We start from the raw sequence: 57,671 nt of genomic DNA on the forward strand, positions 1-57,671 counted from the left end.
CCTTCTTTTGTGGGGGAGTGCTGGGCGGTGAGACCCGCGGTACCCCCGGTTGTTTGGCCGCTGGCCCCGGTACGGGCCGCGGGCCCCCCCCCCCCCCCCACGCACAAAAACCCCCCCCCCGCCCCTCGGGTGTTCCCCGCTTCCCCCTCTCCGCCGCACCGCCTAGGCCGGCGGGCAGCTCCGAAACAGCCCCCGGCCGCAGGCCGAATCGGCGACCCGAAACCTCCGCCCCCTGCACCGCACGAGCTGGGCAGGCCGGAGGCACCAGGCGAAGCCCAGGCCGGAAGGCCGACCCCACGCCGGAGGCAGGCCCTCGGCCGGAAGGCCAACCCCACGCCGGAGGCAAGCACCCGGCCGGAGGCCAGCCCCGCTGGGGAGGCGGACCCCGGTCGGAGGGCGGTTAGCGGAGGAGGCCGGCGGTCATGCCCTCCGTTTCCGGGGGGATGGCCATCAGGCCGAGCTCGGCGGGAGTGGCCAGGTGGGGGTGGGTGGGGAGGACGCGGACGGTGTAGCCGAAGGGGCCGGTGCGGTCGAGGGTGAGAGGCCCTTCGTAGTGGTAGCGCCCCGCGCTGTCGGTGCGGGAGGTGGGCTTGAGCGAGGCGACGGTGGGATCGGCGAGCCGGTCGGCCGCGTCGACCCGGCCGGACAGGAGCTGGACGTCGACGTCCGTCGGGTCCAGCTCGCCGAGGGCGACCTCCACCCGGAGGGTGAGCGTGGAGCCCAGCTCCGGTGTGCCGCCGACCGAGCCGGTCTCCACGTGCTGGACCGAGACCCGCGGCCACTGCTGCCGTACCCGCCGCTTCCAGGCGGCCAGCGCCCCGGCCTCCTCCCCGTGTACGGCGCGGTGCGAACGGGCGGCGGGCGCGTACAGCGTGCGGACGTAGTCCTGGACCATCCGGCCGGCCACCACCTTCGGGCCGAGGGTGGTGAGGGTGTGCCGGACCATCTCGATCCAGCGGCCGGGCAGGCCCTGCGCGCCCTGGTCGTAGAAGCGCGGCGCGACCTGCTTCTCCAGCAGGTCGTAGAGCGCGGCGGCCTCCAGCTCGTCGCGGCGGTCCTCGTCGACGACGCCGTCGGCGGTGGGGATCGCCCAGCCGTTGTCGCCGTCGAACCACTCGTCCCACCAGCCGTCGAGCACCGACAGGTTGAGGCAGCCGTTGAGCGCGGCCTTCATCCCCGAGGTGCCGCAGGCCTCCAGCGGGCGCAGCGGATTGTTGAGCCAGACGTCGCAGCCGGGGTAGAGCAGCCGCGCCATCCGCATGTCGTAGTCCGGCAGGAAGACGATGCGGTGCCTGACCCGGGGGTCGTCGGTGAACCTGACCAGCTCCTGGACCAGCCGCTTGCCGCTGTCGTCGGCCGGGTGCGCCTTGCCCGCGACCACGATCTGGATCGGCCGCTCGGCGTGCAGCAGCAGGTCCATCAGCCGGTCCTGGTCGCGCAGCATGAGGGTGAGCCGCTTGTACGACGGGACCCGGCGCGCGAAGCCGATGGTGAGCACGTCGGGGTCGAGGACGCTGTCGGTCCAGCCCAGTTCTGCCTCTCCCGCGCCGCGCTGCCGCCAGGACTCGCGGACCCGGCGCCGTACGTCCTCCACGAGCTGTTCGCGCAGTTCACGGCGGAGTTCCCAGACGGCGGCGTCGGGGATGTCGGCGATGGCCTCCCAGCGGTCGGCGCCGCCGACCATCAGGGCGTCCTCGGCGCGCTGGGTGCCGATCTGCCGGGCGCCGAGCCGGAACACCTCGGGGGCGACCCAGGTGGGCGCGTGCACGCCGTTGGTGATGGACGTGATCGGCACGTCCTCCGGGTCGAAGCCCGGCCAGAGCCCGGCGAACATCTCGCGGCTGACGGAGCCGTGCAGGGTGGAGACGCCGTTGGCGCGCTGGGCCAGCCGCAGACCCATCACCGCCATGTTGAACAGGTTAGGGTCGCCCCCGGGGTAGGTCTCCATGCCCAGTTCGAGGACGCGGCCTATGTCGACGCCGGGCAGCTCGCCGCCGTCGCCGAGGTGGCGGCCGACCAGTTCGCGGTCGAAGCGGTCGATGCCCGCGGGGACGGGGGTGTGCGTGGTGAACACCGTCCCGGCCCGTACGGCCTCCAGCGCCGCGTCGAAGTCGAGCCCTTCGAGGGCCAGTTCACGGATGCGCTCCAGGCCGAGGAAACCGGCGTGGCCCTCGTTGGTGTGGAACACCTCGGGTTCGGCGTGGCCGGTGATCCGGCAGTAGGCGCGGACGGCGCGGACGCCGCCGATGCCCAGCAGCATCTCCTGGAGCAGCCGGTGCTCGCTGCCGCCGCCGTAGAGCCGGTCGGTGACGTCGCGCTCGGCGGGTTCGTTGGCCTCGACGTCGGAGTCGAGGAGCAGCAGCGGGACGCGTCCGACCTGGGCCTTCCAGATCTGGGCGCGCAGCGATCGGCCGCCGGGCAGGACGAGGGAGACCTCGGCGGGGGCGCCGTTCGTCTCGCGGAGCAGGGTGACGGGCAGTTCGTTGGGGTCGAGGACGGGGTACTGCTCCTGCTGCCAGCCCTCGCGGGAGAGGGTCTGGCGGAAGTAGCCGTGCCGGTAGAGCAGGCCGACGCCGATGATCGGGGCGCCGAGGTCGCTCGCGGCCTTCAGGTGGTCGCCGGCGAGGATGCCGAGGCCGCCGGAATACTGCGGCAGCGCGGCGGTGATGCCGAATTCGGGTGAGAAGTAGGCGATGGCTGCGGGCAGGTCGCTCTGTTCCTGATACCAGCGGGGGTTGCTGGTGTAGTCGGCCAGTTCCTCCGCCGCGGCGGCCAGGCGGCGCAGAAAGCGCCGGTCCCCGGCGAGCGCGGCGAGCCGCTCCTTGGACACGGCGCCGAGCAGCCGCACGGGGTCGCCTTGGGCGGCCCGCCAGCCCACGGGGTCGACGCTCTGGAACAGCTCCCGGGTCTCCGGGTGCCATGACCAGCGTAGGTTCTGGGCCAGCTCCCCGAGCGGGCGCAGAGGTTCCGGCAGGACGGTGCGCACGGTGAATCGACGGATTGCCTTCACGTATTCGACCGTAGACCCGATGGCGGGGGGCCTGCGGCCAGTGTCCACGATCCGGTGGTTCAAACGCGCGAACGGCGGCTCACGGAAGCGACCGGTCGCAGTGCGGATCACGCCGGTGGGCGGGGCAGGTCGTACGGGCCCGGCCGGGGGTCACCGGCCCGGCGCGTGACCGCCGTCGCCCTGTGGGTTCCGGGTGACGTGAGGGTACGGCCGTACGCGGGCGTGTCGGGTGCTTCGCGTACGGTGGGGGCGTGCGCGGGGGCGCTCTCGGGGGCGCGTGTCAGGCGCGCCCGTGGTCGGCCCCACAATGGCGTCAGGGGCAGGTCGGGGGTGGCGGATTGAGCATTCGTGACGCGCTCCCGAAACGCTTCGGTGAGGTGCTTTCGTCTCGCGGAGCGTGGGCAGGCTCCGATTGCGGGGCTTCGCGCGGAGCACGAGACTGCACCACACAGCGTCACAACGCACCGTCAGGTCCCACGGCACCACACGTACGGCACCACAGTCATGGCAGCAATCGTCCCGGATCGTCACCTATCACCTCCACACGAGTGAACGCGGACTGGAGCGGCCATGCAGGCAAGCCCGCACTGCCCGGAACAGCTAAAAAGAGCGGGGGCCCGCGAGGGAGCGGCCCGTCGCGACGCTGCTCGCCGCCGCCGTGGGCCGCTGTCCGGCGCCCCCCATCTCCGCCGTCCCATCCACAGCGCTGTCAGGTGAGGCAATGATCGGTCGTATTCCCGTCGTCGATGTCCGTCCGTTGGTGGACTGTGGCCGCCGCCCGGCGAAGGCGGTGGCAGGAGAGACCTTCGAGGTGACCGCCACCGTGTTCCGGGAGGGGCACGACGCGGTGGCCGCGAACGTGGTGCTGCGGGACCCGACCGGCAGGTCGGGGCCGTGGACGCCGATGCGCGAGCTGGAGCCCGGCACGGACCGGTGGGGCGCGCGCGTCACCCCGACGGCCGAGGGGCGCTGGACGTACTGCGTGGAGGCCTGGTCCGACCCGGTGGCGACCTGGCGGCACGCGGCGGGCATCAAGATCCCCGCCGGGATCGACACCGAACTGGTGCTGGCCGAGGGCGCGCTGCTGCACGAGCGGGCGGCGGCGGGGGTGCCCAAGAGCGACGGCAGGGCGGGCGTGCTGGCCGCGGTGGACGCGTTGCGGGACGCCTCGCGCACCCCCGCCGCCCGGCACGCGGCGGCGCTGGCGGACGACGTGGTCGGCGCACTCGACCGGTATCCGCTGCGCGAGCTGGTCAGCGCCTCCCGGCCGCTGCCGCTGCACGTGGAGCGGGAGCGGGCGCTGTACGGGTCCTGGTACGAGCTGTTCCCCCGCTCGGAGGGGGCGGTGCTCGAAGAGGGCGCCCCGCCGCGCTCGGGCACCTTCCGTACCGCGGCCGAGCGGCTGCCCGCGGTGGCCGCGATGGGTTTCGACGTGGTCTATCTGCCGCCCATTCACCCGATCGGCACAGCTTTCCGCAAGGGCCCGAACAACAGCCTGACGCCCGGCCCCGACGACGTCGGCTCGCCGTGGGCGATCGGCTCCCCCGAGGGCGGGCACGACGCCGTCCACCCGGACCTGGGCACCCTGGCGGACTTCGACCACTTCGTGGAGCGGGCCCGCGAGCTGCGGATGGAGGTGGCGCTGGACTTCGCGCTCCAGTGCTCGCCCGACCACCCGTGGGTGGCCAAGCACCCGGAGTGGTTCGCGCACCGCGCGGACGGCACGATCGCGTACGCGGAGAATCCGCCGAAGAAGTACCAGGACATCTACCCGATCGCCTTCGACGAGGACTTCGCGGGCATCGTCAGGGAGACCCTGCGGGTGCTGCGGCACTGGATGGCGCACGGGGTGCGGATCTTCCGGGTGGACAATCCGCACACCAAGCCGGTGGTGTTCTGGGAGAAGGTCATCGCGGACATCAACCGCACCGACCCGGACGTGATCTTCCTGGCGGAGGCGTTCACCCGTCCCGCGATGATGGCCACCCTCGGCCAGATCGGTTTCCAGCAGTCGTACACGTACTTCACCTGGCGTAACGACAAGAGCGAACTGACCGACTACATGCGGGAGTTGAGCGGGGAGGCGGCAGCGTGGATGCGGCCCAACTTCTTCGTGAACACCCCCGACATCCTGCACGCCTTCCTCCAGCACGGCGGCCGTCCGGCCTTCGAGGCGCGGGCGGTGCTCGCCGCGACGCTCTCGCCCACCTGGGGCGTCTACGCGGGCTTCGAACTGTGTGAGGGCACCCCTGCCAAGCCCGGCAGTGAGGAGTACCTGCACTCGGAGAAGTACGAACTCCGGCCGCGGGACTGGGCGGCGGCCGAGGCCGAGGGCCGCTCGCTCGCCCCGCTGATCACCACGCTCAACCGGCTGCGCCGCCGTCACCCGGCGCTCCAGCAGCTACGGGACATCACATTTCACCCAGTGGACAACAGCGCGGTACTGGCCTACTCCAAGCGCCGCGACGACGATGTCGTACTGGTGGTCGTCAACCTGGACCCGTTCCACACCCAGGAGGCCACCGTCTCGTTGAACATGCCGGCACTCGGGCTCTCCTGGCACGAGTCATACCCGGTGCGCGACGAGCTCACCGGGGACACCTACCACTGGGGCAGAGACAACTATGTGCGCCTTGAGCCGGGCCGCGCGCCCGCGCATGTCCTGTCGCTGCGACCGTCTCCTTCGATCGGAGGGTCACTCAGTTGATCGTCAACGAACCCGTCCCTGACACCTTCGAGGACACACCGGCCAAGGACCGTGATCCCGACTGGTTCAAACGGGCGGTGTTCTACGAAGTCCTCGTCCGGTCCTTCCAGGACAGCAACGGAGACGGCGTAGGCGACCTGAAAGGCATCACCGCCAAGCTGGACTATCTCCAGTGGCTCGGCGTGGACTGCCTCTGGTTGCCGCCGTTCTTCGCGTCACCGCTGCGGGACGGCGGATACGACGTGGCCGACTACACGGCCGTGCTGCCGGAATTCGGCGACCTGGCGGACTTCGTGGAATTCGTGGACGCCGCGCACCAGCGCGGCATGCGCGTGATCATCGACTTCGTCATGAACCACACGAGCGACCAGCACGAGTGGTTCCAGCAGTCTCGCAGCGACCCGGAGGGACCGTACGGGGACTTCTACACCTGGGCGGACGACGACAAGCAGTACGACGGCGCCCGCATCATCTTCGTCGACACCGAGACCTCGAACTGGACGTTCGACCCGGTGCGCAAGCAGTACTACTGGCACCGGTTCTTCTCCCACCAGCCGGATCTCAACTACGAGAACCCGCGGGTGCAGGAGGAGATCCTGGCCGCGCTGCGCTTCTGGCTCGACCTCGGGATCGACGGTTTCCGGCTGGACGCGGTGCCCTATCTCTTCCAGGAGGAGGGCACCAACTGCGAGAACCTGCCGCGTACCCACCAGTTCCTGAAGAAGGTGCGCTCCGAGATCGACGCGCACTACCCCGACACCGTGCTGCTGGCCGAGGCCAATCAGTGGCCCGAGGACGTCGTCGACTACTTCGGCGACTTCCGCAAGGGCGGCGACGAATGCCATATGGCGTTCCACTTCCCCGTCATGCCGCGCATCTTCATGGCGGTCAGGCGGGAATCGCGCTACCCGGTGTCGGAAATCCTGGCGAAGACTCCCGCCATCCCGGCGAGTTGCCAGTGGGGCATCTTCCTGCGGAACCACGACGAGCTGACCCTCGAAATGGTGACCGACGAGGAACGCGACTACATGTACGCGGAGTACGCCAAGGACCCGCGGATGCGCGCCAACATCGGCATCCGCAGGCGGCTGGCACCGCTGCTGGACAACGACCGCAACCAGATCGAGCTGTTCACCGCGCTGCTGCTCTCCCTGCCGGGATCCCCGATCCTGTACTACGGCGACGAGATCGGCATGGGCGACAACATCTGGCTCGGTGACCGGGACGCGGTCCGTACGCCGATGCAGTGGACCCCCGACCGCAACGCGGGCTTCTCGTCCAGCGACCCCGGACGGCTCTACCTGCCCACGATCATGGACCCGGTCTACGGGTACCAGGTCACCAATGTCGAGGCGCAGATGAGCTCACCCAGCTCGCTGCTGCACTGGACGCGGCGGATGATCGAGATCCGCAAGCAGAACCGTGCCTTCGGGCTCGGTTCCTACACCGAGCTGCCGTCGAGCAACCCGGCCGTGCTGGCGTTCCTGCGCGAGTCCGGCGACGACCTCGTGCTGTGCGTGAACAACTTCTCGCGGTTCGCCCAGCCCACCGAGCTGGATCTGCGGAGCTTCGCCGGGCGGCACCCGGTGGAGCTGATCGGCGGGGTGCGCTTCCCCGCGATCGGTCAACTGCCGTACCTGCTCACCCTCGCGGGCCACGGCTTCTACTGGTTCCGGCTCCGCCGCGAGCAGGTGTGACGGCGGGGGGCCGGAGCGACCGGCCCCCCGCAGCCGACGCGGGTGGCACACCGCCCCCGCGGCCGGCCCCCGCTCCGAGTAGCGGGCATCCCGGACCCCTGGCAGTATCCGGAGTACCCCAGCAGCACCCGCGGGGCGCATTCCGTCGTACGTCGGCTCGCTGACACATGATCGTCACGCGGGCGGGCCGTACGGCGGTTTCCTGTCACCCGCCCGGGGCAGGCTCCCCGTGTCGCCGGACAGCCCGAACCCGTCATCCGGGAGGCTGGCGCCCCCGCCGCGCGTCGAAGCGGCCGGGTGCGCGACTCCCCGGGGAAAGGACGTCATGTCGGACCGCTCCTGGACCCGTGCTCCTTCCGTACCCACCTCACCATCCGGATCCACCTCACCGTCCGTATCGAATTCACCATCGAGTTCACCATCCGTGTCGGGGTCACGCCCCGTGACGGACGCGCGCTCGGCCGCGGCTTCCTCATCCGCCCCGGCCGCCGCCTCGGCCGCGGCCTCGGCCGCCGCTTCGCCGACCGGCCCGGACGTGCCGTCCGCGAGCGGTGTGCCGCCCGTCGCCGGGCGGCCGCTGGCGCCCGGCCTGCTGCGGTCGCTCGAACCGCTGCTGCGCTCCTGGCTGCCCAAACAGCGCTGGTTCGCCGGCAAGGGCCTGCCCATCGGCGGCTTCCGGCTGGCCGCGGCCACCGAGCTGATGCCTCCCGGCGGCCGGCTCGGCCCGCTGGGGCTGCTGCACGTCCTGGTGGACGTCGAGCAGCCCGGCCGCCCCGCCGACTGCTACCAACTGCTGCTCGGCGCGCACCCGCTGCTGCCGTCGGCGCTGGTACGGGCCGCGCTCGGCCCGGCCGTCGGCGGCCCGTACGACGGCCTGACGCTCTACGACGCGCCGCACGACCCCCGGCTGGCCGCGCTGCTGCTCGAACGGCTCCGCGCGCCCGGCACCACCGGGCGGCTGCGATTCAGCGTCGAGCCGCAGGAGGAGTTCCCGCCGGGGCTGACCCCGCGCGTCTCCACCGCCGAGCAGTCCAACACCTCGGTCGTGTACGGGGACGCCTACATCCTCAAGCTGTTCCGCCGCGTCTCCCCCGGCACCAACCCGGACCTGGAGCTGTCGCTCGCGCTGGCCCACAAGGGCTCGCGGCGGGTCGCGGAGCCGGTCGCCTGGTTCGAGGCGCTGCCGCCGGAGGGCGTCATGGGCCCGCAGGGCGCGGCGGCGGGCACGACGGAGCCGACCACGCTCGGTGTGCTCCAGCGCTTCCTGCCCGGCTCGTCCGACGGCTGGGCCCTGGCCCTGGCCTCGGTCGCCGAGGACGGCGACTTCACCGGCGAGGCGGCGGCGCTCGGCCGCGCCACGGCCGAGGTGCACGGCGCTCTGGCCGACGCGCTGCCGGTCCGTACCCTGGACGGCCCAGCGCTGGAACGTATCGCCTCGGCGATGACCCGGCGGCTGGACGAGACCGCGAAGGAGGTCCCGGCCGTACGGCCGCACGTCGCGGCGCTGCGCTCGGCCTTCGACGACCTCGCGCGGCTCGGCGCGGCCCCCGGCAACGCGGTGACCGCCCAGCGGATCCACGGCGACCTGCACCTGGGGCAGGCGCTGCGCGGTCCGGACGGCGAGTGGGTGCTGATCGACTTCGAGGGCGAGCCTGCCCGGCCGCTGGCCGAACGGCGCCGGGCGGCGCCGCCGGTCCAGGACGTGGCGGGCATGCTGCGGTCCTTCGACTACGCCGCCCACCACAGCGGCAACGGTCCCTGGGCCGCCCGCCACCGGGACGCCTTCTGCGCCGGGTACGCCGCCGTGTCCGGGGTGGACCCGCGCGAACAGCCCGTGCTGATACGGGCCTTCGAGACCGACAAGGCGGTCTACGAGGCCCGGTACGAGGCGCGGCACCGCCCCGCCTGGCTCCCCATCCCGCTCTCCGCCCTGGCCCGCCTGGCCGCCGCCCCTTCTGACGCCGCCCCTTCTGAGGAGTCCAGCCCGTGACACGCCCCGACGACCGTTTCCTCCCCGAGGCCCAGGCGCGCGGCTACGACCGCGGCACCCCCCACCCGGCCGCCTCCGGCACGGCTCCGGGACCGGCCCCGCTCGCGGATACGACCCCGCCTGCCCCCTCGTCTGACGCCCCGGCGGTACCGGCCGCCCCGGTGCCGGGCGCGGGTCCTGTGGCCCCGGCGGTCACGGTGCCCGGCGCGGGCCCGGCCGCGACCGGCCGGCTCGCCGAGAGCGCCCCTCAGGGGCGCGGGGCCGAGTCCGACGTGCGGCTGCCGCCGCGTGAGCGCGAGCAGCCCACCACCGGCGGGAGGTCCGGGGCCGACCCCGAGCCCTCCTCCGGGCCGGAACCCGGAAGCCTGGTCGGCGACGACCGCCGGCGGCTGCTGGACGGCGCGCATCACGACCCGCACGGAGTGCTGGGGGCGCACCCGGTGGACGGCGGCGTCCGGATCAGGGCGCTGCGGCCGTTCGCACGGGCGGTGGCGGCCGTCGTGGACGGCGAGCGGTTCGACCTCACCGACGAGGCCGACGGCCTCTTCTCCGCGGTGCTGCCCCGCACCGACGTGCCGGAGTACCGGCTGGCCGTCACGTACGACGACGGCGAGCACATCGTGGAGGACCCGTACCGCTTCCTGCCGTCCCTCGGGGAGCTGGACCTGCATCTGATCGGGGAGGGGCGGCACGAGGAGCTGTGGAAGGCGCTGGGCTCCCGGCCGATGACGCACGGCGGCGTGACCGGTACGCGCTTCGCGGTGTGGGCGCCGAACGCGCGCGGGGTGCGCGTGGCCGGGGAGTTCAACTACTGGGACGGCACCGGCTTCCCGATGCGCTCGCTGGGCGCGACCGGGGTGTGGGAGCTGTTCGTGCCGGGCGTCGGCAGCGGGACGGCGTACAAGTACGAGATCACCCGGCCCGACGGCTCGCGCGGGATGAAGGCCGACCCGATGGCGCGGGCCACCGAGGTGCCGCCCGCGACCGCGTCGGTCGTCACGGAGTCGGCGTACGAGTGGGCCGACCAGGAGTGGATGGCCCGCAGGGGCGAACTCCCGGTGCACCGGGCGCCGTTCTCGGTCTACGAACTGCACCTGGCCTCGTGGCGGCCGGGGCTGACCTACCGTGAGCTGGCCGAGCAGTTGCCCGCGTACGTGAAGGAACTCGGCTTCACGCACGTGGAGTTGATGCCGGTCGCCGAGCACCCCTTCGGCGGTTCCTGGGGCTACCAGGTGACGTCGTACTACGCGCCGACCTCGCGGCTCGGCTCGCCCGACGACTTCCGGTACCTGGTGGACGCCCTGCACGCGGCCGGGATCGGCGTGATCATGGACTGGGTGCCCGCGCACTTCCCCAAGGACGACTGGGCGCTGGCCCGGTTCGACGGCGCGCCGCTGTACGAGCCCGCCGACCCGCGCCGGGCGGAACACCCGGACTGGGGCACCCTGGAGTTCGACTTCGGCCGTACCGAGGTGCGCAACTTCCTGGTGGCGAACGCCGTGTACTGGTGCGAGGAGTTCCACATCGACGGGCTGCGGGTGGACGCGGTGGCCTCGATGCTCTACCTCGACTACTCCCGCGAGGGCGGCGACTGGCTGCCCAACGCGTACGGCGGCCGGGAGAATCTGGACGCGGTGGCGTTCCTCCAGGAGATGAACGCGACCGTCTACCGGCGCTGTCCCGGCACCGTCACCATCGCCGAGGAGTCGACGGCCTGGGACGGGGTCACCCGGCCCACCCACCTGGTCGGCCCGGCCGGCTTCGGCGGCCTCGGCTTCGGCCTGAAGTGGAACATGGGCTGGATGCACGACTCGCTGGACTACGTCTCGCACGAGCCGGTGCACCGCAAGTACCACCACAACGAGATGACGTTCTCCATGGTGTACGCGTACTCGGAGAACTACGTGCTGCCCATCTCGCACGACGAAGTGGTGCACGGCAAGGGCTCGTTGGTGGCGAAGATGCCCGGCGACTGGTGGCAGCAGCGGGCCACCGTACGGGCGTACCTGGGCTTCATGTGGGCCCACCCCGGCAAGCAACTGCTCTTCATGGGGCAGGAGTTCGCGCAGGGCGCCGAGTGGTCGCACGAGAACGGCCCCGACTGGTGGCTGCTGGACGAGAGTTACCCGGCCGCGGCCGACCACAAGGGCGTACGCGACCTGGTCCGCGACCTGAACGCGGCGTACACGGCCGCGCCCGCGCTGTGGCAGCTCGACACCGACCCCAGCGGTTTCACCTGGATCGACGGCGGCGCGGTGGAGGACAACACCTTCTCCTTCCTCCGCTACGACGAGGCGGGTGACCCGCTGCTGTGCGTCAGCAACTTCTCCCCCGTCGTCCGCGAGAACTACCGCCTCGGCTCCCCCGACGTCGTCTGGAAGCAGGTGCTGAACACCGACGAGGCCCGTTACGGCGGCAGCGGCGTCGTGGTCGCCGAGCCCGTCAAGAGCGAGCCGACGCCCTGGAACGGCCAGCCCCACAGCATCTCGCTGACCCTTCCCCCGCTGGCGACCCTCTGGCTGCGCCCGGCGTAGCCACCGCATGACGAACACGGCCCCCGCGGGCCGGGCGACGGCCCGGCCCGCGGGGGCCGTTTGCACCCCATCAGCAGGACAGGAAAGTTTCCTAACCAAAACCCTTGTTGCGGACACGCCAGCGCTACTACCGTTCCGGCAACGCCTTTCCGGGCCCTTCCGGAAGCTCGACTCCCCGCTCAGGCAAGGAGTGTCCCCCCATGTCGTCCTCCGCAACCCCCCGCCTCCGCAGGACCGCCCTCGCCGCCGCCACCGGGCTGACCGCCGCCCTCGCGCTCGGCCTCGGCACGGCGGCCGGTTCCGCCCACGCGGCGGCGACCGCGCTGCCCAGCGGCATCTCGGCGCCCTATCTCTACCTGGGCTGGGGCAACCCGCCCTCGGCCACGTCGGTGATGTCGGCGACCGGCATCAAGCAGTTCACGATGGCCTTCATGCTCTCCGACGGCGGCTGCAACCCGAAGTGGGACGGCAGCCGCGCGCTGACCGGCGGCACCGACCAGTCCACGATCAACGCGATCAGGAACGCGGGCGGTGACGTCACCGTCTCCTTCGGCGGCTACAGCGGCAACAAGCTGGGCCAGAAGTGCACATCGGCGTCCGCGCTCGCCGGGGCGTACCAGAAGGTGATCGACGCCTACTCGCTGAAGTCGATCGACATCGACATCGAGGCGGGCGAGTTCAGCAACGCGACCGTGCGGCAGCGGGTGGTCGACGCGCTCAAGACGGTCCGCGCGAACAACAGCGCCCTGAAGATCTACGTCACCTTCGGCACCACGCCGACCGGGCCCGACTCCGCGGGCAAGGACCTGATCAAGAAGGGCGCCGCCGCCGGGCTGAACATCGACGCCTGGGCCGTCATGCCCTTCGACTACGACCAGGGCGGCACCACCGACATGCTGGCCACCACCAAGTCGGCGGTGGACGGCCTGAAGAACGCCGTCGCCAGCGCGTACGGGCTGTCCTCCGACGCCGCCTACCGCAAGGTCGGCCTGTCCTCGATGAACGGCAAGACCGACAGCGCGGGCGAGACCGTCTCGCTCGCGGACTTCAAGTCGATCGTGTCCTACGCGACCGGCCACCACTTGGCCCGCGTCAGCTTCTGGGCCCTCAACCGGGACCGCAAGTGCGGCTCCGGCGAGTCCGCGGGCGACTCGTGCAGCGGCATCACGCAGAACACGTACGACTTCACCAAGGCCCTGGCCGCGTACACCGGCTGAGGCCGCGTCAGACGGCCTCAGCCGGCCTCGGGCGAGGGCAGCGGAGGAAGGGGCGGGTCAGAAGACCGACTCCGCCTCTTCCATTCGCTCCTCGGGGACGGTCTTGAGCTGGGTGACGGCGTCGGCCAGCGGGACCAGGCCGATCGTCGTGCCCTGGAGCGAGGTCATGTGACCGAAGGCCCCCTTGTGGGCGGCCTCCACCGCGTGCCAGCCGAAGCGGTTGGCCAGCACCCGGTCGTACGCGGTCGGTACGCCGCCGCGCTGGACGTGGCCGAGGATGACCGGGCGGGCCTCCTTGCCCAGCCGCTCCTCCAGCTCCATGGCCAGCGTGGCGCCGATGCCCGCGAAGCGCTCGTGCCCGTACTTGTCGATCTCGCCGACGCCGTAGTCCATGCTGCCCTTGGCCGGGTGGGCGCCCTCGGCGACGCAGATGACGGCGAATTTCTTGCCGCGCGCGAAGCGTTCCTCGACCATCGCCACCAACTGGGACGGCTCGAAGGGGCGTTCGGGGATGCAGATGCCGTGCGCGCCGCCCGCCATGCCCGCCTCCAGGGCGATCCACCCGGCGTGCCGGCCCATCACCTCGACCACCATCACGCGCTGGTGGGACTCCGCGGTGGTCTTCAGCCGGTCTATGGCCTCGGTGGCGACGGTCACGGCGGTGTCGAAGCCGAAGGTGCGGTCGGTGCCGTTGATGTCGTTGTCGATGGTCTTGGGCACGCCCACGACCGGCATCCCGGCGTCGGAGAGCATCCGGGCGGCGGTCAGCGTGCCCTCGCCGCCGATCGGGATCAGCACGTCGATGCCGTACTCGGCGCACATCTCGTCCGCGTTGTCCGCCGCCTCGCGCAGCCGGGCGCGCTCCAGCCGGGCCGAGCCGAGGATGGTGCCGCCGCGGGCGAGGATGCCGCTCACCGAGTTGAGGTCGAGCGGCCGGAAGCGGCCCTCCAGCAGGCCGACGAAGCCGTCCTCGAAGCCGATGACCTCGTCGTCGTACCCGGTCAGCGCGCGGTGCACGACCGACCGGATGACGGCGTTGAGGCCGGGGCAGTCGCCGCCGGCGGTGAGGACTCCGATACGCATGGGCCTGTCTCTCCAGACGGTCGTCGGCTGCTGCTGTGGCGCGTGCTGTCACGCGCTGTCGGTATCCAGTGGATCACAGCGCCTGGTCACCCCGGAGCGGGGCTCCAGGTCACGGGGACTTCGGGACCAGCGTGCACTCGGTGATCCGGCCCGCCACATAGTCGTCCACATTGCGGACGGTGGCGGCGACGATCTCGTCGATCGCGTCCACCGTGAAGTACGCCTGGTGCGAGGTGATCAGCACATGCGTGAAGGTCAGCAGCCGGGCCAGGGTGTCGTCCGTCATCACCTCCAGCGACTTGTCGTAGAAGAAGACCCCGGCCTCCTCCTCGTACACGTCGAGCCCGACGCCGCCGAGCCTGCCCTCACGCAGCGTCTCGACCAGCGCGGCGGAGTCGATCAGGCCGCCGCGGCTGGAGTTGATCAGGATCGCGTCGTCCTTCATCAGCGCCAGCCGCCGCTCGCCGACCAGGTGGTGGGTGGAGGGCATCAGCGGCACATGGAGGCTGATCAGGTCCGACTCCCGGAAGAGCCGGTCCAGTTCGACGTACTCCATCCCCAGTTCGGTGCAGGCGGGGTTGACCGCGATGTCCCAGCCGAGAATCCGCATGCCGTAGCCGCGGGCGATGGCGGTGAAGGCGGTGCCGATCTTGCCGGTGCCGACCACGCCGACCGTACGGCCGTGGAAGTCCCGGCCGAGCAGGCCGTCGAGCCGGAAGTCGAAGTCGCGCGTGCGGCTCGCGGCCCGGACGATCCGCCGGTTCAGCGCCGAGGCCAGCGTCCAGGCGAACTCCGCCACCGAATACGGGGAGTAGCGGGCCACGCGCGCCACCGTCATCCCCAGCCGCTCCGCGTGGTCCAGGTCGATGTTGTTGTAGCCCGTCGAGCGCTGCGCGATCAGCTTCGTGCCGCCGCGCACCAGGGCTTCGAGCACCGGCGCGTCCAGCACCGCGTTCACACTCGTCGACACGGCCTCGTACCCCGCCGCCAGCGGCAAGGTGTCCTTGGTGAGGAACGTCTCAAGACACCGCACCTGATGGCGCGCCCCGAAGGCCGCCTCCAGCAGAGGGCGCTCGTCGCGCTGCACCCCAGTCGCCAACACGTCCACAGGACCGGCCCTCCTTACGTGAGTCCTTCCTCACTCTACGTGCGCGCCGCGCGCCCCGCGCCACGCCTCGCGGAGGCGGGCCGGTGCCCCTGGGCGGCAGGCGGTACCCGGGAGCGTTAGCGTCAGGGGTGCGTACGGCCGTACGCGAAGGGTTCAGGGCAGAACGGACGGATCAAGCGTGACGCGCAGCGTCTACCTCACGGGGATCGGCCGCGGCGACGGCCGCCAGGTGATCGAGCTGGGGGTGATGGAGCTGCTGACCCGCCAGGTCGACCGGGTCGGCGTCTACCGCCCGCTGGTCCACGACACCCCCGACCGTATTTTCGAGCTGCTGCGCAGCCGCTACCGGCTGACCCAGGACGCGGCGAGCGTCTTCGGCATGGGGTACGAGGAGGCGGCGGCGCTCCAGGCCGAGCAGGGCCAGGAGGCGCTGACCGCCCGGTTGGTGGACGGCTACCTGAGGGTGGCGGCGGAGTACGAGACGGTGCTGATCCTCGGGTCCGACTTCGCGGGCACCAACCTCCCGGCGGAGCTGGGCGTCAACGCGCGGCTGGCGAACGAGTGCGGCGCGTCGGTGCTCGCGGTGATCGGCGGTCTGGAGCAGTCGGCGGAGTCGGTGGTCGCCGAGGTGCGCAACGCGTACCACGCGTACACGAATCTGGGCTGCGACGTGATCGCGATGATCGCGAACCGGGTGGCCCCGGCGGAGGTCGCGGAGGCGGCGGAGCGGCTGGGCCGGGTCCCGGACGTGCCGGTGTACGTGCTGCCGGACGAGCCCGCGCTGTCGGCGCCGACGGTGGCGCAGATCGCGGAGACGCTGGGCGCGCGGGTGCTGCTGGGCGACGACGCGGGGATGTCCAGGGACGCGCTGGACTTCGTGTTCGGCGGCGCGATGCTGCCGACGTTCCTGCCCGCGCTGACCCCCGGCTGTGTGGTGGTGACGCCCGGCGACCGGGCGGATCTGGTGATCGGGGCGCTGGCGGCGCACTCGGCGGGGTCGCCGCCGATCGCGGGGGTGCTGCTGACGCTGGACGAGAAGCCGCCGCCGCACATCCTGGCGCTGGCGAACCGGCTGGCGCCCGGCACCCCGGTGCTGTCGGTGGCGACCGGCTCCTTCCCGACGGCGGCCGGGCTGTTCGCGCTGGACGGCAAGCTGGGCGCGGGCACACCGCGCAAGGCGGAGACGGCGCTGGGCGTGTTCGAGACGCATGTGGACACCGCGGAGCTGACCGAGCGGCTGTCGGTCGCCAGGTCGGCGCGGGTGACGCCGATGATGTTCGAGCACGCGCTGATCGAGCGGGCGCGGTCGGCGCGCAAGCGGATCGTGCTGCCCGAGGGCGGCGAGGAACGAATCCTGCGGGCCACCGAGGTGCTGCTGCGCCGCGGGGTGTGCGACCTGATCCTGCTCGGCGAGGAGGACACGCTGCGCAAGAAGGCGGCCGACCTCGGGATCTCCCTCGACCAGCCGGGCGTGAGCGTCGTCGACCCGCAGACCTCACCGCTGCGGGACCGGTTCGCCGCGCTGTACGCGCAGCTGCGCGCGCACAAGGGCGTCAGCTACGAGCTGGCGTACGACGTGGTCGCGGACGTGTCGTACTTCGGCACCCTGATGGTCCAGGAGGGCCTGGCCGACGGCATGGTGTCGGGCGCGGTGCACTCCACGGCGGCGACGATCCGCCCGGCCTTCGAGATCATCAAGACCCGCCCCGACGCGGCGATCGTCTCCTCGGTGTTCTTCATGTGCCTGGCGGACAAGGTGCTGGTGTACGGCGACTGCGCCGTCAATCCGGACCCGGACGCCGAGCAGTTGGCGGACATCGCCATCCAGGCGGCGGGCACCGCGGCCCGCTTCGACGTACAGCCGCGGATCGCGATGCTGTCGTACTCGACCGGCACCTCGGGCTCGGGCGCGGACGTCGACAAGGTGCGGGCGGCCACCGAGCTGGTCCGCGAGCGGCGGCCCGACCTGCTGGTGGAGGGGCCGATCCAGTACGACGCGGCGGTGGCGCCCTCGGTGGCGGCCACCAAGATGCCGGGGTCCGCGGTGGCCGGGCAGGCGACCGTGCTGATCTTCCCCGACCTGAACACCGGCAACAACACGTACAAGGCGGTGCAGCGCTCGGCGGGCGCGGTCGCCGTCGGACCGGTGCTCCAGGGTCTGCGCAAGCCGGTCAACGACCTGTCGCGCGGCGCGCTGGTGCAGGACATCGTCACGACGGTCGCGATCACCGCGATCCAGGCCCAGGGAGAGAACCCGTGAGCGCGACCCGTGTACTGGTCATCAACTCCGGCTCCTCGTCGGTGAAGTACCAACTGCTGGACATGGCCGACCACGCGCGTCTGGCGACCGGTCTGGTGGAGCGGATCGGCGAGGGCGGCGGTGCGCCCGACCACGCGGCGGCGCTGCACACCGTGGCGGAGCAGCTCGACGAGCAGGGCCTCGGCCTGGACTCGCCGGAGCTGGCGGCGATCGGCCACCGGGTGGTGCACGGCGGTACGCGTTTCACCGAGCCGACGCTGATCACCGACGAGGTGGTGGCCGCGATCGAGGAGCTGGTGCCGTTGGCACCTCTGCACAATCCGGCCAACATCACCGGTATCAAGGTGACGCGTGAGCTGCGGCCCGATCTGCCGCAGGTCGCGGTCTTCGACACCGCCTTCCACTCAACGATCCCGGAGGCCGCGGCGCGGTACGCGATCGACGCGGCGACCGCCGACCGGTACGGCATCCGCCGCTACGGTTTCCACGGCACCTCGCACGCCTTCGTCTCGCGGGCGACGGCGGAGCTGCTCGGCAGGGAGCCGGCCGACGTCAACGTGATCGTGCTGCACCTGGGCAACGGCGCGTCGGCCTCCGCGGTGCGCGGCGGGGTGTGCGTGGACACCTCGATGGGCCTGACGCCCCTTGAGGGGCTGGTCATGGGCACCCGCTCCGGCGACCTCGACCCGGCGGTGGTGTTCCACCTGGAGCGGGTGGCCGGCATGGGCACCGACGAGATCGACACGCTGCTGAACAAGCGCAGCGGTCTGCTGGGCCTGTGCGGTGACAACGACATGCGGGAGATCGGCCGCCGGATGGCCGAGGGCGACCGGGCGGCGCAGCTCGCCTTCGACGTCTACGCGCACCGGATCCGCCGTTACGTGGGGGCCTTCAGCGCGGTGCTGGGCCGGGTGGACGCGATCGCCTTCACGGCGGGCGTCGGCGAGAATTCGGCCGCAGTTCGCGAAGCGGCTTTGTTGGGTCTCGACAATCTAGGTGTCACTATGGACCCTGTACGCAACGCGCTTCGCGGCACTGCGGCCCGGCTGGTCTCGGCGGCGGCGTCGCGGGTGGCCGTCGCGGTGGTGCCCACTGACGAAGAGCTGGAGATCGCCCGCGATACTTACGTACTGGCGACCGAATAAGCATGGCTGACCGTCCCGCAGCCACGACCGCCCCTGGAATATTCCGGAGCGGAACAAACCGATAGGATAGCGCCCATGCGCCGAGCCAAGATCGTCTGTACCCTGGGTCCCGCCGTCGACTCCTACGACCAGCTCAAGTCGTTGGTCGAGGCGGGCATGAATGTGGCCCGTTTCAATTTCAGTCACGGCAGCCACGCCGAGCACGAGGAGCGCTACCAGCGCGTCCGTAAGATCGCCGCCGAGACCGGCCGGGCGATCGGAGTCCTCGCCGACCTCCAGGGTCCCAAGATCCGCCTCGCCAAATTCGCCGACGGACCGGTCGAGTTGATCGCGGGCGACGAGTTCACCATCACCGTCGAGGACGTCGCGGGCGACAAGTCCATCTGCGGTACCACGTACAAGGGTCTGCCGGGCGATGTCTCCAAGGGCGACCCGATCCTGATCAACGACGGCAACGTGGCGCTGCGCGTCATCGAGGTCGAGGGCCCGCGGGTCCGCACGCTGGTGGTCGAGGGCGGCGTGATCTCCGACCACAAGGGCATCAACCTGCCGGGCGCCGCGGTGAACGTGCCGGCGCTGTCCGAGAAGGACATCGACGACCTGCGGTTCGCGCTCCGGATGGGCGTCGACATGGTCGCGCTGTCCTTCGTGCGCGACGCCAAGGACGTCCGTGACGTGCACCGCGTCATGGACGAGGAGGGGCGCCGCGTCCCGGTCATCGCCAAGGTGGAGAAGCCGCAGGCGGTCGAGAACATGGAGAGCGTCGTCGCGGCGTTCGACGCGGTGATGGTGGCGCGCGGCGACCTCGCCGTGGAGTACCCGCTGGAGCAGGTGCCGGTCGTGCAGAAGCGGCTGGTCGAGATGTGCCGGCGCAACGCCAAGCCGGTGATCGTGGCGACCCAGATGATGGAGTCGATGATCACCAACTCGCGGCCCACGCGCGCCGAGGCGTCCGACGTGGCCAACGCGATCCTGGACGGCGCGGACGCGGTCATGCTGTCCGCCGAGTCGTCGGTCGGCAAGTATCCGATCGAGACCGTCAAGACGATGTCGCGGATCGTCGTGGCCGCCGAGGAGGAGCTGCTGTGCCGCGGGCTCCAGCCGCTGGCCCCCGGCAAGAAGCCCCGCACCCAGGGCGGCGCCGTGGCCCGCGCCGCCGCCGAGCTGGGCGACTTCCTGGACGCCAAGTCCCTGGTCGCCTTCACCAAGTCCGGTGACACCGCCCGCCGCCTGGCCCGCTACCGCGTGCCGGAGCCGGTCCTGGCCTTCACCACCGACCCCGCCACCCGCAACCAGCTCGCGCTGACCTGGGGTGTGGAGTCCTTCGTGGTCGAGCACGTCGACAACACCGACGCCATGGTCGAGCTCGTCGACCGCGAGATGCTCAAGCTCTCCGAGTACGCCAAGGGCGACACCGTCATCATCACCGCCGGCTCCCCTCCGGGCGTCCCCGGCACCACCAACCTCGTCCGCGTCCACCACCTCGGCGACTGACCGCCCCCTCCCCCGTAGAAACCAGAGACCAGCGACCAGCAACCGCCCGCGGCCCGCGCCCCTTCCGAAAGGGGTGCGGGCCGCGCGGCGTTGGGGGCTCGGCTAGCCGGGGGTGCCGTAGATGTGCATGCCGGGGACGTGGAGGGTGCCGCCGAACTGGGCCGCCTGGATGACGGTGGCGTTGGTGAAGAACAGTTCGGGGAGGGTCAGCGGCGGGGGCGCCTTCGGGGTGAAGGTGATGGGGATCAGCCCGAGGAGATTGCCGCTGAGGGACTCGGTGTAGAGCGTCACCGTGCCGTTGGTGAACTTCGAGGTGGAGCCCTTGGCCGCCTCGACGTTCGTCTTCGTGCCCTTGGGGCCGTCGACTATCTGGTGCAGATTGTCGATGTCGATGCCGGAGACGGTGAACTTCAGGACGTCCTTCACCGTGCCGTTGTGCGTCTTGACCTTGACTATGCCGTGGTACGACAGGCCGTGCAGGGTCAGCTTCGTGGTCTTCAGGACCCACGGGGTGTCCGGCAGCAGGGGTATGCCCTGCTCGACATCGGCGTCGGCGAGCGCCTTCGCGTCGTACACCGGGCACGGGTAGGACTGCGGGTCGTCGGTGCCGCCCGCGCTCGGGGTGGCACTGGGCGACGCCTTGTCCTTGGCGTCCTTGGCCGCGTCCTTGGCGTCCTTGGCGTCCTTCACCGTCTTGTCGAGACCGCCGACGGCGGTGTCCACGGTGTCCTTGACGGTCTTGCCGGCCGTGCCCACCGGGTCGTCGCCCTTGGCGGGCGCGCTCGCCGACGGCGACGTGCTCGGCTCGGGCTTCGCCGTCGTCGGCGCCGGGTCCGGCTGCGGGGCCTGGGTGGTGGGCGTCGCGGTCGGGGTCTTGCCGCCGCCGAGCAGCCCGCTCACCAGGTCGCCCAGGCCCAGCGGGTCCCACGGGTTGACCGACTTGGTCGGGCTCGGGGTCGCGCTCGGCGTGCCGGTCGCCCGGGACGTGTTCTCGGTCTTGCTGTCGGCGCCGCTGTCGGACGACGGGGCCTTCGCCGAGTCGGTCGGCGCGGGCGCCTCCGGGCTCGTGGAAGGACTCGGACTGCTCGACGGGCTCGGGCCGGTCGTCGGCTTCGACGTCTCCTGCCCGCCCGGCTTGTCCGTGGCCTTGCCGTCCGCCGCGCTCTTGGAGGCCGAAGGGCTCGGGGTGTCTGACTGAGTCACGCAGGGGCCGGGCTTGTACGGGTTCTTGGGCATCTCGTCGGCCTGCGCGAGATGCGGCGTGAAGCCCATGCCCATCAGTACGGCCGTGGGCATCGCGGCCAGGGCGACCGCCTTCCCGGCGGGCACGTGCAGCTTGGTCAGCAGGGACTTGCGGGGAGCCGCGTGCCGCGGTCCCGAGGTGGCCCGGTTACGGGACCCGTCGCTCTCGGCCTGCTGAGCGTCGTCACCCAGCACGGTGCCTCCCGTTCTCCTCGGTGTTCTCTTCGTCGGGCCGCGCTCCGGCGTGGACCGGCTCGGGCTGTCCGTACGCCTCAGCGGGCTCGTGGGGCCCCTGGGACTGCGCGGGCAGGGTGGGCGGAGCGTTCTCGTCGCCGCCGCCCTCAGGGGCGCCGTCGGGCAGCTCCGCCTTCTCGCCCGGCTCGTCGGTCGCCGGGACACCCGGCGCCCAGGAGACGGCGAGCGCGCCGCCGAGCAGCGCGGGCAGGAAGCCGACGAGGAAGCCGCCGAAGTTGGAGACCACCAGCGACACCAGGGCGAGCAGGATCGACGCGACACCGGCGAAGATGCGTACCGCGCTCTGGAACCACATGGTGAGGCCGAGCACGAACAGCAGGACACCGATGATCAGCGAGCCGGAGCCCGCGGTCGTCGCCATCCGGACGGTCAGTTGGCCGAGCGTGAGGTTCGCGTACGGGAAGTAGGCGATCGGCACTCCGGCGAGGAGGGTCAGCAGACCCGCCCAGAACGGGCGCCCCCAACGCCAGTGGCGGAACGACAGCCGCCAATAACGGATCCGGGCACTCAGTCCTGTTGACTCGGCGCTCATAGGAAACAGCTCCCTGGGACTGGCTTTGCTGAGAGATCGATCGGTGGCGCCGGGTGAGCCGCGTCCCGCGCGGCTCACCCGGACCACTCAGGCGGTGCTTAGTAGCACTCCACCCCGGCGCCGGAGCCCTTCTTGACGCCGAGGCTGAGGCCCGCGAGCTTGAAGGTGCCCGCGCTGGTGGCCCAGGCGGTCTGGTGCACGCCGTCGAGGATGGCCCGGTCGGCCTCCTGGGCGAACGACCCTGGGTCCGTCGCGTCCTTGTCCTTGATGCCAGGACCCTTGTGACTGTCACCGGCCGCGACACCGATGTTGATGTTCCGGAACTCCGCATCGGCGTCGAGCTGGTCGAGGTCGATGTAGAGGTTGTGTGCCACAACCGGCTTCTTCGGGTCCTTGCCGGCGGTCAACTTCAGGGTCACGTCACCGATCGGCGTCGGGACGACCACGGACTGGCACAGGCCGTTGATGGTGGCGTCGGTGAACGCCGAGACCGCGACCGGAATGTACTTGCCACCGTGCTGAACGTCGAGCGCGCCGTACTGCTCGAAGCCGGTGCCGTCCAGGTGATCCGCCGTTACCTTGAACTGCTGACCTGACACGCTGAACGACGCGGCGAGCGCGCCCTGAGCGATGGCTATACCCACCGCGGCCGTAGCCGCGACACTCGGCACCATGACGACGGCGAACCGCCGCCATCTGGTACCGCCACGAACGAGCGACTCCATTTTTCCTCCTTCTCGGACGTACATCTCCGGCCGGGATGTTCGGGTCCTGGCCTGGGATGGGAGAAGTGCTACGTCCTCGGGAAGGAGAGCGCCGGTGATCGGCGGACCGTCCCTCCCCACGAAGAAGCAAGGAGTACGGACGGCGGTGTCCGAATCTTCGGCGATCACCCCCGAGCGACAACCACTGGCCACGCTCTCGCGCAACCTGCTGGACAGGCTCCGCCGGTAGGCGAAGACCCCCCTGTCCCGGAGCGGCGGCATGAGCCGTACGCACCCACTCGGCGGGGACCCGCGGACCGTGGCGCCGACTGGCGGCCGGGCTGTGGCAACGGACCGAGCTTGGCCGATCGTGGTCCATTCGGGCGCGCCGCACAAGGGGCTCATTACTAGCGAGTAACGGATGGGTGTCGCGGCCGTGCGCCCCGGACGGGGCGATTTCACGCAGAGTAAGGAAGACCGGGGCATGTAAATCTGGCATAAAGAACATCAGCGGTCGAAACGGAGCTGATTTCTTACCGGAGGTAACGGCGACCGCTCATTGTCACGGTTTGATAAAGTGCGGTCGCCGTATCGCTAAATCTCTGAGTAAAACCGGGGCGGGCACTCGGGGAACCGGCGGTAACTGACCGCAGGGTCAGCTCGGCGGAGCGTCCCGTTCAGCCGCCCGGCCGCCTCAGAAGAGGACTCTGATCAGCGCCGTACGCGCGGCGACCACCCGGGGGTCGTCGGGGCCGATGACCTCGAACAGCTCCAGCAGCCGTACGCGGACCGCGTCGCGGTCGTCGCCCGCGGTGCGGCGCACGGTGTCCACCAGACGCGAGAAGGCGTCCTCCACATGACCGCCCACCAGATCGAGGTCGGCGGCGGCGAGCTGCGCGGTGACGTCGGAGGGTGACGCGGCGGCGGCCTCGCGGACCGCCTGCTGGTCGGCGCCCTGTACGCGGTCGAGCAGCTCGGCCTGGGCCAGGCCCAGCTTGGCCTCGGCGTTGCCCGGCTCGTCGGAGAGCACATTGCGGTACGCCTGGATGGCGCCGCCCAGGTCACCGGCGTCCAGCGCGTCGTGCGCGGCGGACAGCGCCAGCTCCTGCGGGGTGGCCGGGCGCGGGGGCGCCTCGGCGGCCGGGGCCGCGCCCTGGGCGGCGGCGTCCGTGTCGACCTCGGGGCCGACGATGCCGAAGCGCTGCTCGGCGACGGCGATCAACTGGTCGAGCACTTCGGTGATCTGGTCCTCGGGCGCGCTGCCCTGGAAGAGCGGCATGGCCTGCCCGGCCAGCACCGCGAAGACCGCGGGCACTCCCTGGACACCGAACTGCTGGAAGAGCATCTGGTTGGCGTAGACCTCGGCGGTGGCGAGGACGAAGCGCCCGCGGTACTCGGCGGTGAGCCGTTCCAGTACCGCGTTGAGCTGCTTGCTCGCGTCGGCCTGGTCGGCCCAGAAGCTGATGACGACCGGGACTTCGGCGGAGCGCTGGAGGACGTCGCTCTCGAAGGTCTCCTCGGTCACCTCGATGACGAGCGGCGAAGCGGTGTGGGCGTCGGCGTTCGCGGGGTCCTGCCGCTGCGCCCTGGCCTGCTCGGCCTTCACCTTGGCCTCACCGGCCGCCTTCACCGCGGCGAGGTCGACCACGCCGCTCATGGACATGTTCCGTGGCTGCATGAGGTCAATCCTCCCCCCTACCGGAGCCGATCGTGCACAGACCCCGGATAGACCCCGGATCTGGTGGTGCTGAGCGGTGCTGTCGGTACGGATCCCCATCCGCACCCGTGGTTGTCGCACGTTTCGCTACGGGTCGTAGCGTAACTGCCCTGAGCTGCCCGGCGGAAGCCGCCCGATGTGATACCGGTCACTCGTCACGTAACCTACCGGCCGGTATGGTCCGCCTTATGGAGCCGCTCGTGGAGCCCCCCGCCCCTCACAGACGCACCGGCCGCCCGCGGAGTGCCGAGGCGGACCGCGCGATCCTCGGCGCCACCCGCGAGGCGCTGGTCGAACTGGGCTGGGGAAAGCTGACGCTGAGCGACGTGGCGGCCCGCGCGGGCGTCGCCAAGACCACCCTCTACCGGCGCTGGAACGGCAAGAACGAGCTGGTCGTCGACGCCATCGCCGCCCTGTTCGAGGAGCAGCTCGACCTCCCGGACCTCGGCAGCCTGCACGCCGACATCCGCGGCGTGGTCCTGCGCTTCGCCGAACTCCTCAACCGGCCCGCCATCAGAACGGGCCTGATGGCCGTCGTCGCCGAGGCCACCCACGACGACGCCCTGCGGCTGCGCATCCGCGAGGCGATCGTCGACCGCCAGAAGCACCTCGTCCTCCTCGGCCGCCACCGCGCCCAGCAGCGCGGCGAACTCCCCCCGGACCCCCCCGCTCCGTGCGACCCCGCCCTCGCCGGCCGCGACGCCGACCTCATCTTCGACGTCATCGCCGGCACCGTCGTCCACCGCGTGATGGTCAGCGCCGGCCCGGTCGACCCCGACTGGGCCGACCGCCTCGCCCTCCTCCTGACCACCGGCCTCACCGGCGTCAGGAGCTAGGGGCCGGAGCCAGGGGGCCGGAGGCGGCCGGCCCCGGCGTCAGGGGGTCGCGTTCACAGCGCCGCACTCCGGGGTCTCCACGCCTGCCACGAAGTGGTCGAACTCCCCGGCGCGGACGCCCTTGACGAAGGCCTCCCATTTGGCGGGGGTGGTGACGGCCACGATCTCCGGCTGCTCGGTTTCGCGGATGTGAATCATCCCGTCGTCGCCGACGGTCGCTTCAAGGGCCACGAACGTCCTTTCGCTGGAGGGCCGGTGGATTGCGCACGAGATGTCGAGGCTACCCAGCGAACAGCGAACGGAACGGGCCGTGACGACGACGGACTACACGGCGCGCCGGACGGACGACAGGCCACGGCCCGACCGGCGGCGTACCACCGCGGGTCAGAAGCGGGCGGGCTCGGTGTAGGTGCCCCATTCGGCGCGCAGGGCGTCGCAGATCTCGCCGAGGGTGGCCTCGGCGCGGACGGCGTCGAGCATGGGCGGGATCATGTTGGAGCCGTCGCGGGCGGCGGTGAGCATGGCGTCCAGGGCGGTGCGGACGGCGGCGTCGTCGCGGGCGGTGCGGCGGGAGGCGAGGTCGCGGACCTGGTCGCGCTCGACCTCGTGGCTGACCCGCAGGATCTCCAGGTCGCCGGTGACGGAGCCGTGGTGCACGTTGACGCCGACGACGCGCTTGTCGCCCTTTTCGAGGGAGCGCTGGTACTGGAAGGCGGACTCGGCGATCTCGCCGGTGAAGTAGCCGTCCTCGATGCCGCGCAGGATGCCGGAGGTCATCGGCCCGATCGGGTGCTCGCCGCTCGGCACGGCCTTGGCGCCCAGCGCCCTGATCCGGTCGAAGATCTTCTCCGCGTCGGCCTCGATGCGGTCGGTCAGCGCCTCGACGTACCAGGAACCGCCCAGCGGGTCCGCGACGTTGGCGACGCCGGTCTCCTCCATCAGCACCTGCTGCGTGCGCAGCGCGATCTCGGCGGCCTGCTCGCTGGGCAGCGCCAGCGTCTCGTCGAGGGCGTTGGTGTGCAGCGAGTTGGTGCCGCCGAGCACGGCGGACAGCGCCTCGACGGCGGTACGTACGACGTTGTTGTACGGCTGCTGCGCGGTCAGCGACACCCCGGCGGTCTGGGTGTGGAAGCGCAGCCACTGCGCCTTGTCGCTGGTGGCGCCGTACTCGTCGCGCATCCAGCGGGCCCAGATGCGGCGCGCGGCGCGGAATTTGGCGATCTCCTCGAAGAAGTCGAGGTGCGCGTCGAAGAAGAAGGACAGGCCGGGCGCGAAGGTGTTGACGTCCAGGCCGCGCGACAGGCCGAGTTCCACGTAGCCGAAGCCGTCGGCCAGGGTGTACGCCAGTTCCTGCGCGGCCGTCGCCCCGGCCTCGCGGATGTGGTAGCCGGAGACGGACAGCGGCTTGTACGCGGGGATGGAGGCGGCGCAGTGCTCCATCAGGTCGCCGATCAGCCGCAGGTGCGGGGCGGGCTCGAAGAGCCACTCCTTCTGGGCGATGTACTCCTTGAAGATGTCCGTCTGGAGCGTGCCGTTGAGCACGGCCGGGTCGATGCCCTGCCGCTCGGCGGCGACCAGGTACATGCAGAAGACCGGGACGGCGGGTCCGGAGATGGTCATCGAGGTGGTGACGTCGCCGAGCGGGATGTCGTCGAACAGGACCTCCATGTCGGCGGCCGTGTCGATGGCGACACCGCAGTGGCCGACCTCGCCGAGCGAGCGGGGGTCGTCGGAGTCGCGGCCCATCAGGGTCGGCATGTCGAAGGCGACGGAGAGGCCGCCGCCGCCCGCGGCCAGGATCATCTTGTAGCGCTCGTTGGTCTGCCGCGCGTTGCCGAATCCGGCGAACTGCCGGATCGTCCACGTACGCCCCCGGTAGCCGGTCGGGTGCAGTCCGCGTGTGAACGGGTACTCGCCCGGCCAGCCGATCCGCTCGAACCCGGGGACGTCCGCACCCGCCGGCGGGCCGTACACCGGCTCCACGGGGTCGCCCGAGAGCGTGCTGAAGTCGGCCTCCCGCTTACGGGCTGAGTCGTACCGTGCCTGCCAGCGCTGGCGGCCTGTCTCGATGCCTTGGGAGTCCATACCCTTGAATTTACTAGGACGTCCTAGTAAATGTCGATGGGAACACGGCTCACCCTTGGGGTGAGCCGGGTCTCAGAGGGCCGGGGCCCAGGCATGACGGCCTTGACGGGCTCGGGCTTGACGCGCTCGGGCTTGACCGGCTCAGGCTTGACGGGCGCGGGCTTGACGCGCCCAGGCGGTCGACGGGCTCAGGCGTCGACAGGCTCAGGCGTTGACGGGCTCGGGCTTCTCCGGCTGGATCACCTTCGGCGCCAGCTCACGCGTCACACGGCGCTCCACGAAGAACGCGGCGGTCGGGACGGTGCCCGCCAGCAGCACCCAGGCCATCCGGCCGATGGGCCACTTCGCCTTGTTGCACAGGTCGAAGGCCATAACGAGGTAAACGACATAGAGCCAGCCGTGGGCGAAGCCCACCGCGCTGGTGAAGGTGCCCGCGCCATTGATGTCGAACACGTACTTGGCGATCACGCCCAGGGTGAGCGCGATCAGCAGCACGCCTGTCACGTAGGCCATCACGCGGTAGCGGGTCAGCACGCTGGATTTCATGGCATCGAGCCTAGCCGCCCCGAAATGCCGGGCTCATCCGGGTCGGGGGACGACGGGACGCGCGGAGCCGACCGCAGGTCAGGACTCCTCGAAGTCGCCCGCCGCTATCCGCAGGGGGCGCAGGAGCGCGAAGATCTCGCCGCACTCCTCCGCGTCGTAGGCGCTGAGGCCGAAGTCCATGGCGACCAGGTCGCGGGTGGCGGACTCGACGATCTCGCGGCCCTTGTCGGTGATCGAGGCGAGGGTGCCGCGGCCGTCGTTGGGGTTGGGGCGCTTGGCGACGAGACCGGCGGAGACCAGCCGGTCCACGGTGTTGGTGACGGACGTCGGGTGCACCATCAGCCGCTCGCCGATCTTGGACATCGGCAGCTCGCCCGCCTTGGAGAAGGTGAGCAGCACCAGCGCCTCGTACCGCGCGAAGGTCAGCCCGTACGGCCTGACCACCGCGTCGACCTGGCCGAGCAGGATCTGCTGGGCGCGCATGATCGAGGTGATGGCACCCATCGAGGGGACCCCGCCCCAGTGCCGGGTCCACAGCTCGTCGGCGCGGGCGATCGGATCGAAGGGCAGGCTCAGCGGCTTTGACACGGCGAAGAGCCTACCCGTCGGTCACATAGTGGGCACAAGTGTCTCGTCAGGCGAGCGCGCTGAGCCGGCGCCACGCGTCCTTGCCGAGGTTCCACTCACCGAAGCCGTTGCCCTTGTCGACGGTGGCGCGCGTGGAGCCCGAGGTGATCACCAGGTCGCCGCGGACCGCCCGGTCGAAGAACCACTTGGCGTCCGCGGTGTGCATGCCGATGCACCCGTGGCTGCCGTTCTGCACGCCCATCATCGCGTCGTTCCAGGGCGCCGCGTGGGTGTACGTGCCGGAGGTGGTGATGTGGACCGCGTACTTCACGTCCTTGTCGTAGAAGTCCGCCGAGTCCTCGGAGGTGGCGATGCCGACCGACGAGGACGTCATCCGCACGGTGGACTGCTTGCTGATCACCACCATCTGCCCGTTCCAGGTGGGGAAGGCGGGCTTGCCGCCGGAGATCTTGAAGTTCTTGACGGTCTTGCCGTTCTCGGTGACCCGCATGGTGTGCGCCTTGAGGTCGACGTACGAGATCCGGGCGGTGCCGATGGTGAACGTGTCGTGGATGTCGCGGCGCAGATAGCGCCCGCCCCCGGTGTCGATGCCGCTGAGCTTGGCGGTCAGCGTGACCTTGGTGTTCGGCGTCCAGTACGCGTCCGGCCGCCAGTCCACCCGCTGGATGCCGGTCAGCGGGTCGGTGATCCAGCCCCAACTGCCCTGGACGGCAGGGCTGGTGGTGACGGTCAGCGCCTTCTCGACCGCCGCCCTGGCCGCCTTGTCGGTGACCGGCTTGTCGAAGGCGAGGGAGACGGGCAGACCGACGCCGACGACCGCGTTGTTCAGCGGGGTCGGGGTGACGCCGTTGACCTTGGCCGCCGTCAGGGTGCGGAAGGCGCTGGTGGCACGGGTCTGCTTGCCCGCGCTGTCGGCCGCGGTGACCTGGACGGTGTAGGCGGTGCCGGGGGTCATCGTGCGGTCGGAGGTCCAGGTGTGCTTGGCGGCGTCCAGGGCGCCGGTCACCTCGATCGGCGTCACGCCGTCCTTGGACGTGCCCTCGGGGGTCACGGTGACCGTGCCGAGGGTGCCGCCGTCGACGGTGACCTTGACCGGCGCGGCCGGGTCGACGTCCGCGGTGTCCTTGGCCGGTGTGACGGTGATCCGCGCGGCGGAGTCGGCGGACGCGGACCGGCCCGCGCCCTTGCCGTCGGACGAGCCGCCCGCCTTGTCGCCGTCGTGGCCGCCGCACGCGGTGACGCCCATCGCCACGGCCAGCAGGAGGGCGGGCACGGCGAGCGCCCGCGGTCGGGGGTTGCGTATGCGAGTGCGGTACACGGCAGTCGGTTCCTTGTCAGAGGTGGTCGGGGCGAACGGTGGTCGGGGCGAAGAGTGTTCGGATCGGCGGTGATCGGGGCGGCGGTGTTCGGCTCGGCGGCGGGCAGGTCGGCGGCGGATGAGGTCAGGACAGAACGCGGCGGCTCAGCACGACTTCCCGTCGCCGACGAAGCCGCGCGACATCGTGGACCCGCCGCCGACCCCGCTGCCGACCCCGCCGCTGGTGCCGTCGATGGAGACGTCCGGCGGCGACATGGAAGCGCTCGGTCGCGCGCCGGCCTCCGTCAGCCGGTTCAGCGACGCCGCGATGCAGGCGATCGGCTGCGGGTGCTTGTTGGCATAGTCGCTCCCGGAGCCCAGCGGGTTCCCCAGCCCGCGGATCAGCAGCACGGCGAGGTAGGCGCCCTGCCGGTTCATCAGGATCTGCACCCCGGTGCCCGTTCTGCTGCTGCCCTGGTAGGTGACCGGACTGTCGGCAGCCTCACCGGTCGTGCCGAGGTCGGTGGTCAGCTCGACACCGCACGTGTCCTTCACCGCCTCGCCGAACCGTTCCGTCCGGTAGCGGGCGGCCTCGGCGTCGGTGAACGCGTAGAGCAGGTACTCCGCCTCCTCCCCCGCCGACGCGCCGTACAGCCGCACCGCGCCGGCCCGTACGTCTCCGGCGGGAGACGGCACCGGGCAGGCCCCCATGAGCTTGAGCGCGGTACCCGGGGCGAGGGTCTTCCAGGGGGCCACCGGGAAGAACGGCAGGGCGCCGGGCGGCAGCAGCTCGTCGGTGAGGCGATGGGCCAGGGCGGCCGGGTCGGGCGGCTCCGGCGGGGGCGTGGTGGACGCGACGGTGCCCGGCAGCGCGCCGGTGCCGCGCGGGCCGTCGGAGCCGGGCAGCAACTGCCAGGTGCCGACGGCGACCGCGAGGGCCGCGACCAGCGACACGGCCCCGGTCCTGCGGCGGGCGCGCCGCCGTTCGCCGAGCCTGCGGGCGGCCGGGGCCCCGGCGAGTACGACCAACGGCTCGGTGTCGCGGGCGAGTCCGCGCAGCCGCTCGTCCAGCGGATCGGCGGAGTCCGGGCCGATGTCGGTGTCCGAGCCGATGTCGGAGTGCGAGCCGATGTCGGTGTCCATGTCGGCGGCGGGGGCGTCGGCGGCGGTGCCGAGGGGGTCGGGACCGGCCGGGCGGCCGAACGGGTCAGCCATGGAGGGGCACCTCCTCGGTGCGGTGGCGCGCCGCACGTGCGTGGCGTGCGTCGTCGGCTGTGGCGGTAGCGGTAGCGGTGGCGGCGTCCCGACCGGCGGGGTCGTGAGCGCCGCGACGGGCGGTGTCGTGGGCGGCGGACGCGTACGCGGCGGGTTCGGGCTCCGCGTCGTCCGCCGGGTCGTCCTTGAGCAGGGCCCCCAGTGCTCTCCTCCCCCGGCTCAGCCGGGTCCGTACGGCGGCGCTGGACACGCCGGTCTGCCGGGCGATCTCCTCCACCGGCAGGTCGAGGAGGTGGTGCATGACCACGGCGGTGCGCTGGTCGTCGCCGAGCGCGCGCAGGGCGTCGATCAGCGCGACCCGGTCGGGTGCGAGCGCCGGGGCGTCGGGCGGCGGCCCGTGCCGGAAGTGCGCGCGCACCCGGTTGCGGGCCTTGCGCCAGGTGCTCACCGCCAGACGTACGGCGACGGTACGCACCCAGGGCGCGGGGTCGCCCTCCGCGGTGAGCTTCGGCCAGCGCTGCCATGCCCTGGCGTACGCCTCCTGCACGGCGTCCTCCGCCTCACCCAGGTCCCCGGTGATCGTGTAGACGACGGCCACCATGCGCTTCGCCGTGGCGGCGTAGAACTGGTCGAAGTCCGCCGCCGGTTCTGGCTGTGCGGTCATGTGGTTCTTCCCTCCCTCAGAACTACACGCGCGGCGGCGGCCTTATGTGACAGGCGGACGGGAGTTTTTTTCCGTGGGCCCCGCGCCGCGCCTCTTGGCAGGCCCTCCCGTGAGCCGCGACACCGGTCCGAGGTCGAGCCCGAGCGGCCGGGCCAGCACCAGCGCGGGCAGGCACAGGGCGGCGGCGCCCAGCAGCAGGCCCGTGAGGTCGCCTGCCGGGCCGCCGCCGAGCCGGGCGGTGACGGCGTGGGCGGTGAGCAGCGCCAGGGCCGCGCCCGGCAGGAAGGCCGCGGTGAGCCGTACGTGGTGGCCCAGGACGCGGGGCCGCCAGCCCAGGCGGCGGCGCAGCAGCGCGGCGGTGGCCAGCAGGCCGACCGTACAGGCGAGCGCGTATCCGGCGGCCATGCCGGTGACCGCCCAGCGGGCCGGGAGCAGCGCGTAACAGGCAGCGGCGCTCGCGGCGTTGACGGCGGCGATGAGGACGTTGAGGAAGAAGGGCGTACGGGTGTCGCCGAGCGCGTAGTAGCCGCGCGCGAGCAGGTACTGGCCCGCGAAGGCGGGCAGGCCGACGGCGAAGGCGACCAGCATCCAGGCGATGGCGCGGGCGTCCGCCTCGCTGGTGGCGCCGTGCTGGAAGACGACGCCGGTGATCTGCGGGGCGAGCGTGAGGAAGGCGAAGACGGCGGGGACGACGGCGGTGCCGGAGACGGTGAGGCCGCGCGTGAGGTCGGCGCCGATCGCCGCGTGGTCGCCGTCGGCCGCGGCCCGGCTCATGCGCGGCAGCAGCGCGGTGGCCAGCGACACGGTGACGATGCCCTGCGGGACGACCCACAGGCTGTACGCGTTGCTGTAGGCCGCGTAGCCGACGCCGGTGGAGTGGCCCGAGGCCAGCGCGCGCAGTCCGGCGGAGGTGGACAGCCGGGTCACCACCCAGTACGCGCCCTGGTTGACCAGGACCAGCAGCAGCGTCCACACGGCGGCCCGCATCGGCTGGGTCAGTCCGGCGCCGCGCCAGTCGAACCGCGGGTGCCAGCGGAAGCCGGTGGCGCGCAGCGACGGCAGCAGCGCGAGGGCCTGCACCGCGATACCCGCGGTGCTGCCGAGGCCGAGCAGCAGCGCGTCCCGGTGTCCGATGCCCCCGCTCGCGACCGCGAGGTACAGGCCGAAGACGGCGATCACGACGAGGTTGTTGAGCACCGGGGTCCACATCATGGCGCCGAACCGGTCGCGGGCGCCGAGGACCTGGCCGAGGAGCGTGAACAGGCCGTAGAAGAGGATCTGCGGCAGGCAGTAGCGGGCCAGCGACACGGTCAGGTCGCGCTGGCCGCCGCTGAAGCCGGGCGCGTACGCGCTGACCAGCCAGGGCGCGGCGAGCACCGCGAGGGCGGTGACGGCGAGCAGCGCGACCGCGCACAGGGTGAGCAGCCGGTCGGTGTACGCCTGGCCGCCGTCGGCGTGCTCGCGGGCGGCGCGGACGAGTTCGGGGACGAAGACGGACTGGAGGGCGCCGCCGATCATCAGCGCGTAGATGATGTTGGGCACGGTGTTGGCGACCCCGAAGGCGTCTCCGGCCGCCGCCGTGCCGAGCGCGGCGGTGATCGTCGCCAGCCGCAGGAAGCCGGTGGCGCGGGACACCAGCGACCCGGCCATCATCAGACCGCCGCTGCGCCGCAGGGAGTTGGTGTCGCGGGCGTGTGCCCGCCGCCCCTTGCGGTGCGTGGAGCCGTCCACTGCTGAAGTCACCCGTCGGTCCCCTGTTCACGCTGGTCGTCCTGTGCCCGGTACCGGCTGGTCGCGCGGGTCCCCGTCCCCTGGGCAGACGCGCAGTCTGCCCCGGCGGTCACGGCTGACGGAAGTCGCGGGGCGGTACGGCGGGTGTCGGAAAAGTCTCTGTCACCTGACGGCCGCGCCGGGCGTGTCCTTCGTGAGCGGGCCGCCCCGGCCCGCCCCGCAGCGCGGAGGACGACGCCTTGACGATGACCACTCACCAGCGTTCCGGCTCCGGCTCCGGCTCCGACCGCGCCGCGGGCGACAAAGGCACCGGCACCGGTGCTCTGCGGCTGCTGCCGATGCCCGCCTCCGCGCACGCCGACTTCGTCCGCCGCCCCGGCCCGTACACCGCGAGCTTCCTCCAGACGCCCGCCTGGGCGCGGGTGAAGTCCGGCTGGCAGGCGGAGAGCTTGGCCTGGCTGGACGAGCACGACCGGCCGGTCGGCTCCGCGCTGGTCCTGTACCGCCAACTGCCGGGCGTACGGCGGTCGTTCGCGTACCTCCCGGAGGGCCCCGCGGTGGACTGGGCCGATCCGCGCCTGGACCGCTGGCTCGACCCGCTGCTGGAACACCTGCGCGGTACGGGGGCGTTCGCGGTACGGATGGGGCCGCCGCTGGCGTACCGGCGGTGGACGGCGCGGACGTTGAAGGACGCGTCGGGCCCCGGGCGCCGGGTCGGTGACGTGCTGCCCGACCTGGTCGAGCCGTTGGGCGCGGCGGTCTCCGACCGGCTGCGCGAGGGCGGTTGGCGGCGCTGCGGCGAGGACGGGCAGGGTGGGGACGCGCAGCCGCGGCTGGTGTTCGAGATACCGCTGGCCGGGCGCGGTCTGGACGACCTGTGGACCGGCCTCAACCAGGAGTGGCGGCGCAACGTGAAGAAGGCCGCCAAGTGCGGTGTGCGCACGGGTGTCGAGGGCCCGGAGGCGCTGCCGGCCTTCCACGAGCTGCTGCGGGTCACCGAGGCCCGCGACGGCTTCGACCTCGGCCGGTCGCTGGACTACTACCGGCGGCAGTACGAGGCGCTCAACGCCGAGGAGCCGGGCCGCATGCGGCTGTACACCGCGCGGCACGAGGGCGAACTCCTCGCCGCGCACACGCTGTTGACCGCGCCGGACGGCGGCCGGGTCTGGTACCAGACGGGTGCCTCGGCCGACCACCGCCGCGAGGTGCGGCCGAGCAACGCGCTCCAGTGGCGGATGCTGTGCGACGCGCAGGCGATGGGCGCGGCGGTCTACGACATGCGCGGGGTGCCCGACGGCCTCGACCCTGCGGCGCGCGCCTACGGGCTGCTGCGCTGGAAGTTGGGCACCGGCGGGGAGGCGGTGGAGACGGTGGGCGAGTGGGAGCTGCCGCTCCAGGGCGCGGTCAACAGGACGCTGCACCGGGCGATGCACGCGTATCTGACCCGGCGCTGAACGCCCCGGGGCCACGGGCTGACAAATTCACGGGCTCACGGGCCCACGGGCTCACGGGCTCAACGCGTAGCCCCGAAAGGGCCGTTGCCGCTCAGGCGGGGCTGGCCGCGGCGCCCATCGGCTGCGTACGGCGTACCGACCGCAGCACGGGCACGACGCTGAGCGTGCCGAGTATCCCCGCGCCCGCGATCACCGCGTAGGGCGGCACCCACTCCGCGACGGCGCCGCCGACCGTCATGCCGACGCCCTGGAGCGTCATGATCCCGGCGCCGAGCAGCGACATGGCCCGGCCGCGCATGTCCTCGGGCACGTCGTGCACGAACCACTTGTCGATGCCGAGCGCGTACGCGGTGGTGACCCCGGTGATCAGCAGCAGCACGATCGCCAGCGGCAGCGAGGGGTGCACGAGGAAGCAGACGAAGGGCAGCATCGAGACGGCGGCGAGCGGGATGGCGATCCGTTCGCGGGCGGACGGGGTGAGCAGCGTGCCCGCCAGCACCTCGCCGACGACGGTGCCCGCGGGCATCGCGGCGAGCAGGATGCCGAAGCCCGCGGAGCCCGCGCCCGCCGCGTCCGCGTAGGGCGCGGCGACGCCCTCGGCGACGACGCAGAACATCGGCGGCACCCACCACATGAGCATCAGCGAGCGGATTCGCGCGTTGCGGAACAGCCGCCCCGCGGAGCCGATCGAGTCGCGCATCATGGCGCCGGTCCCGGTGACCCGGGCGGGCCGGTCGCGGGTGCCGAAGCGCAGCAGCAGCGCGGAGCTGAGGAAGGTGCCGATCGTCACCAGCAGCGCGGCGCGCGGCGACAGCCACACCAGGACGAGACCGCCGATTCCGTAGCCGATGATCTGCGAGCTCTGGCCGACGATCCGCACCAGGGAGCGGCCGAGCACGAAGACGTCGCCGTGGAGGATGTCGGCCAGGCTGGCGGCCCTCGTGCCGGTGAACAGCGGCGTGATCATCGAGACGGACACGCGTAGCACGAAGAGAAGGGCGAGCGGCGTGGCCGGCACGGCCATCACCGCGACGAAGGCCGCGCAGAGCAGATCGCAGGCCACCAGGACGCGGCGGGTGGGGTACCGGTCGGAGATTCCGGACAGCAGGATGCCGCTGAGCGCGTAGGGCAGGAAACCGAGCGCGAAGATCAGCGCGGTGAGGACGGCGGAGCCGGTCTGCCGGAAGACGAGGACGGCCAGCGAGACCTCGGCGAAGACGCTGCCGAGGACGGACAGGACATGCGCGGCGAAGATCGGGCGGAATTCCCTGACCGCGAAAACGGCACCGTAGCCGGTGGGAGTGCTGTCGCCGGTGGCGGTCGCGCCGCTGGTAGGAGGCGTGCCGTCGCCCTTCCCGTGGGTGGTGGGAGCGGGCTGCGAACCGGTCGGCGATGGGGTGCGTCCACCTGGTGGGGGGTGCTCGCTGTCCGTTGTCATGACATCACCCTGGTGGCATGAGCACTGCATATCGTAGTGTTTCGGACTGAGCCGAATCTTGGGGGTCGTGATGTCGTTTCGTATGCGATTTGCGGCTGAGGACCTTCTGCGGTGCCGCTTCGCCATCTCACCGCTGCGGGAGACCCAGGGGGCGATACGTACCCTGTCCCGGCCGGACCGACACGGCTACCACCTGCCCTGGTTGCGGCAGGTCAGGGCCGCCGCGGCCGGTCTCGACCTGGCTCCGCTGTGGCTGCTGGCACCGGATCACGGGCACCCCCCGGACTTTCTGCACCCCCCGCCCCAGGCGCCCCTGGGCACCCTGGACGACGAACTCGACGTCGTACGGGCCACGGACCCGGACGAGGCGCACCGCCAGATCCAGGCCGCGCTGGCCCAGACCCCGGGCGCGGAGCACGGCAAGCGGGGCCGCGCGATGCTCGCCGATCCGGCCGGAACCGTACGGCAGTTGGCCGGTTTGTACGAGCATGTGTGGGCTGCCCTGCTCGCCCCGCACTGGCCCCGGCTGCGGGCGGTGCTCGAGGCGGACATCGCCTATCACGCGCGGCGGCTGGCGGACGGCGGCATGCAGCGGCTGTTCACCGCGCTGCACCCGAAGCTGAGCTGGTCGGAGGGCGCGCTGACGGCGGCGGGGCACACCTCGCACCTGCCGGATCTCAGCGGCCAGGGGCTGGTGCTGGTGCCCAGCGTCTTCTTCTGGCCCGAGGCGGGCAACGCCTTCGACCCGCCCTGGCAGCCCACCGTCGTCTATCCGGCACGCGGCATCGGCGGGCTGTGGGCCGAGACCGGGCCGACCGCGTCCGCCGCGATGATCGCGCTGCTCGGCGCCAACCGGGCCGCGATCCTCAGCGACCTCGACGCGCCCAGCACCACGACGGCGCTGGCCCACCGGCACGCCCTCGCGCTGTCGTCGGTCTCCGCGCATCTGGCGGTGCTGCGCGACGCGGGTCTGCTGGCGTCCCGGCGCTACGGGCACCAGGTGCTGTACGAACGGACGCCGCTCGGGATCGCGCTCACGACCGGCGGGCTGTTCTGAGCGCGCGCGGGACAACGGGCCGCTGACGGCGCCCGCCGCCATCCGGGCGTCCGCCATCGCGGCACTCCGCCGCCCCACCGCTCCGCTACTCGGAGAGGTGGCGCTCCACCGTCTCGACCTTCGAGGTCAGTCCGTCCGTCACGCCCGGCCTGATGTCGGCCTTGAGGACCAGCGACACCCGGGGCGCACGCGCCTCGACCGCGGCGACGGCCCGCCGTACGACGTCCATCACCTCGTCCCACTCCCCCTCGACGGAGGTGAACATCGCGTCCGTACGGTTCGGCAGCCCGGACTCGCGGACCACGCGGACGGCGTCGGCCACGTACTCGCCGACGTCCTCGCCGACGCCCAGCGGGGTGACGGAGAAGGCGACGATCATGCGCCGACCGCCTCGCCCTGAGCGCCGCGCGCGGCCACGACCGACTCCTCGGACTCGCGGCGCAGCATCCGCTCGGCGAAGAAGCCGCCGGTGGGCAGGACGGACAGCACGAAGAAGAGGGCGCCGCGGGCCGGCGACCACTTGGCGCGGCGCCAGGCGTCCGCCCAGAAGACGACGTAGAGGACGAACAGGACTCCGTGCACCATGCCCATGACGGGCACCGCGTTGAAGTCGGTGGTCCGCTTGAGCACCGAGCAGACCATCAGCAGCAGGAACGACACCGCTTCCGGGGCGGAGATCAGACGGAGTCTGCGCAGGGCGGTGGCGGTCTTCAGGTCCACGAGAACCTCACTGTCGGTGGCGGGAAACAGGCTTGTGAACGTGATCACAAGACCACCCCATTATCACCGGCCCGTATCGATGGTCCGCCCCGGGGGTAGGAAACCGCGGGACGGGCGATAGCGTCCCTGTCCACGACACGACCCGTACGCACCACCCGCACGACGTGATCCGCACGACCTGACCGACCACCCAACGGGGACCGAGACACGATGACGATGGACTGGGACCGGCGGCACTGCGCCCGCAAGGGGCACATCACCTACGCGCCCGACGAGAACCACCTGCGGCAGAAGCTGCACGCGAGCACCGCCGTCGGCACGGTGTGGCGCTGTCTGCGCTGCGGCGACTTCGTCCTCGGCGACCCGCACGGCGCCGGCCCCGCCGACCGCGCCCCCGAGGTGCCGCGCGGCCGGGCGCTGCGCGACCTGTTCATCCTGCGCTTCCTGGCCGTCGAGCGGATCCTGCGCGGCCTGCTGGTCCTGATCGCCGCCTGGGCGGTCTGGCGGTTCAGCAACTCGCAGAACGCGGTGCGCGACCTGTTCGAGAAGGACCTCACCGTCTTCAAGCCGGTCGCCGAGCACTTCCACTACGACCTGGACCACTCGCCGGTCGTCGACACCATCCGCAAGACCTTCGACTACAAGCACTCCACCCTCCAGCTCGTCGCCGCGCTGCTGCTGGCGTACGCGCTGATCGAGATCATCGAGGGCTTCGGCCTGTGGTGGGGCAAGCGCTGGGCGGAGTATCTGGCGGTGGTGGCGACCGCCGCGTTCCTGCCGATCGAGGGCTACGAGCTGACCGAGCGGGTCAGTTGGTTCAAGGTCGCCACGATCACGCTCAATGTGCTGGCCGTCCTCTACATCCTGCTCGGCAAGCGGCTGTTCGGGCTGCGCGGCGGCCACAAGGCGTTCGAGGCCGAGCGCCGGAGCGCGTCGCTGCTGGAGGTCGAGGAGGCCGCGGGCGAGGTGCCGGGCGACCACGCGCCCAAGCCGCCGCTGCCGGTGCGGCAGCGGTCCACGGCGGACGGCGTCTGATCCGCGATGCCACGCTTCCGGCTCCAGGGCACCCGGGTGCTCGCCGTGGACCTCACCGGCGACACCGTCAAGGCGAAGAACGGCGCGATGGTCGCCTATGAGGGCGAGATGACGTTCAAGAAGATGACCGGCGGCGGCGAGGGCCTGCGCGGCCTGGTCACCCGCCGGATCACCGGTGAGTCGATGGCCGTCATGGAGGTGAAGGGGCACGGCACGTGCTACTTCGCCGACCGGGCCACCGAGATCAATCTGGTCCGGCTGAACGGCGAGAAGCTGTACGTCGAGGCGAGCAATCTGCTGGCCACCGACTCCGCGCTGCGCACCGGCACCACCTTCACCGGGCTGCGCGGCGCCTCGCAGGGCAACGGCCTGTTCACCACGACCGTCGAGGGCACCGGGCAGGCGGCCGTGATGTCCGACGGGCCCGCGATCGTGCTGCGGGTGTCGGCCGCGACGCCGCTGATCGTGGACCCGGGCGCGTACATCGCGCACACCGGGAATCTGCGGCAGCAGCTCCAGCAGTCGGTGGGCTGGCGCACGGTGATCGGCGAGGGGTCGGGCGAGAGCTTCCAGATCCGCTTCGAGGGCGACGGGCTGGTGTACGTGCAGCCCAGCGAGCGCACCACGATCGGGGGTCAGCTCTGATGCCGTTCACCAGGATCAACTCCAAGATGGTGGAGGCCGCGATCGCCCCGGGCCAGCGGATGTTCAGCCAGCGCGGGGCGATGCTGGCGTACCGCGGCGAGGTCTCCTTCACGCCGAGCATCACCGGCGGGCAGGGCGGTGTGATGTCGATGATCGGCCGCCGGGTCGCCAACGAGGCGACGCCGCTGATGACCATCGAGGGCGACGGCTCGGTGATGTTCGGGCACGGCGGGCACCACATCCACTCCATCGACCTCGCGGGCGAGACGCTGTACGTCGAGGCCGACCGGCTGCTCGCCTTCGACGGCTCGCTCCGGCAGGGCACCATGTTCATGGGTTCGCAGGGCGGTGTCATGGGCGTCATACGCGGTCAGGTCACCGGGCAGGGCCTGTTCACCACCACGCTCCAGGGCAAGGGGTCGGTCGCCGTCATGGCGCACGGCGGTGTCATCGAACTGCCCATCGCCCCGCAGCGCCCGGTGCACGTCGACCCGCAGGCGTATGTCGCCCACCGCGGCGACGTACGCAACAAGCTGTCCGCGGCGCTCGGCTGGCGCGAGATGGTCGGGCGCGGCTCGGGCGAGGCGTTCCAACTGGAGCTGTCCGGGCAGGGAATGGTCTACGTACAGGCGTCGGAGGAGAAGCTGTGAGCGGCGGTCCGATGGGCTGGGGCCCTCCGGGGGGCGGCGTACCGGGCGGCGCGCCGGGCGACAGCGGCGGGCCCGTGGTGTACGACCCGTACACGCTGCCGGTGAACGACAACGTCAACCCGTACGCCTTCTGCGTGGAGTTGGACGGGCAGTGGTTCCTCCAGAAGGGGAAGATGATCGCCTATTACGGGCAGGTCGACTTCCACGCGATCGGGCACGGCCCGCTGGACCGGCTGGTCGCCACCAGCTTCCACTCGCCGCTGCACGCCGCGGACTGGGTGGTGGCGCAGGGGCGCGGCAAGATGCTGCTCGCCGACCGGTCGTACGACATCAATTCGTACGACCTGGAGGACGGCAATCTGACCATCAGGTCGGGGAATCTGCTGGCCTTCGAGCCCACGCTGGCGCTCAAGCAATCGATCATTCCCGGCTTTCTGACGCTGATCGGCACGGGGAAGTTCGTGGCCGCGTCCAACGGCGCGGTGCACTTCGTGGAGCCGCCCATCCGGGTCGACCCGCAGGCGCTGGTCGGCTGGGCGGACTGCCCGTCCCCCTGCCACCACTACGACCACGCGTATCTGCGCGGTGTCCTCGGCGGTATCCGCGCGATGACCGGGATCGGCGGGGCGTCGGGCGAGGAGCACCAGTTCGAGTTCGTCGGCGCGGGGCAGGTGCTGCTCCAGTCCACCGAGACGCTGATGGCCGAGGTCGACACCGGCGGCGTGCCGGGACAGGCCGGACCCGGCGTCCCCGGCGCGGGCGCACCCGGGCAGGGCCGTTTCGGACGGTGACCGTCCCGCTACCCTGACGATCATCCGCGGTGTGACCGCCGGTAGAATTCACTCTATGGAGACCGTGACAGCAGAAGCTGAAAGCGCTACGGCTTGGCTCACCGAGGACGAGCAGCGCGCCTGGCGCATCCATCTGGACGTCAGCCGGCTGCTCATGTACCAACTCGAGCGGGACCTCCAGTCCTTCGGCCTGACCAACAACGACTACGAGATCCTGGTCAACCTCTCCGAGGCCGAGGAGCGGCGGCTGCGCATGAGCGATCTGGCGCGCTCCACGCTCCAGTCCAAGAGCCGCCTGTCGCACCAGATCACCCGCATGGAGGCGGCCGGTCTCGTCCGCCGCGAGAACTGCGAGTCCGACCGCCGCGGTCTCTACGCGGTCCTCACCGACCAGGGCTGGGCCACCATGCGCCAGGTCGCCCCCCGTCATGTCGCCGCGGTCCGCGCGCACTTCATCGACCTCATCGCCCCGGAGGACCTCGCGACCTACCGCCGCGCCATGGGCCCGGTGGCCGACCACCTCCGCACGGTCCGCGAGAAGTAGCCCCGCGGGCGTCAGGGGCTCAGCGCCTCAGTGCCTCAGTCCTCAGGAGAGGTCCCGGGCTCGTTCGAGGTGAGGCCGGCGATCAGTTCGTCGGCCGCCGCGTAGGGGTCGAGGGTGCCGTCGGTGACGCGCTCGGCGAGGGAGTCCAGGCGCTGGTCGCCGCGGAGGTCGCCGATGCGGGAGCGCAGGGCGGTGACGGCGATGTGCTCGACCTCGGTGGCGGCGCGGGCCCGGCGGCGGGTGGCCAGGACGCCGCGCTCCTCCATCCAGGCGCGGTGCTTCTCCAGGGCTTCGACGACTTCGTCGATGCCCTCGCCGCGCGCGGCGACGGTCTTGACGATGGGGGGCCGCCAGTCCCCCGCCTCGCGGGCTTCGCCGAGGCCGAGCATGTGGTTCAGCTCGCGGGCGGTGGCGTCGGCTCCGTCGCGGTCGGCCTTGTTGACCACGTAGACGTCGCCGATCTCCAGGATTCCGGCCTTGGCGGCCTGGATGCCGTCGCCCATGCCGGGGGCGAGCAGCACGACGGAGGTGTCGGCCTGCGCGGCGATCTCGACCTCGGACTGGCCGACGCCGACGGTCTCGACGAGGACGATGTCGCAGCCCGCCGCGTCCAGCACCCGGATGGCCTGGGGGGCGGCCCAGGCGAGGCCGCCGAGGTGGCCGCGGGTGGCCATGGAGCGGATGTAGACGCCGGGGTCGGAGGCGTGCTCCGACATACGGACTCGGTCGCCGAGCAGGGCGCCGCCGGAGAACGGCGACGACGGGTCGACGGCCAGGACGCCGACCCGCTTGCCCGCCTTGCGGTACGCGGTGACCAGCGCCGAGGTCGACGTGGACTTGCCGACGCCCGGCGACCCGGTGAGGCCGACCACGTACGCGCCGCCGGTCAGCGGCGCGAGTGCGGCCATCACCTCGCGGAGTTGCGGGGACGCCCCCTCCACGAGCGAGATCAGCCGGGCCACGGCCCTCGGCCGCCCCTGCCGCGCCTGCTCGACCAAGGTGAGGACGTCCACCACGTCTGTTCGCTCCCTCTTCCCGCTCACTACCGAAAAAGCCCGAAAAGACCCGGGAAGAACCCGGAAAAGCCGTGGAACCGAAGGGCCGGGCCCGTCAGTTCCCCGCGACCGTGATGATCAGCGCGTCGCCCTGTCCGCCGCCGCCGCACAGCGCCGCCGCTCCCGTACCGCCGCCGCGCCGCTTCAGTTCGAGGGCCAGGTGCAGCACGATACGTGCTCCCGACATGCCGATCGGGTGGCCCAGGGCGATGGCGCCGCCGTTCACGTTCACCTTTTCAGGGGTGACGCCCAGGTCCTTCATCGACTGGACGGCGACGGCCGCGAACGCCTCGTTGATCTCGATGAGGTCGAGGTCGTCCACGGTCAGGCCCTGCTTGCCGAGCGCGTGCCTGATGGCGTTGGACGGCTGGGACTGGAGCGAGTTGTCCGGGCCGGCGACATTGCCGTGGGCACCGATCTCGGCGAGCCATTCCAGCCCCAGCTCCTCCGCCTTGGCGCGGCTCATGACGACCACGGCGGCGGCGCCGTCGGAGATCTGCGAGGCCGTACCGGCGGTGATCGTGCCGTCCTTCTTGAAGGCGGGCCGCAGCTTGCCCAGCGACTCGGCGGTGGTCTCGGGGCGGATGCCCTCGTCCTGGCTGAAGACCACCGGGTCGCCCTTGCGCTGCGGGATCTCCACCGGGGTGATCTCGGCGTCGAAGACGCCGTTCTTCTGCGCGGCGGCGGCCCGCTGGTGGGACAGCGCGCCGAACTCGTCCTGCGGGGCGCGCTCGATGCCGAGCCGCCCGTTGTGCGTCTCGGTCGACTCGCCCATCGCGATGTTCTCGAAGGCGTCGGTCAGCCCGTCGTACGCCATCGCGTCCAGCATCTCGATCGCGCCGTACTTGTGTCCCTCGCGGGACTTGGGCAGCAGGTGCGGGGCGTTGGTCATGGACTCCTGGCCGCCCGCGACCACGATGTCGAACTCGCCGGCCCGGATGAGCTGGTCGGCCAGCGCGATGGCGTCGAGGCCGGACAGGCACACCTTGTTGACGGTGAGCGCGGGCACGCTCATCGGGATGCCGGCCTTGACCGCCGCCTGCCGGGCCGGGATCTGGCCCGCGCCCGCCTGGAGCACCTGGCCCATGATCACGTACTGCACCTGGTCGCCGCCGATTCCGGCGCGGTCGAGCGCGGCCTTGATCGCGACACCGCCGAGGTCCGACCCGGAGAAGGTGCGCAGGCTGCCCAGGAGCCTGCCCATCGGGGTTCGGGCACCTGCGACGATCACGGATGTACGTGCCTGGCTGGTCATGGTGCGGCCCCTTCGGCTGAAGAGAGAAGTTAACGAGGGTTATCGTCAATGTACTGAGGGGTAGGCCGCTCGGTCACCCGTCGGAACGTGTGACGGCGCGCACGTTGCGTGACCACATACCGGTGCGGTGCACTGTGTCCATGGCTACTGGGCTGACCCGCATCGACCACATCGGCATCGCCTGCTTCGACCTGGACGCGACCGTCGAGTTCTACCGTGCCACCTACGGCTTCGAAGTGGCGCACAGCGAGGTGAACGAGGAGCAGGGCGTACGCGAGGCCATGCTCAGGATCAACGGCACCTCCGACGGGGGCGCCAGCTACCTCCAGCTCCTGGAGCCCACCCGGGAGGACTCCGCGGTCGGCAAGTGGCTGGCCAAGAACGGCGAGGGCGTGCACCACATCGCCTTCGGCACCGCGGACGTGGACGCCGACTCCGCCGCGATCCGCGACAAGGGCGTACGGGTGCTCTACGACGAGCCGCGCAGGGGCTCGATGGACTCCCGGATCACGTTCCTGCACCCCAAGGACTGCCACGGCGTACTGACCGAGCTGGTCACCTCGGCGGAAAAGACCACGGCAGAGACAGCGAAGGGCTCCCGGGACCACTGACCCAACCCCCGTCCTGCCCGGTAGAGTGACCGGGCCGACCGGGGTGGGCACGCGGGTACGCTCGCGCTCCGCGACGTTGATCTGACACCATTCTTCGTAGAGCTCTGTCTTCAAACGGAGTGACGAGGAATCTCACCCGGTTGGCGGGTGAGTACGCCAGGAGACCGATGGGACCGCGGAGTGCGGGGCAACGACAGCTACCAGGCTGACGACCACCTCTCTCAGCTCGAAGCCGAGATGGAGCGGCTTCGTACCGAGCGGGGCAAGGCCGTCGACCACGCCGACGACCTCGGATACCAGGTCGAGGTGCTGCGCGCCAAGCTGCACGAGGCGCGCCGCAATCTGGCGTCCCGCCCTGCCTACGACAACATCGGCCACCAGGCCGACCAGCTCCTGCGCAACGCCCAGATCCAGGCCGACCAGCTCCGCGCCGACGCCGAGCGCGAGCTGCGCGACGCCCGCGCCCAGACCCAGCGGCTGCTCCAGGAGCAGGCCGAGCACCAGGCCCGCTTCGAGGCGGAGTGGCACGCCGAGGCCATCGCCCGGCGGCGGCAGCTCGACGAGGAGCTGGGCGAGCGCCGCGCGACCGTAGAGACGCACGTCAACGAGAACGTGGCGTGGGCCGAGCAGCTGCGGGCCCGCAGCGAGTCGCAGGCCCGCCGCCTGCTGGACGAGACCCGCGCCGAGTCCGAGGCCGCGCTGGCCGCCGCCCGCGCCGAGGCCACCCGGGTCGCCGAGCAGACCCGCGAGCGGCTGACCTCGGAGGCGCAGGCCGCGCGCAACGAGGCGGAGCAGCTGCTGCGCCGGGCCCGCACCGACGCCGAGCGGCTGCTGACCGCCGCCTCGACGCAGGCGCAGGAGGCCACCAGCGAGGCCGAGCAGCTGCGCACCTCCACCCGCAGCGAGTCCGACGAGGCCAGAAGCCGGGCGATCGAGCTGTCCCGGCTGGCCGAGGAGCGGCTGCGGGAGGCCGACGAGGCGCTGCGCACCGCCCGCGCGGAGGCCGAGCGGCTGCGCGAGGAGGCCACGGCCGGCGCCGCCAAGCGCCTGGCGGCCACCGAGACGGAGAACGAGCAGCGCACCCGTACGGCAAGGGCCGAGATCGCCCGCATGGTCGGCGAGGCCACCAAGCAGGTGGACAGCGCCAAGGCCGAGGCCGAGCAGACCGTCGCCGACGCCCGCGCCGAGGCCGAGCGCATCCGTACCGAGGCGCAGGAGACCGCCCGCGCCGCCGCGTCCGAGGACGCCGCCGCCCAGCTGGCGCAGGCCGCCAGGTCGGCCGAGGAGATCCTGACCAAGGCGTCGGAGGACGCCCGCTCCACCACGAAGTCGGCGGGCGAGGAGGCCGAGCGGATCCGGCGCGAGGCCGAGGCGGAGGCCGAGCGGCTGCGCAGCGAGGCCGAGGCGTCCGCGCAGGAGCTGCGCGGCGCCGCCCAGGACGACACCGAGGAGTACCGGGCCAGGACCGTCGAGCTCCAGGAGGAGGCCAGGCGGCTGCGCGGCGAGGCCGAGCAGCTGCGGGCCGACGCGGTCGCCGAGGGCGAGCGGATCCGCGGTGAGGCCCGCAGGGAGGCCGTCCAGCAGATCGAGGAGGCCGCGAGCCGCGCCGAGGAGCTGCTGGCCAAGGCGAAGGCCGACGGCGACGAGCTGCGGCAGGGCGCGGCCGCCGAGGCCGACCGGATGCGGACCGAGTCCGTCGAGCGGGCCTCCGCGCTGAACACCAAGGCCGAGGAGGCCCTCCAGCACGCCCGCGCCGAGGCCGAGGAGCTCCGCCAGGAGGCGGAGCGGCAGGCCGCGACGGTCAAGGAGGAGGCCGAGCAGGCCGCCGAGCGGCAGCGCACGGAGGGCGAGACGCTCGTCGCCCGGATGCGCGAGGAGGCCGAGACCGACCTGGTACGGCTCCGCGAGGAGGCCGAGGCCCGGCTCGCCGCCGCCGAGCAGTCGCTGCGCGACGCGGACACCGAGGCGGAGCGGCTGCGCCGGGAGGCCGCCGAGGAGGCCGAGCGGCTGCGCCAGGAGACCGCCGAGCGGGTCCGCACCCTCCAGGAGCAGGCCGAGGCCGAGGCGGTACGGCTGCGGGACGAGGCCGCGGCGGACGCGGCGCAGACCCGCGCGGAGGGCGAGAGCGTCGCCGTACGGCTCCAGGCGGAGGCGGCGGCGGAGGCCGAGCAGCGGCGCGCGGAGGCCAAGGAGCACGCGGACCGGGTCCGCGCGGAGGCCGCCGCGGCGGCCGAGCGGCTCGGTACGGAGGCCGCGGAGGCGCTGGCCGCCGCGCAGGAGGAGGCGGCCAGGCGCCGCCGCGAGGCCGAGGAGCTGCTGGGCGCCGCCCGCGGCGAGGCCGAGCAGGAGCGCGCGCAGGCCCGCCGCGAGAGCGAGGAGTTGCTGGCCGCCGCCCGCAAGCGCGTCGAGGACGCGGCGGCGGAGGCCGACCGGCTGGGCGCGGAGGCCGACCAGCGGGCCGCGGAGGCGGTCGCGGCGGCCGAGGCCACCGCGCAGCAGGTCCGCGACTCGGTCGCGCATCTGCACCAGGAGGCCGAGGAGGAGATCGCCGGGCTCCGCTCGGCGGCCGAGCACGCGGCCCAGCGGGTGCGCGGCGAGGCCCAGGGCGAGGCGGACCGGCTGCGCGCGGACGCCAACTCCGAGCGGGAGCGGGCGTCGGAGGACTCGGCGCGGATCCGCCGGGAGAGCCAGGAAGAGGCCGACGCGGCACGGCAGTTGGCCGACCGTACGGTCACCGAGGCGATCGAGGAGTCCGACCGGCTGCGCGCCGAGGCCCGCGACGACGCCAACCGGATGCGTACCGACGCGGCGGGCCAGGCCGACCAGTTGGTCACCAAGGCCCGCGAGGAGGCCGAACGGCTCGGTATCCTCGCCAAGGACGCGCTGGACACCGCGGAGCGCGAGGCCGAGGAGGCGCGGACGCATTCGCAGCGCGTCCTCGACGAGGCGCGCGAGGCGGCCAACAAGCGCCGCAGCGAGGCCGCGGAGCAGGCGGACGAGTTGATCGGCAAGGCGCAGGCGGAGGCCCGCAGGACCGCGGCGACGGCCGAGGAGCAGGCCGACGCGATGGTCGGCGCGGCCCGCGGCGAGGCCGAGCGGCTGGTCAACGAGGCGACGGCGGAGGGCAACGGCCTGGTCGAGCGGGCGCGGACCGACGCGGACACCATGCTCGGCGAGGCCAGGCACGACGCGACGGCCATAAGGGAACGTACCGAGGAGCTGCGCCAGCGCGTGGAGTCCGAGGTCGAGGAGCTGCACGACCGGGCCCGCAAGGAGGCCGCGGAGGCGATGAAGACCGTCGGCGAGCGGGTCGACAAGCTGGTCACCGCCGCCACCGAGCAGCTCGCCGAGGCGGAGCAGAAGGCCGCCGAGATCAAGTCCACGGCCACCTCCGAGGCGAGCAAGGTCCGTATCGCCGCGGTGAAGAAGGTCGAGGGCCTCCTGAAGGAGGCCGAGCAGAAGAAGGCCGAGGCCGAGCGCGAGGCCGAGCGGGTCAAGGGGGAGGCCCGCAGCGAAGCCGATCGCATCGTGACCGAGGGCAGACGAGAGCTGGAGATCCTCGTGCGCCGCAGAGAAGACATCAACGCGGAGATCTCTCGCGTCCAGGACGTGCTGGAGGCGCTGGAGTCGTTCGAGGCACCCGGTGGCGGTGTCACCGCTGGTGCGGGCGCGGGAACCACTCGTTCGAGTGGCAAGCGCATCGACGATGCTCCACTCGATTGAGCGGACATTCTCCATACCTAATAGGCAATGGCTCGGTGACACGCCGCCTGGGCCCCTAGGATTCCCCCTATCACCTCAACCGGTCTGAATCGACAGGATCCCCATGAGCGACACTTCCTCCCCCTTCGGCTTCGAGCTCGTTCGGCGCGGATACGACCGCGGACAGGTGGACGACCGCATCACGAAGCTCGTCGCCGACCGTGACAGCGCACTGACGAGGATCACCGCGCTGGAGAAGCGCATCGAGGAGTTGCACCTCGAAACCCAGAACGCCCAGGCCCAGGTCAATGACTCGGAGCCGTCGTACGCGGGTCTCGGTGCCCGTGTCGAGAAGATCCTGCGCCTCGCCGAGGAGGAGGCGAAGGACCTGCGCGAGGAGGCCCGCCGCGCCGCCGAGCAGCACCGCGAGCTGGCCGAGTCGGCCGCCAACCAGGTGCGCAACGACGCGGAGGCGTTCGCCGCCGACCGCAAGTCGAAGGCCGAGGACGAGGGCGTCCGTATCGTCGACAAGGCGAAGGGCGACGCTTCGCAGCTCCGCGCCGACGCCACGAAGGACGCGCAGAACAAGCGCGAGGAGGCGGACGCCCTCTTCGAGGAGACCCGCGCCAAGGCCGCCCAGGCCGCCGCGGACTTCGAGACGAACCTGGCCAAGCGCCGCGAGCAGTCCGAGCGTGACCTGGCGGGCCGTCAGGCCAAGGCCGAGAAGCGCCTGGCGGAGATCGAGCACCGCGCCGAGCAGCTCCGCCTGGAGGCGGAGAAGCTGCGCACCGACGCCGAGCGTCGCGCGCGTCAGACGGTGGAGACCGCTCAGCGTCAGTCCGAGGACATCGTCGCGGACGCGAACGCGAAGGCCGACCGGATCCGCAGCGAGTCCGAGCGCGAGCTGGCGGCGCTCACCAACCGCCGCGACAGCATCAACGCTCAGCTCACCAACGTCCGCGAGATGCTGGCGACGCTGACCGGTGCCGCGGTCGCCGCGGCCGGTGCTCCGGCCGACGACGAGCCGATCTCGCGTGGCGTCCCGGCGCAGCAGTCCCGCTGATCTCCCGATCGGAAGCTCGGGCCCGGTCAGGAGCCGCGGCCGAAGGAAGGGCCAAAGCGTCTGAACACGGGCTGAAGCCTCTGAACACGGGCTGAACGTTCGCCGACGGGTCGCCCGACACCCCCGCCCATCCCGGGCGGGGGTTTCGGTTTACTCCGGGGCGGTTGCTAGCCTCGCCACCATGATTGAGTTGCAGGGGCTCACCAAGCGGTACGGGGACAAGACCGCCGTCGACAATCTGACCTTCACCGTGCGCCCCGGCGTGGTGACCGGCTTCCTCGGGCCCAACGGCGCGGGCAAGTCCACGACGATGCGCATGATGCTCGGGCTGGACAACCCGACCTCGGGCAACGTACGCATCGACGGTCAGCACTACGCGCAGCTCAGCGAGCCGCTGAAGTACATCGGCGCACTGCTGGACGCCAAGGCCATCCACGGCGGGCGGACGGCGTACAACCATCTGCTGTGCCTGGCGCAGTCCAACCGCATTCCGCGGCACCGGGTGGACGAGGTGCTGGAGACGGTCGGTCTGACGGCCGTGGCGAAGAAACGTTCCAAGGGCTTCTCGCTGGGCATGGGCCAGCGGCTCGGCATCGCGGGCGCGCTGCTCGGCGACCCCGAGATCCTGATGTTCGACGAGCCGGTCAACGGTCTCGACCCCGAGGGCATCCACTGGATCCGCAACCTCATGAAGGGGCTGGCCGCGCAGGGCCGTACGGTCTTCGTCTCCAGTCACCTGATGAGCGAGATGGCGCTGACCGCCGAGCATCTGATCGTGATCGGCCGCGGCCGGCTGATGGCCGACACCTCGATGGCCGACTTCATCGAGAAGAACTCCCGCTCCTACGTGCGGATTCGCACCCCCCAGCCGGAGCGGCTGAAGGACGTGCTGGCCACGGCGGGGTTCACCCCGGTGACCACGAGCGACGGCACGTTCGAGATCCAGGACGGCGACACGGCGCAGCTCGGCGAGCTGGCCGCGCAGCATCAGGTGGTGCTGCACGAACTCAGCCCGCAGCGGGCATCGTTGGAGGAAGCGTTCATGCAGCTCACCGCGGACTCGGTGGAGTACCACGCGGGCGGTGTGCTCGCGCCGCCGCCCGGTCCGGGTGGTGCCGCGCCGCAACCCGGCGCCCCCGCCCCGCAGTGGGGTGCGGACTGGCGCAACTCCGGCTCCGGGAAGGGGAACTGACATGGCGTCTCCTACCGCCGTCCTCCAGTCGGAGTGGACGAAGATCAAGTCGGTACGTTCCACGGTCTGGACGCTGGCGCTCGCCTTCATCGTCACCGTGGGTCTGGGCGCGCTGATCTGTCTGGTGGTCAACAACACCTTCCACGACAGGTCCGCCACGGACAGGGCGACCTTCGACGCCACGAACACCAGCTTCTTCGGCATGTCGCTCGGCCAGTTGGCACTGATCGTCTTCGGTGTGCTGGTGATCTCCAGCGAGTACAGCACCGGCATGATCCGCACCTCGCTTGCGGCCGTCCCGCAGCGCGGGATGTTCTACTTCTGCAAGGTCGCCATCGCGGGCCTGCTGGGCCTGGTGGTCGGCATGGCCACCAGCTTCGTCGCGTTCTTCCTCGGCCAGGCGCTGCTCGGCTCGCACAAGACGTCGATCAGCGACTCGGGGGTGCTGCGGGCCGTCTTCGGCGCGGGGCTCTACATGACGCTGATGGTGCTGCTGTGCGTCGGCGCCGCCGCGATGATGCGCAGCCCGATGCTGGGTCTCGGCATCCTGATGCCGTTCTTCTTCCTGGTCTCGCCGATCCTGTCGGCGGTGCCGAAGGTGAAGACGTTCGCCAGGTACCTCCCCGACCAGGCGGGCCAGAAGATCATGCAGGTGGTGCCGGATTCGGGCGACCACACCGCGTACGGCCCCTGGGGCGGTATCGGCATCATGGCGATCTGGGTGATCGTGGCGCTGGTCGGCGGTTACGTGGTGCTGGCCAAGCGCGACGCCTGACGCGGTAAGGGGCCGTCTTCCGGGCGGCCCCGCACGTCGGCCGAGTCCCGATTGTCGCGATGGGGGCAACTCCCGGGTGCAACTCCGGGGGACTGTGGGGGGAACCAACCCCCACCGGCTACGCTTCCTCCCTCACGGGGGCGAGTCGCCTCCGTTGCAGCGAGGGGCGGAGCATGATCCAGGCAGTCGGCCTGACCAAGCAGTACGGCGCGAAAACAGCCGTGTACAACCTGTCGTTCCAGGTACGGCCTGGCACCGTCACCGGATTCCTCGGCCCGAACGGCTCGGGCAAGTCCACGACGATGCGGATGATCCTGGGCCTGGACGAGCCGACCTCCGGCCAAGTGACCATCGGCGGAGTGCCGTACCGGCGGCTGCCGAACGCGCCGCGCAAGGTGGGCGCGCTGCTGGACGCCAAGGCGGTGCACGGGGGCCGCAGCGCCCGCCAGCACCTGCTCTGCGTGGCGCAGCTCTCCGGCATCCCGGCCCGCAGGGTCGACGAGGTGCTGGGCGTCGTCGGCCTCCAGGACGTGGCCTCCCGCCGCTCGAAGGGCTTCTCGCTGGGCATGGGCCAGCGGCTCGGCATCGCGGGCGCGCTGCTCGGCGACCCGGAGGTGCTGCTCTTCGACGAGCCGGTCAACGGCCTCGACCCCGAGGGCATCCACTGGGTGCGCAATCTGATGCGCAAGCTGGCGAGCGAGGGCCGTACGGTCTTCGTCTCCAGCCACCTGATGAGCGAGATGGCGCTGACCGCCGACCACCTCATCGTCATCGGCCGCGGCCAACTGCTCGCCGACATGAGCGTCAAGGACTTCATCGCGCACCACTCGACCGGCTACGCGCTGGTCCGCACGCCCGCCGAGGGCGGTGAGCGGGAGAAGTTCAGCAAGGCGCTCACCGAGGCGGGCGCCGCCGTACAGCCGGAGCAGGACGGCGCGCTGCGCGTCACCGGCCTCGAACTGCCCAGGATCAGCGACATCGCGTACGACGCCGAGGTCCGGATCTGGGAACTGTCGCCGCACCAGGCGTCGTTGGAGGAGGCGTACATGCGCCTGACCAGCGGCGCGGTCGACTACCGCTCGACGCAGGACCCGCGCCAGGGCCTCCAGCACGCGGCGCCGTACGCCGTCCAGGGCCCCGGCGGCTACGCACCGCCGCCGGGAGCGCAGGGCTGGCAGCAGCCGTACGGGCAGCAACAGCCGTACGGGCAGCCGGGTTACGGGCAGCAGCAGCCCGGCTGGGGGTACCAGCAGCAGCCGGTGGCCGCGCCCGTACCGCAGCAGTCGTACGCTCACCAGCCGCCGCCGGCCGCTCCCGCCGCTCCCGCGCCTCAGCCCGCCGCTCCCGCCGCTCCCGCGCCTCAGCCCGCCGCACCCGCCGCTCCCGCGCCTCAGCCCGCCGCACCGCCCGCACCCGCCGCCCTGAACATGGACAAGTCCGACAGCGAGGACGCCCGATGACCGCCCCGGCCCAGTTCCCGGCCTCCGCCCCCCACGGCGGCTACCAGCAACAGCAGCCGCCGCAGCCGCAGTTCGCCTCGCAGTTGCCGGTCGCGCAGACCACCCTCGGGCAGGCGGTGCGCTCGGAGTGGACGAAGATCCGCACGGTGCGCTCCACGGTGTGGACGCTCGGCGTGATGCTCGTCCTGGTCATCGGCATCAATCTGCTGGTGGTCGTGCCGATCGACCACAGCAACGACACCAGCGTGCCGGTGCTCGCGCCCGGCCTGTTCGGCCTGATCCTGGGCCAGTTGGCGATCATCACGCTGGGCGTGCTGGTGATCACCTCCGAGTACGGCACCGGCATGATCCGCACCACCCTGACCGCGTGCCCGCGGCGCTCGCGGGTCCTGACGGCGAAGGCGATCGTCTTCTTCCTGCTGTCCTTCGTGACCACCACGGTCGCCTGCACGATGACCGCGCTCATCAGTTGGAGCGTGATGTCCGGCAAGCGGGTCTCCGGATACGACCTGGAGGACCCGCACCCGGGCGTCGTCATCAAGGACGGCGTGACCGCCGCGAGCGGCACCGAATGGCTGGGCGCGACCGTCGGCGTCGGCCTCTACGTGGCGCTGCTCGGCCTGCTGGCGCTCGCCGTCGGCACGCTGCTGCGGCACTCGGCCGGGGCGATCACCACCATGCTGGGCGTCGTCCTGCTGCCGCTGCTGATCGCGATCTTCCTGCCGTCCAGCCTGGACGGGGCCCGCGACAAGCTGGTGCGGTTCTCCGCGCCCAACTCGCTGGCCTCGCTGTACCACTTCCCGATGATCGGCGAGGGCGACCAGAACGGCCTGCCCCAGCTCATCACGCTGGCCTGCGTCACGGCGGTGCTGCTGGGAGCGGCGTACGCGACCCTCAACAGCAGGGACGTCTGAGCGTCAGGGGCGTCTGAACACCGGCGCCGCCCGAGGCGTATCGGACCGCTCAGCCGCTTCAGCCGCCGCCGGACGTGGCCCCGGTTCAGTGCCGGGGGGCGTTACGGGACCGCTGCACCTTGCTGGTGCGGCGGTCCCTCGCGTTCCAGCACGCCCGGTGCCAGTGCCGCCGGTCGTCCACTCCCCCGTACTCCCGCCAGGCCACCACGTGCCCGACGCCGGGCGGGATCTCCTGGTCGCAGCCGGGGCAGCGGTAGTGCTTGCCGGAGGCGCTGCCCGCGACCGGGCGCACCACCCACTCCTCGCCCTGCCACTCCACGGTGCTGCCGGCGCCGAACCCCGACTCCTGCTGCTCCGTACGGTCGGCGGGGCGGCCTCCGCCGGGCGGGCGGTTTCGACGCGGCGACACGGGACACCTCGCGCTCTGCTGGGCTTCGCGGACTCTCCGTCAAGGGTACGCGGCCGGTCGGTCCATACCGGAACACCCGCCTCGCGCACACCAGAACGGCTCATCTCCGATATGACTGCCGAAAATCATGAAAACGTCCCAGAAAGCCGTGCCTTTGGCACGTGCCAAGCGTTACCAAGGGAGGAGGGATGAGCAATGCGAGTTGGGACTTTCGTCATAGCGGCCCAGTTCCCCGGCCAGGGCCAGGGAGAGGCGCTGCACCGGGCGATATCCTCGGCCGAGGCCGCTGACGCCGCGGGACTTGACACGGTATGGCTGGCAGAGCACCACTTCGTCCCGTACGGCGTGTGCCCGTCGGCCGTCACCCTCGCCGGGCTGGTGCTCGGGCGTACGCGGCGGATCGGCGTGGGCACCGCGGTGAGCGTGCTGCCGACCGCGCATCCGGTGGCGCTGGGCGAACAGGCCGCGCTGCTGCACCTGGCGTCCGGCGGACGCTTCACCCTCGGGGTCGGCCGCGGCGGCCCGTGGGTGGACCTGGAGGTCTTCGGCACCGGACTGGCCGCCTTCGAGGCCGGTTTCCCCGAATCGCTCGACCTGCTGCTGCGCTGGCTGCGCGAGCCCGCGGTCGGCGCGGACGGTCCGCGCTACGCCTTCCGCGAGGTGTCCGTCGTACCGCGCCCCGACGAGCTGTACGACCCGGCGGCCGAGCCGGTGGCGGGCTCGGGGCCGCCCGTCGTGGTCGCCTGCACCTCCCCCGCCACCGTCCGGCTGGCCGCGGAGCGCGGGCTGCCGATGCTGCTGGGGATGCACTGCGGGGACGAGGAGAAGGCCGCGATGGTGGGGGTCTGGCGGGAGACGGCGCTGGCCGCCGGGCACTGCCCCGACGCCGTGTCGGCCGCCGGTCATGTCTCGGCGGGCGTGGCCCAGGTCGGGGACACCAGGTCGGACGCGGTGGAGACGCTGCTCAAGTCGATGCCCGGCTGGCTCCAGCGCGGGCTCGGCGCCCACCGCACGGTGGACGGCAGCGCGCGGGCCATGCGCGACCCGCACGCCTACACCGAACTGCTCTGTGATCTGCACCCGGTGGGTCCGCCGCGGCTGTGTGCCGACCGCCTCGCGGCGACCGCGGAACGGACCGGTATCACCCGGTTCGCCCTCCTGGTGGAGGGCTCGGGGGACCTCACCGCCACCTTGGACAATGTGGCCAGGCTGGGCGCCGACGTGCTCCCGGAACTGGCCTGATTACGCGGGCGGGTCCGGTTGCGGGAGCGGGCCGCATTGTGCCGACGCCCAGTGCGCGCTAGGGCCGTGACCGGCGGTGTTCGCCGGGCGGGGCGTTACGTCAGCAGTCCCTGAACTCCGGTGACTGGTTGAGCACTTGGGACCTGACGGAAGTGAACTTGCCGTAGCTCTCGGCGATCCCGGGGTCCACCGTGTCCAATGGGAAGACCGCCACGCGGTGGCAGTTCTGGAAGGCGAGCCGCACCCCGAAGTGCCGCTGTAGGGCCCCTCGTATCGCGTCGCTGGCCAGTGCACGGAGCAACTGGCCGCGTTCCTTCTCGCTCGGCGGCGGCACCTGGTTGTCGGCGAAGGCTCCGCCGTCGACCTTGAGCTGTGCCACCAACGAGCTGATCATCTCCCACGCGTAAGGGAGGGACGTCCTGACGCAGTCGACGAATTCCTGTTCGTCGACCTCGCCTCGCTCGGCCTGTTCGAGGAGGGCCGGTGAGACGTCGAGCGACATGGGTACTCCTCTCGTGACCCCGTGATCACACGGAGCCAGACGGACGGGTTGCCAGCGGCCGGACCAGCGTTCCCGCACGTCCGGCCTCCGCTTCAACCGTAGGGTCGTTGGTCCGACCGCACCAGGAGGTAGCACACTTAACCGGCCAAGTTTCCGCAGTCGTCCGGAGTCGTACGCACAGGGGCGGACGGGACGTGCGGGGGCGAAAGGTGCGGCGGTGAATCACACGGGGCCGAATCGCGTACGGGGCGGCGCGTCCAGTAGCGTTGCGCACCATGCGTCTCGTCATCGCCCGCTGCTCCGTCGACTACGCGGGCCGGCTCTCCGCCCACCTGCCCTCCGCCACCCGGCTGCTGCTCATCAAGGCGGACGGCAGTCTGTCGGTGCACGCCGACGACCGGGCCTACAAGCCGCTCAACTGGATGTCCCCGCCCTGCACGCTCAAAGAGGGCGACGACGGCGTCTGGACGGTCGTCAACAAGGCCGGTGAGCAGCTCATCATCACCATCGAGGAGGTCCTGCACGACTCCTCGCACGAACTCGGTGTCGACCCCGGCCTGATCAAGGACGGTGTCGAGGCGCACCTCCAGGAGCTGCTGGCCGACCGGATGGAAGTCCTCGGCGAGGGCTGGACCCTGATCCGCCGCGAATACCCCACCGCCATCGGCCCGGTGGACATCCTGTGCCGCGACGCGTCGGGCGCCACCGTCGCCGTCGAGCTGAAGCGGCGCGGCGACATCGACGGTGTCGAGCAGCTCACCCGTTACCTCGAACTCCTCAACCGCGACCCCCATCTCGCCCCGGTCCGCGGGGTGTTCGCCGCCCAGGAGATCAAGCCCCAGGCCCGCGTGCTGGCCACGGACCGCGGCATCGGCTGTGTCGTCCTGGACTACGACGGCATGCGCGGCATCTCCGACGACAAGCTGCGGCTGTTCTAGCCCGCCGCGCTGACCCGCCCCCTTTGACCCGCCGCGCTAGTCCGCGGCTTCGAGGGAGTCGAGCCGGCGCGGGAGGCGGGCGCCGGCCCGGGCGGGGGTCAGTCGAGGCAGAATTCGTTGCCCTCCGGGTCGGCCATCACGATGTGGCCCGGACTGAGGAGGGCGGGCTCGTGGCGGGCGAGGCGGGTGGCACCGAGGGCGACGAGGCGGTCGGCCTCCTTCTCGTGGGCCGCCATCCGCTCGTCGCCCTCCAGGCCGGGGGCGGCGCGGACGTCGAGGTGGACGCGGTTCTTGGCCTGCTTCCCCTCGGGGACGCGCTGGAAGAAGAGCCGGGGCCTGACGCCCGAGGGGTCGACGGCGGCGGAGCGTTCGTTGCGCAGCTCGGGCGGTACACCCATCGACTCCAGGGCCTCGTCCCAGGACGAGAAGCCCTCGGGCGGGTCCTGGAGCCGGTAGCCGAGGGCCTCGGCCCAGAAGACGGCCAGCGCGTTCGGGTCGGCGCAGTCGAAGGTGATCTGGATGTCGCGGACTTCCTGGTGCTCGTTCATGATCCCAGCGTGGC

At 71.6% G+C, this 57,671-nt stretch carries 48 protein-coding genes; 25 read left to right on the top strand and 23 right to left on the bottom strand.

What is annotated here, in order from left to right; all coding sequences use genetic code 11:
* Positions 1–400: 400 nt before the first annotated feature.
* Complete coding sequence (glgP, locus tag ACZ4EF_RS26475; protein WP_355349580.1) at positions 401–3,010, bottom strand: alpha-glucan family phosphorylase; 2,610 nt, start codon at positions 3,008–3,010, stop codon at positions 401–403.
* Between the two features lie 721 nt (positions 3,011–3,731).
* On the opposite strand from glgP, the gene ACZ4EF_RS26480 reads away from it, so the two are divergent.
* The 5 genes from ACZ4EF_RS26480 (at position 3,732) to ACZ4EF_RS26500 (ending at position 13,155) form a co-directional block, all read left to right on the top strand.
* Positions 3,732–5,717, top strand: coding sequence for an alpha-1,4-glucan--maltose-1-phosphate maltosyltransferase (locus ACZ4EF_RS26480; RefSeq protein ID WP_391044652.1), 1,986 nt, complete (start codon positions 3,732–3,734; stop codon positions 5,715–5,717).
* Positions 5,714–7,414: a maltose alpha-D-glucosyltransferase gene (gene treS / locus ACZ4EF_RS26485; RefSeq protein ID WP_355349586.1), complete on the top strand. Its 1,701-nt coding sequence runs from the start codon at positions 5,714–5,716 to the stop codon at positions 7,412–7,414. Before ACZ4EF_RS26480 ends, treS begins: the two co-directional genes overlap by 4 nt.
* A 442-nt stretch (positions 7,415–7,856) precedes the next feature.
* The gene (locus ACZ4EF_RS26490; protein WP_467506592.1) at positions 7,857–9,404 is read left to right on the top strand and encodes a maltokinase N-terminal cap-like domain-containing protein; all 1,548 of its coding nucleotides are present in this window, start codon (positions 7,857–7,859) and stop codon (positions 9,402–9,404) included.
* Positions 9,401–11,938 (top strand): 1,4-alpha-glucan branching enzyme, encoded by a 2,538-nt coding sequence (gene glgB, locus ACZ4EF_RS26495; protein ID WP_467506593.1) that lies wholly within the window; start codon positions 9,401–9,403, stop codon positions 11,936–11,938. The genes ACZ4EF_RS26490 and glgB overlap by 4 nt, the downstream gene beginning before the upstream one ends.
* Positions 11,939–12,138: 200 nt before the next feature.
* A complete protein-coding gene (locus ACZ4EF_RS26500) occupies positions 12,139–13,155 on the top strand; it encodes a chitinase (protein ID WP_355349592.1) in 1,017 nt (338 codons plus the stop codon).
* Between the two features lie 57 nt (positions 13,156–13,212).
* On the opposite strand, the gene ACZ4EF_RS26505 is transcribed toward ACZ4EF_RS26500, so the two are convergent.
* Both ACZ4EF_RS26505 and ACZ4EF_RS26510 read right to left on the bottom strand, forming a co-directional pair.
* Complete coding sequence (locus ACZ4EF_RS26505; protein WP_355349595.1) at positions 13,213–14,238, bottom strand: ATP-dependent 6-phosphofructokinase; 1,026 nt, start codon at positions 14,236–14,238, stop codon at positions 13,213–13,215.
* 109 nt (positions 14,239–14,347) lie between these two features.
* Positions 14,348–15,346: a 2-hydroxyacid dehydrogenase gene (locus ACZ4EF_RS26510; RefSeq protein ID WP_355349598.1), complete on the bottom strand. Its 999-nt coding sequence runs from the start codon at positions 15,344–15,346 to the stop codon at positions 14,348–14,350.
* A 178-nt stretch (positions 15,347–15,524) separates the two neighbouring features.
* Here ACZ4EF_RS26510 and pta point away from each other — a divergent pair, with 178 nt between their 5' ends.
* The 3 genes from pta (at position 15,525) to pyk (ending at position 20,245) form a co-directional block, all read left to right on the top strand.
* Positions 15,525–17,606 carry a phosphate acetyltransferase gene (gene pta / locus ACZ4EF_RS26515; RefSeq protein WP_355349601.1) on the top strand — a complete coding sequence of 694 codons (2,082 nt, stop codon included), beginning with the start codon at positions 15,525–15,527 and terminating at the stop codon, positions 17,604–17,606.
* Positions 17,603–18,751: an acetate/propionate family kinase gene (locus ACZ4EF_RS26520; protein WP_391044645.1), complete on the top strand. Its 1,149-nt coding sequence runs from the start codon at positions 17,603–17,605 to the stop codon at positions 18,749–18,751. Before pta ends, ACZ4EF_RS26520 begins: the two co-directional genes overlap by 4 nt.
* Positions 18,752–18,826: 75 nt before the next feature.
* Complete coding sequence (pyk, locus tag ACZ4EF_RS26525) at positions 18,827–20,245, top strand: pyruvate kinase (protein WP_355349607.1); 1,419 nt, start codon at positions 18,827–18,829, stop codon at positions 20,243–20,245.
* 102 nt (positions 20,246–20,347) lie between these two features.
* On the opposite strand, the gene ACZ4EF_RS26530 is transcribed toward pyk, so the two are convergent.
* The 4 genes from ACZ4EF_RS26530 to ACZ4EF_RS26545 form a co-directional block, all read right to left on the bottom strand.
* A complete protein-coding gene (locus ACZ4EF_RS26530) occupies positions 20,348–21,682 on the bottom strand; it encodes a hypothetical protein (protein ID WP_401306265.1) in 1,335 nt (444 codons plus the stop codon).
* Positions 21,672–22,274, bottom strand: a complete 603-nt coding sequence (locus ACZ4EF_RS26535; RefSeq protein ID WP_355349613.1) for a DUF6114 domain-containing protein — start codon at positions 22,272–22,274, stop codon at positions 21,672–21,674. Before ACZ4EF_RS26535 ends, ACZ4EF_RS26530 begins: the two co-directional genes overlap by 11 nt.
* 98 nt (positions 22,275–22,372) lie before the next feature.
* Positions 22,373–22,999, bottom strand: coding sequence for a DUF6230 family protein (locus ACZ4EF_RS26540; protein WP_355349616.1), 627 nt, complete (start codon positions 22,997–22,999; stop codon positions 22,373–22,375).
* Positions 23,000–23,672: 673 nt separating this feature from the next.
* Positions 23,673–24,656: a tetratricopeptide repeat protein gene (locus tag ACZ4EF_RS26545; protein ID WP_355349619.1), complete on the bottom strand. Its 984-nt coding sequence runs from the start codon at positions 24,654–24,656 to the stop codon at positions 23,673–23,675.
* 227 nt (positions 24,657–24,883) lie between these two features.
* Here ACZ4EF_RS26545 and ACZ4EF_RS26550 point away from each other — a divergent pair, with 227 nt between their 5' ends.
* A complete protein-coding gene (locus ACZ4EF_RS26550) occupies positions 24,884–25,531 on the top strand; it encodes a TetR/AcrR family transcriptional regulator (RefSeq protein WP_355349622.1) in 648 nt (215 codons plus the stop codon).
* Between the two features lie 39 nt (positions 25,532–25,570).
* On the opposite strand, the gene ACZ4EF_RS26555 is transcribed toward ACZ4EF_RS26550, so the two are convergent.
* The 8 genes from ACZ4EF_RS26555 to murJ all read right to left on the bottom strand — a co-directional run bounded on the left by ACZ4EF_RS26555 (position 25,571) and on the right by murJ (position 33,669).
* Positions 25,571–25,762 (bottom strand): DUF397 domain-containing protein, encoded by a 192-nt coding sequence (locus ACZ4EF_RS26555; protein ID WP_355349625.1) that lies wholly within the window; start codon positions 25,760–25,762, stop codon positions 25,571–25,573.
* A gap of 153 nt (positions 25,763–25,915) precedes the next feature.
* The gene (locus ACZ4EF_RS26560; RefSeq protein WP_391044635.1) at positions 25,916–27,616 is read right to left on the bottom strand and encodes an acyl-CoA mutase large subunit family protein; all 1,701 of its coding nucleotides are present in this window, start codon (positions 27,614–27,616) and stop codon (positions 25,916–25,918) included.
* Positions 27,617–27,820: 204 nt separating this feature from the next.
* Positions 27,821–28,162, bottom strand: coding sequence for a DUF3817 domain-containing protein (locus tag ACZ4EF_RS26565; protein ID WP_355349631.1), 342 nt, complete (start codon positions 28,160–28,162; stop codon positions 27,821–27,823).
* A 78-nt stretch (positions 28,163–28,240) separates the two neighbouring features.
* The gene (locus tag ACZ4EF_RS26570) at positions 28,241–28,750 is read right to left on the bottom strand and encodes a MarR family winged helix-turn-helix transcriptional regulator (protein ID WP_188282203.1); all 510 of its coding nucleotides are present in this window, start codon (positions 28,748–28,750) and stop codon (positions 28,241–28,243) included.
* Positions 28,751–28,796: 46 nt separating this feature from the next.
* Positions 28,797–30,068: a L,D-transpeptidase gene (locus ACZ4EF_RS26575; RefSeq protein ID WP_467506594.1), complete on the bottom strand. Its 1,272-nt coding sequence runs from the start codon at positions 30,066–30,068 to the stop codon at positions 28,797–28,799.
* 144 nt (positions 30,069–30,212) lie between these two features.
* Positions 30,213–31,262 (bottom strand): hypothetical protein, encoded by a 1,050-nt coding sequence (locus ACZ4EF_RS26580; RefSeq protein ID WP_467506595.1) that lies wholly within the window; start codon positions 31,260–31,262, stop codon positions 30,213–30,215.
* The gene (locus tag ACZ4EF_RS26585) at positions 31,255–31,926 is read right to left on the bottom strand and encodes a SigE family RNA polymerase sigma factor (RefSeq protein WP_467506596.1); all 672 of its coding nucleotides are present in this window, start codon (positions 31,924–31,926) and stop codon (positions 31,255–31,257) included. The genes ACZ4EF_RS26580 and ACZ4EF_RS26585 overlap by 8 nt, the downstream gene beginning before the upstream one ends.
* A 42-nt stretch (positions 31,927–31,968) precedes the next feature.
* A complete protein-coding gene (gene murJ, locus ACZ4EF_RS26590; protein WP_391044624.1) occupies positions 31,969–33,669 on the bottom strand; it encodes a murein biosynthesis integral membrane protein MurJ in 1,701 nt (566 codons plus the stop codon).
* A gap of 326 nt (positions 33,670–33,995) precedes the next feature.
* Between murJ and ACZ4EF_RS26595 the strand changes: the two genes are divergently transcribed.
* Complete coding sequence (locus ACZ4EF_RS26595; protein WP_467506643.1) at positions 33,996–35,111, top strand: lipid II:glycine glycyltransferase FemX; 1,116 nt, start codon at positions 33,996–33,998, stop codon at positions 35,109–35,111.
* Positions 35,112–35,202: 91 nt separating this feature from the next.
* On the opposite strand, the gene ACZ4EF_RS26600 is transcribed toward ACZ4EF_RS26595, so the two are convergent.
* Positions 35,203–36,549, bottom strand: coding sequence for an MFS transporter (locus ACZ4EF_RS26600; RefSeq protein WP_391044621.1), 1,347 nt, complete (start codon positions 36,547–36,549; stop codon positions 35,203–35,205).
* A gap of 70 nt (positions 36,550–36,619) precedes the next feature.
* Between ACZ4EF_RS26600 and ACZ4EF_RS26605 the strand changes: the two genes are divergently transcribed.
* Positions 36,620–37,606, top strand: a complete 987-nt coding sequence (locus ACZ4EF_RS26605; protein ID WP_355349647.1) for an ArsR/SmtB family transcription factor — start codon at positions 36,620–36,622, stop codon at positions 37,604–37,606.
* An 85-nt stretch (positions 37,607–37,691) separates the two neighbouring features.
* On the opposite strand, the gene ACZ4EF_RS26610 is transcribed toward ACZ4EF_RS26605, so the two are convergent.
* Both ACZ4EF_RS26610 and ACZ4EF_RS26615 read right to left on the bottom strand, forming a co-directional pair.
* The gene (locus ACZ4EF_RS26610) at positions 37,692–37,985 is read right to left on the bottom strand and encodes an MTH1187 family thiamine-binding protein (protein ID WP_189873200.1); all 294 of its coding nucleotides are present in this window, start codon (positions 37,983–37,985) and stop codon (positions 37,692–37,694) included.
* A complete protein-coding gene (locus ACZ4EF_RS26615; RefSeq protein ID WP_188281912.1) occupies positions 37,982–38,326 on the bottom strand; it encodes a DUF3817 domain-containing protein in 345 nt (114 codons plus the stop codon). Before ACZ4EF_RS26615 ends, ACZ4EF_RS26610 begins: the two co-directional genes overlap by 4 nt.
* A gap of 210 nt (positions 38,327–38,536) precedes the next feature.
* Here ACZ4EF_RS26615 and ACZ4EF_RS26620 point away from each other — a divergent pair, with 210 nt between their 5' ends.
* Genes ACZ4EF_RS26620 through ACZ4EF_RS26640 form a run of 5 tightly spaced genes read left to right on the top strand, consistent with a single transcriptional unit; the run spans position 38,537 to position 41,991 of the window.
* Entirely contained in the window at positions 38,537–39,361 is an 825-nt protein-coding gene (locus tag ACZ4EF_RS26620) for a DUF2127 domain-containing protein (RefSeq protein ID WP_355349651.1), read from the top strand.
* A gap of 6 nt (positions 39,362–39,367) precedes the next feature.
* Entirely contained in the window at positions 39,368–40,006 is a 639-nt protein-coding gene (locus ACZ4EF_RS26625; RefSeq protein ID WP_467506597.1) for an AIM24 family protein, read from the top strand.
* Entirely contained in the window at positions 40,006–40,656 is a 651-nt protein-coding gene (locus ACZ4EF_RS26630) for an AIM24 family protein (RefSeq protein WP_355349656.1), read from the top strand. Before ACZ4EF_RS26625 ends, ACZ4EF_RS26630 begins: the two co-directional genes overlap by 1 nt.
* A gap of 11 nt (positions 40,657–40,667) precedes the next feature.
* A complete protein-coding gene (locus ACZ4EF_RS26635; protein ID WP_391161739.1) occupies positions 40,668–41,447 on the top strand; it encodes an AIM24 family protein in 780 nt (259 codons plus the stop codon).
* A 55-nt stretch (positions 41,448–41,502) separates the two neighbouring features.
* Positions 41,503–41,991 carry a MarR family winged helix-turn-helix transcriptional regulator gene (locus ACZ4EF_RS26640; protein WP_467506598.1) on the top strand — a complete coding sequence of 163 codons (489 nt, stop codon included), beginning with the start codon at positions 41,503–41,505 and terminating at the stop codon, positions 41,989–41,991.
* 35 nt (positions 41,992–42,026) lie between these two features.
* Here ACZ4EF_RS26640 and meaB read toward each other — a convergent pair whose 3' ends face one another.
* Together meaB and ACZ4EF_RS26650 are read right to left on the bottom strand one after the other, a co-directional pair.
* Entirely contained in the window at positions 42,027–43,007 is a 981-nt protein-coding gene (gene meaB, locus ACZ4EF_RS26645) for a methylmalonyl Co-A mutase-associated GTPase MeaB (RefSeq protein WP_467506599.1), read from the bottom strand.
* A 94-nt stretch (positions 43,008–43,101) separates the two neighbouring features.
* Positions 43,102–44,301: an acetyl-CoA C-acetyltransferase gene (locus ACZ4EF_RS26650; protein ID WP_401306279.1), complete on the bottom strand. Its 1,200-nt coding sequence runs from the start codon at positions 44,299–44,301 to the stop codon at positions 43,102–43,104.
* Between the two features lie 140 nt (positions 44,302–44,441).
* Between ACZ4EF_RS26650 and mce the strand changes: the two genes are divergently transcribed.
* The 7 genes from mce (at position 44,442) to ACZ4EF_RS26685 (ending at position 54,018) form a co-directional block, all read left to right on the top strand.
* The gene (gene mce / locus ACZ4EF_RS26655) at positions 44,442–44,912 is read left to right on the top strand and encodes a methylmalonyl-CoA epimerase (RefSeq protein WP_355349668.1); all 471 of its coding nucleotides are present in this window, start codon (positions 44,442–44,444) and stop codon (positions 44,910–44,912) included.
* A 180-nt stretch (positions 44,913–45,092) separates the two neighbouring features.
* The gene (scy, locus tag ACZ4EF_RS26660; RefSeq protein ID WP_467349075.1) at positions 45,093–48,635 is read left to right on the top strand and encodes a polarized growth protein Scy; all 3,543 of its coding nucleotides are present in this window, start codon (positions 45,093–45,095) and stop codon (positions 48,633–48,635) included.
* A gap of 103 nt (positions 48,636–48,738) precedes the next feature.
* Positions 48,739–49,677 carry a coiled-coil domain-containing protein gene (locus ACZ4EF_RS26665; RefSeq protein WP_188281921.1) on the top strand — a complete coding sequence of 313 codons (939 nt, stop codon included), beginning with the start codon at positions 48,739–48,741 and terminating at the stop codon, positions 49,675–49,677.
* A 181-nt stretch (positions 49,678–49,858) separates the two neighbouring features.
* The gene (locus ACZ4EF_RS26670; protein ID WP_355344135.1) at positions 49,859–50,869 is read left to right on the top strand and encodes an ABC transporter ATP-binding protein; all 1,011 of its coding nucleotides are present in this window, start codon (positions 49,859–49,861) and stop codon (positions 50,867–50,869) included.
* A 1-nt stretch (position 50,870) separates the two neighbouring features.
* Positions 50,871–51,644 carry an ABC transporter permease gene (locus ACZ4EF_RS26675; RefSeq protein ID WP_355344138.1) on the top strand — a complete coding sequence of 258 codons (774 nt, stop codon included), beginning with the start codon at positions 50,871–50,873 and terminating at the stop codon, positions 51,642–51,644.
* A 173-nt stretch (positions 51,645–51,817) separates the two neighbouring features.
* A complete protein-coding gene (locus ACZ4EF_RS26680; protein ID WP_467506600.1) occupies positions 51,818–53,104 on the top strand; it encodes an ABC transporter ATP-binding protein in 1,287 nt (428 codons plus the stop codon).
* A complete protein-coding gene (locus ACZ4EF_RS26685) occupies positions 53,101–54,018 on the top strand; it encodes an ABC transporter permease (protein ID WP_391044602.1) in 918 nt (305 codons plus the stop codon). The genes ACZ4EF_RS26680 and ACZ4EF_RS26685 overlap by 4 nt, the downstream gene beginning before the upstream one ends.
* Positions 54,019–54,103: 85 nt before the next feature.
* Here ACZ4EF_RS26685 and ACZ4EF_RS26690 read toward each other — a convergent pair whose 3' ends face one another.
* Complete coding sequence (locus tag ACZ4EF_RS26690) at positions 54,104–54,427, bottom strand: ATP/GTP-binding protein (protein WP_355344147.1); 324 nt, start codon at positions 54,425–54,427, stop codon at positions 54,104–54,106.
* A gap of 195 nt (positions 54,428–54,622) precedes the next feature.
* Here ACZ4EF_RS26690 and ACZ4EF_RS26695 point away from each other — a divergent pair, with 195 nt between their 5' ends.
* Positions 54,623–55,669, top strand: a complete 1,047-nt coding sequence (locus ACZ4EF_RS26695) for an LLM class flavin-dependent oxidoreductase (RefSeq protein ID WP_467506601.1) — start codon at positions 54,623–54,625, stop codon at positions 55,667–55,669.
* A gap of 100 nt (positions 55,670–55,769) precedes the next feature.
* On the opposite strand, the gene ACZ4EF_RS26700 is transcribed toward ACZ4EF_RS26695, so the two are convergent.
* Positions 55,770–56,171 carry an SCO5389 family protein gene (locus ACZ4EF_RS26700; protein WP_188281928.1) on the bottom strand — a complete coding sequence of 134 codons (402 nt, stop codon included), beginning with the start codon at positions 56,169–56,171 and terminating at the stop codon, positions 55,770–55,772.
* A 275-nt stretch (positions 56,172–56,446) separates the two neighbouring features.
* Between ACZ4EF_RS26700 and nucS the strand changes: the two genes are divergently transcribed.
* On the top strand, positions 56,447–57,109 hold the full coding sequence (nucS, locus tag ACZ4EF_RS26705) for an endonuclease NucS (RefSeq protein WP_355344154.1): 663 nt from the start codon (positions 56,447–56,449) through the stop codon (positions 57,107–57,109).
* 98 nt (positions 57,110–57,207) lie between these two features.
* Here the strand turns inward: nucS and ACZ4EF_RS26710 are convergent, their stop codons facing one another.
* On the bottom strand, positions 57,208–57,657 hold the full coding sequence (locus ACZ4EF_RS26710; RefSeq protein WP_467506602.1) for a VOC family protein: 450 nt from the start codon (positions 57,655–57,657) through the stop codon (positions 57,208–57,210).
* Between the last annotated feature and the right edge of the window lie 14 nt (positions 57,658–57,671).

This window comes from Streptomyces sp. NPDC025721 (assembly GCF_055558595.1).

Coding starts and splice junctions, on each gene's coding strand:
- ACZ4EF_RS26700 (WP_188281928.1), bottom strand. CDS start 56,171: ATGTCGCTCGACGTCTCACCGGCCCTCCTCGAACAGGCCGAGCGAGGC.
- ACZ4EF_RS26665 (WP_188281921.1), top strand. CDS start 48,739: ATGAGCGACACTTCCTCCCCCTTCGGCTTCGAGCTCGTTCGGCGCGGA.
- ACZ4EF_RS26480 (WP_391044652.1), top strand. CDS start 3,732: ATGATCGGTCGTATTCCCGTCGTCGATGTCCGTCCGTTGGTGGACTGT.
- ACZ4EF_RS26610 (WP_189873200.1), bottom strand. CDS start 37,985: ATGATCGTCGCCTTCTCCGTCACCCCGCTGGGCGTCGGCGAGGACGTC.
- ACZ4EF_RS26710 (WP_467506602.1), bottom strand. CDS start 57,657: ATGAACGAGCACCAGGAAGTCCGCGACATCCAGATCACCTTCGACTGC.
- ACZ4EF_RS26605 (WP_355349647.1), top strand. CDS start 36,620: ATGTCGTTTCGTATGCGATTTGCGGCTGAGGACCTTCTGCGGTGCCGC.
- ACZ4EF_RS26580 (WP_467506595.1), bottom strand. CDS start 31,262: ATGGCTGACCCGTTCGGCCGCCCGGCCGGTCCCGACCCCCTCGGCACC.
- ACZ4EF_RS26505 (WP_355349595.1), bottom strand. CDS start 14,238: ATGCGTATCGGAGTCCTCACCGCCGGCGGCGACTGCCCCGGCCTCAAC.
- ACZ4EF_RS26640 (WP_467506598.1), top strand. CDS start 41,503: ATGGAGACCGTGACAGCAGAAGCTGAAAGCGCTACGGCTTGGCTCACC.
- ACZ4EF_RS26675 (WP_355344138.1), top strand. CDS start 50,871: ATGGCGTCTCCTACCGCCGTCCTCCAGTCGGAGTGGACGAAGATCAAG.
- ACZ4EF_RS26685 (WP_391044602.1), top strand. CDS start 53,101: ATGACCGCCCCGGCCCAGTTCCCGGCCTCCGCCCCCCACGGCGGCTAC.
- ACZ4EF_RS26650 (WP_401306279.1), bottom strand. CDS start 44,301: ATGACCAGCCAGGCACGTACATCCGTGATCGTCGCAGGTGCCCGAACC.
- ACZ4EF_RS26560 (WP_391044635.1), bottom strand. CDS start 27,616: ATGGACTCCCAAGGCATCGAGACAGGCCGCCAGCGCTGGCAGGCACGG.
- ACZ4EF_RS26630 (WP_355349656.1), top strand. CDS start 40,006: ATGCCGTTCACCAGGATCAACTCCAAGATGGTGGAGGCCGCGATCGCC.
- ACZ4EF_RS26545 (WP_355349619.1), bottom strand. CDS start 24,656: ATGCAGCCACGGAACATGTCCATGAGCGGCGTGGTCGACCTCGCCGCG.
- pyk (WP_355349607.1), top strand. CDS start 18,827: ATGCGCCGAGCCAAGATCGTCTGTACCCTGGGTCCCGCCGTCGACTCC.
- ACZ4EF_RS26670 (WP_355344135.1), top strand. CDS start 49,859: ATGATTGAGTTGCAGGGGCTCACCAAGCGGTACGGGGACAAGACCGCC.
- ACZ4EF_RS26680 (WP_467506600.1), top strand. CDS start 51,818: ATGATCCAGGCAGTCGGCCTGACCAAGCAGTACGGCGCGAAAACAGCC.
- ACZ4EF_RS26540 (WP_355349616.1), bottom strand. CDS start 22,999: ATGGAGTCGCTCGTTCGTGGCGGTACCAGATGGCGGCGGTTCGCCGTC.
- ACZ4EF_RS26600 (WP_391044621.1), bottom strand. CDS start 36,549: ATGACAACGGACAGCGAGCACCCCCCACCAGGTGGACGCACCCCATCG.
- mce (WP_355349668.1), top strand. CDS start 44,442: ATGGCTACTGGGCTGACCCGCATCGACCACATCGGCATCGCCTGCTTC.
- ACZ4EF_RS26625 (WP_467506597.1), top strand. CDS start 39,368: ATGCCACGCTTCCGGCTCCAGGGCACCCGGGTGCTCGCCGTGGACCTC.
- ACZ4EF_RS26565 (WP_355349631.1), bottom strand. CDS start 28,162: ATGAAATCCAGCGTGCTGACCCGCTACCGCGTGATGGCCTACGTGACA.
- nucS (WP_355344154.1), top strand. CDS start 56,447: ATGCGTCTCGTCATCGCCCGCTGCTCCGTCGACTACGCGGGCCGGCTC.
- ACZ4EF_RS26535 (WP_355349613.1), bottom strand. CDS start 22,274: ATGAGCGCCGAGTCAACAGGACTGAGTGCCCGGATCCGTTATTGGCGG.
- ACZ4EF_RS26550 (WP_355349622.1), top strand. CDS start 24,884: ATGGAGCCGCTCGTGGAGCCCCCCGCCCCTCACAGACGCACCGGCCGC.
- ACZ4EF_RS26595 (WP_467506643.1), top strand. CDS start 33,996: ATGCCCGCCTCCGCGCACGCCGACTTCGTCCGCCGCCCCGGCCCGTAC.
- ACZ4EF_RS26620 (WP_355349651.1), top strand. CDS start 38,537: ATGACGATGGACTGGGACCGGCGGCACTGCGCCCGCAAGGGGCACATC.
- ACZ4EF_RS26585 (WP_467506596.1), bottom strand. CDS start 31,926: ATGACCGCACAGCCAGAACCGGCGGCGGACTTCGACCAGTTCTACGCC.
- ACZ4EF_RS26635 (WP_391161739.1), top strand. CDS start 40,668: ATGGGCTGGGGCCCTCCGGGGGGCGGCGTACCGGGCGGCGCGCCGGGC.
- ACZ4EF_RS26695 (WP_467506601.1), top strand. CDS start 54,623: ATGCGAGTTGGGACTTTCGTCATAGCGGCCCAGTTCCCCGGCCAGGGC.
- ACZ4EF_RS26500 (WP_355349592.1), top strand. CDS start 12,139: ATGTCGTCCTCCGCAACCCCCCGCCTCCGCAGGACCGCCCTCGCCGCC.